Below are 56539 nucleotides of genomic sequence, written 5' to 3' on the forward strand. Positions count from 1 at the left end.
GGAGCGAGGGCATGCCGAGCCACAGCGAGGCACCGAACGAAAGGGGCAAGAGCGCTTGGTTACTTGGCGCTTCTCCAAGTGACTCGCCGTAAGGGCGAAACCGTGAGCGGCCGTTACACCAAGAACGGATATGTACACCAACAAGAGATAGGTCGGCTGTCAGGCCGCCATCGCCAGCAAGCCAGCTCCTACAAGGGCCAGACCGATCAGAGCCGGAAATGCCCGACCATCCCCTTCAACTCAACCCCCAACTGCGCCAACTCGATACTCGACGCCGCATTCCCCTGCATCGCCAACGAAGACTGATCCGCACTCGCACGAATACTGGTCACACTGCGGTTGATCTCCTCCGCCACGGAACTCTGCTCCTCCGCAGCCGCTGCAATCTGCTGGTTCATCTGCTGAATCAACGACACCGCCGCTGCAATACTGCCCAAGGCACTTTCGGTCTGAAGCGCATCACTGACCGCCAGTTTCACCAATTCGCCACTGCTCTGAATCTGATGCACCGACGACTGCGCCGCCGAACGCAAGGCGCTGACCAGACGTTCAATCTCCTCGGTCGATTGCTGGGTCCGCTTCGCCAGCGCCCGCACTTCATCGGCGACCACCGCAAACCCCCTGCCCTGCTCGCCAGCCCGTGCCGCCTCGATGGCCGCGTTCAGCGCCAACAGGTTGGTCTGCTCAGCCACACTCTTGATCACGCTGAGCACCGTGCCGATATTCTGAATCTCCGCACTCAGGCTCTCGATGCTGGAACTGGCCGAGGACGCCGAGTCGGCCAGCTGCTCGATCCGCGCCATGCTCTGGCGCACCACCACCTGGCCACTTTCGACCTTGTCGTCCGCCGTCTGCGCAGCCTGGGCAGCTTCTTCCGCGTTACGTGCAACATCGTGCACGGTGGCGGTCATCTGGTTCATTGCAGTTGCGACCTGCTCGGTTTCTTCTTTCTGACTGCTGACTTCAAGATTGGTCTGTTCGGTCACCGCCGACAGCGATTGCGCGGAACTGGCCAATTGTTCGATACCCGCCTGCAAACCGCTGACAATGCTGCTGAGCCCCGCGCCCATTTGCTGCATGGCCTGCATCAGTTGGCCGATCTCGTCCCGACGGGTCACTTCAACCGTCGCACTCAAATCGCCCGCGGCAATCTGCTGAGCCACACGGATAACACTGCGCAACGGCCCCACGATCAATCGGGTAATCACCCACGCCGCGATCAGCCCGACCAGCAAGGCCAGGGCCGATGAACCGATAATCAGCAGCGAATTCTTTTTCAGCTCGGTCTGCATCGACTGGTCTTCGGCGACATAGGCCTGATCCACCCGTTCCACCACCTGCGCGGCGCGCTGATGCAGCTGTTCATAGACGGTTTTTTCCTGCGCCAGCAGGCCGGTGTACTCGGCAAGTTTTTCGCTGAAACCGCCAATGTGCCCGACCACCTCATTGAGGACCGTCTGATAGCCCTCGTCCTTGACCGTGGTTTTCAACTGCTCGGCCTGAGCCAGCGCCTGATCAGCCTGTTCGATCTTGCCCTGGCTGGCACTGTCATCGCCCTTGCGGCTCTGGTCCAGACGCACGCGCGCCTCGTTCATGGCTTGCAACATCAGCCGCGATACCTGGCTGACCTGATTGGCCTGTTCGATGAACTGGCTACCGTCCTTGCCCTCGGAGTCCTTCAAGGTATAAGCGCCATCGTCGGCGAGACCGGCCTGCAACACATCAAGGTTGTTCGCGACGCTGGACACTGACCAACTGGCCATTTCCAGCGCCAGGTCCTTGGCCTGACTCAGCGAGACAAATTCGTCAAACGCCTTGCGGTAAGCTCCCAGCGATTGCTCGACGTCGTTCATCACCGGAACGTTGGCCGGTGATTGCGCCTTGAGCTGGTTCGCCAGGACAACCAGGCCTTCAACGCCCTCGTGCAACGCAGTGACGATTTTCGGGTTGCCGTGCAAGGCGTATTCCTGCTCAAGCAACCGCACCTTGAGCAGGCCACTGTTGAGCGACGACATCTGTTTGAGCCCGTCGAAGCGCTGGCTGATGGTTTGCAGGGACCATACGCCGATGGCCGCCACCAGGGCTGTCAACAGCAGCACCAGCAGAAACCCGACACCCAGTTTTTTTGCCATACCGAGGTTGGCAAAACGTCCTTGCACGGCCGAAATCATTGCACTTAGTCCCCTGACATAGTCTGTTAACGCAGATTCGCAACGGGCCTGTGTCAACACAAGTCTCTGGCGTCGGAATAATGGCAAAAAGCTACGCCAACGTCGTTTTCAGAACGTTTGAGGTCGATTCAAAGCGGTGGCCTGAAAAAACGCCCGGGCTCGCGGATCACAGGCATAGGCCACATTGATACGCTGCCAGTCACCGGTCTCGCCGGCGGGACTGAAGGCTGTCGCGCAAGACAGCAGGACACCGTAGCGCCGAGCCTGAATCCGCAGGTGAGCGTAGTCGGACTTGCGCGATCGCGCCCAGATGAACAGGCCCCCGACGGGTTTGCCAAAGACCTCCCACTCGGCGTCTTCCAGCATCTGCAATGCGGCCTCTCGGTCACCGCTCAGACGCTGCCGCAGGCGCAGCACCAACTTGCGATAGGCACCGCTCGCCAACAGGCAGGCCAGCACCGACTCGCAAAACCCGGAAGTACCCAGGCTGCTGATCCTCTTGACCTCGGCCAGCCTTGAAATGATTTCCGCGCCAGCCACTACAAAGCCGACCCGCAACGAACTGCTGAGAATCTTGGAATAGCTGCCGAGGTAAATCACGTTGTCATCGGTCTCCAGGGCAGCGAGCCGCACGCCCGGGCCACTGTGCAAGTCCGCGTAGACATCGTCTTCGATCACCAGCGCGCCATGGGTTTTCGCCAGTTGCAGGACCCGCTCCGCCACCGCCGGCGCCAGGCTGCTGCCCGTCGGGTTGTGATAGAAACTGTTGATGAACAATGCCCGGGGCTTGTTCTCCTTCAGCAGTACCGTGAGCGTTTCGATGTCCGGCCCGCGCGGCGTGCGCGGTACTTCGAGCATGTTGACACCGCGCAGCCTGAGCAACTCGAACAACAAGGAATAACCGGGGCTTTCCACCACCACGCAATCGCCTGGCTTGAGCAAGGTGCGCACAATCAGGTCAAGCCCCTGACTGGCGCCCGCCGTTGTCATGATTCGACTTTCTTCTGCGGCGATATCCAGCAGCCTCAGGCGCTTGAGGATTTGCTGACGCAACGCCCGCAAACCCAGCGGCGTGCTGTAGTTGAACAGCGCAGCCATGTCCGTGCGGCTGACCTCACGGATCGCGTAGCTCAGGTCGTCGGTTTCACGCCAGCTTTCGGGAAGCACGCCACTCCCCAGCGGCAGCTCACCTTCCCTGCTGCGTGAATTTACTTCTGTACCTTCTGACCACGGCGAGTCCGCAGCGACCAATGCCGGGGTTGCGACGACGAACCCCGCGCCATGACGTGGCACCAGCATGCCTTGAGCCACCAGCCGCTCACAGGCCTCAACGACGCTGGTCTGACTGAGCAAGTTGACCCGTGCGATTTGCCGCGCAGAAGGCAAACGCGTCCCCGGCTCTATTTCGCTCTGACGCAGCCAGCAAGCCAGCGCGTCGACGATTTGCTGTACGACCGGCACCATTGCCTGTCGATCGATTCTCAATTCCATGAGCAAGCAAACTCCTGTTCGTTTCGCGGAAAACAGTTAATCACAGCAACGCGGGATGGGCTGTGCGACAACGCCGCCAAAACTCACGGATCTAACCATTTGAAACACATTGCCCGAGCCATTCCCCAGGCAAAAAAAAACCCGCATACGTGCGGGTTTTCTTGCGGTGCATGACCCGGCTTCAGAACGCCGTGACGCCACCGTCCACCGCCAGCGAATGACCGGTGGTGAACGCGGCACCGTCGCTGCACAGGTACAGCACGGCACTGGCGATTTCTTCGACCTTGCCGATGCGACCCACCGGGTGCATGGCGCTGGCGAATTCGCCCTTCTTCGGATCCGCTTCATAGGCGCGGCGGAACATGTCGGTGTCGATCACCGCCGGGCATACCGCGTTCACGCGAATCTTTTTCTTGGCGTATTCGATTGCCGCCGACTTGGTCAGGCCGATCACCGCGTGCTTCGACGCCGCATAGATGCTCATCTTCGGCGCGGCACCGAGGCCAGCCACCGACGCCGTGTTGACGATCGCACCACCGCCCTGAGCCTGCAACAACGGCAGCTGATACTTCATGCACAGCCAGACGCCTTTGACGTTGACGCCCATGATCGCGTCGAATTCGTCGACCGTGCCTTCGGCCAGTTTGCCTTTCTCGATTTCGATGCCCGCGTTATTGAAGGCGTAGTCGAGACGGCCGTAGGTATTCACCACTTCGTCCATCAGATTTTTTACATCGCTTTCCAGGGTGACGTTGCAACGCACGAAGGTCGCTTCGCCGCCCGCCGTACGAATCAGCGCCACGGTGCCTTCACCGCCTGCGGTGTCCATGTCGGCCACCACCACTTTCAACCCTTCGGCGGCGAACGCTTGGGCGGTCGCGCGGCCGATACCATTGGCGGCGCCCGTGACTACAGCGACCTGGCCGGAAAACGTCATGCTCATTGTGATGCCCTCGAAGTGAAGAATGTGCAAGTTAGCGTGCGACCAGTCTAGCCACAGGCACGACCCGCGCGGCAGCACTATCAGAAGCCCGGTTAAGTGGCCATGAGTTGCAGTGATAAAACCACCGGACCGACTATCACTGCACTGGATCGATGTGCATTCGCCGCATCAGCCAAACTTGCGGGGTCGTCCATGAAGGTCTATCAACAAGGCTTCATTCATCTTGAGTGCCTGTCATGACTACCCAGACCAATCGCCAGTTCCTGCTCGCCAAACGTCCGGTGGGCGCGGCGACCCGCGAGACATTTACCTATCAGCAAGTCCCGGTCGGCGAACCGGCCGCGGGTCAGATCCTGGTCAAAAACGAATACCTGTCCCTGGACCCGGCCATGCGTGGCTGGATGAACGAGGGCAAGTCCTACATCCCGCCGGTCGGTATCGGCGAAGTCATGCGCGCACTGGGTGTAGGCAAAGTCGTGGCGTCCAGCCATCCGGGGTTTACGGTCGGGGACTACGTCAACGGCGCCCTGGGTGTGCAGGATTACTTCCTCGGCGAGCCGCGTGGCTTCTATAAAGTCGATCCGAAACTGGCACCGCTGCCACGTTACTTGTCCGCGCTGGGCATGACCGGGATGACGGCCTACTTCGCCCTGCTCGATGTCGGCGCACCGAAGGAAGGTGACACCGTGGTGCTTTCCGGCGCGGCCGGTGCGGTAGGCAGCATCGCCGGGCAGATCGCCAAGATCAAAGGCTGCCGCGTGATCGGCATCGCGGGCGGTGCGGACAAGTGCAAGTTCCTGATCGACGAACTGGGTTTTGACGGTGCCATCGATTACAAGAGCGAAGACGTCGTCGCCGGCCTCAAGCGCGAATGCCCGAAAGGTGTGGACGTGTATTTCGATAACGTCGGCGGCGATATTCTCGACGCCGTGCTGAGCCGTCTCAACCTGAAGGCACGGGTGGTGATTTGCGGCGCCATCAGTCAGTACAACAACAAGGAAGCCGTCAAAGGGCCGGCCAACTATTTGTCGCTGCTGGTTAACCGCGCACGCATGGAAGGCTTTGTGGTGATGGACTACGCCGCGCAGTTCGCAGCGGCCGGGCAGGAAATGGCCGGGTGGATGGCCAAGGGGCAGCTCAAGAGCAAGGAAGACATTGTCGAAGGGCTGGAGACGTTCCCGGAGACGCTGATGAAATTATTCAGCGGCGAGAATTTCGGCAAGTTGGTGCTGAAGGTTTAACACCAACCTTTGTAGGAGCCGGCTTGCCGGCGATGGCGTCGCCGCGGTGGTTCAGGTAGACCGCGGTGATGCTATCGCCGGCAAGTGATTACGCGATTTCGGCTACGACGTCAGCCAACGCCTTGGCCGGATCCGCCGCCTGGCTGATCGGACGGCCGATCACCAGGTAATCGGAACCGGCATCCAGTGCCTGACGCGGCGTCAGAATGCGGCGTTGATCGTCCTGGGCGCTGCCCGCCGGACGAATCCCCGGGGTCACCAGTTGCAACGACGGGTGAGCCGATTTCAAGGCCTGGGCTTCCAGCGCCGAGCACACCAGACCGTCCATCCCGGCTTTTTCCGCCAGCGCAGCCAGGCGCAACACTTGCTCCTGCGGTTCGATGTCCAGACCAATGCCCGCCAGATCTTCACGCTCCATGCTGGTCAGCACGGTCACGCCAATCAGCAGCGGTTTCGGACCGGAACGCTGATCGAGCACTTCACGACAAGCCGCCATCATGCGCAGACCACCGGAGCAGTGCACGTTGACCATCCACACGCCCATTTCCGCCGCGGCTTTTACCGCCATGGCGGTGGTGTTCGGGATGTCGTGGAACTTGAGGTCCAGGAACACTTCGAAACCCTTGTCGCGCAAGGTGCCGACGATTTCCGACGCGCAGCTGGTGAACAGTTCCTTGCCGACTTTGACCCGGCACAGTTTCGGGTCCAACTGGTCGGCCAGCTTCAGTGCGGCGTCACGGGTGGGGAAATCCAGGGCGACGATGATAGGAGTCTGGCAGACGGACATGTGCGGGCTCTCAGGCAGGACGAAATCGGCGCGCATTGTAGCGGAACCAGCGCGGCTGCGGGACCCGATGATCGGTAAATCGTCGTCGGCGCTCAGCCAAGCCTAGCCCTTTCGCCGATTGTGTCGAGACCGATACACTCACGACACGCCCACAACACCCTTCCCCGCTACCCTCGGCAGCCGCAACACGTCCTTACAGCACTTCCCGCCTCCGGGCCGGACGCCTATGCTGAAGCCACAACCTCGCAGCCCATCTTTGTGGTTGGCAGCCTACCTGGCAGATGAACGCACGCATGCACAACACCCACGCACCTGTGAACGACGATCAAAAAGCGCCCGGCGACGACAAACGCTGGAGCATTCGCGCCCTGATCGTCGACGATGACGTCCCGATCCGCGAACTGATGATCGACTACCTGGCCCGCTTCAACATCCACGCCAGCGGCGTCACCGATGGCGCGGCCATGCGCCTGGCGCTGCAAGCGGAGCATTTCGACGTGGTGGTGCTCGACCTGATGCTACCCGGCGAAGACGGTCTGTCGCTGTGCCGCTGGTTGCGCGCCGAATCGGACATTCCGATCCTGATGCTCACCGCGCGTTGCGAACCCACCGACCGGATCATCGGCCTGGAACTGGGCGCCGACGATTACATGGCCAAACCGTTCGAACCACGGGAGCTGGTCGCACGGATTCAGACCATTCTGCGTCGGGTGCGCGACGACCGCACCGAACAGCGTGCGAATATTCGCTTCGATAACTGGCGCCTGAACAGCGTGCTGCGCCAGTTGATCGCGGCGGATGGCCTGGTGGTGCCGCTGTCCAACGCCGAGTTCCGTTTGCTCTGGGTGTTCATCGAACGTCCGCGTCGTGTGCTCAGCCGTGAACAATTGCTGGATGCGGCGCGCGGTCGATCGATAGAAGCCTTTGATCGCAGCATCGACCTGCTGGTTTCGCGTCTGCGCCAGAAACTCGGGGACGACCCGAAAGCACCACAGCTGATCAAAACCGTTCGCGGCGAGGGTTACCTGTTCGACGCACGAGACATCGGCTGATGCGTGCGCGCTTCGATACGCTGTTCGGTCGCCTGTTTGGCGTGCTGCTGGTGGCGATCATCCTGGCGCATCTGCTGGCGTTTGCCTGGTTTCATCATTACGGCCCACCTCCGCCGCCGCCCCCGCCCGAGTTCGCCCAAGGCTTCGACGGACCACGCCCGCCGCCGGACCCGCGTTTCGAAAACCGGCCACCACGGCCATGGTTCGGCGGGCCACTGGTGCCACTTACCTTCCAGCTGATTTCGCTGATCATCGCCGCCTGGTACGGCGCCAAACTGTTGAGCCGGCCGATCCAGCGCCTGAGCGACGCCGCCGAGCGCCTGAGCGAGAACCTCGACAGCCCGCCGCTGGATGAGTCCGGCCCACGGGAGGCCCGGCAAGCGGCCTACACCTTCAACCTGATGCAAAAACGCATTATCGAACAGATGCAGCAGCGTTCGCGAATGCTCGGCGCGGTGTCCCACGACCTGCGCACGCCGCTGTCACGCCTCAAGCTGCGACTGGAACAGATCGACGACGACAAGCTGCAAGGCCAGATGCGCCAGGATCTGGACGACATGATCAGCATGCTCGACGCCACCCTCACCTACCTGCACGAGCAGCGTACCAGTGAGGCACCGCAGTGGATGGACGTGCAGGCGCTGGTCGAATCCTTGAGTGAAAACGCCCAGGACCAGGGTTGCGATGTGCAGGCCAACGGCCATTGCGCACCGCTGCAGGTTCAACCGATGGCCCTGCGTTCATGCATCAACAATCTGCTGGATAACGCGCTGCGTTATGCCGGGCAGGCGCAGATCGTGCTTGAGGACAATCGCGAACACCTGGTGATTCGGGTCATCGACCATGGGCCGGGGATTGCGGCAGATAAACGTGAAGCCGTGTTTGAACCGTTCTTCCGCCTGGAAGGTTCGCGCAACCGCAACTCCGGCGGTGTCGGTCTGGGCATGACCATTGCCCGTGAGGCGGCTGAACGATTGGGTGGGCAATTGAATCTGGAAGAAACGCCTGGCGGCGGTTTGACCGCCGTTATCTGGCTACCCCGCACCTGAATCTCCCCATAAATCCACTGTGGGAGCGGGCTTGCTCGCGAAAGCGGTGGGTCAGTCAACATCAATGCTGAATGATCCACCGCTTTCGCGAGCAAGCCCGCTCCCACAGGTTCTGAGTCTGACCTGAGACCTGTGTGTACCAATCGGTACAAACCCCACATACCTACGACAACTTGCTCCTTGAGGCTGCATAAGCCGGTGCACCCACCGGTTTTCCATTCCAGGGAGTGAGCCCAATGATCGGTAGCGTCAGCAACTACACGAGCTATACCAGCACCAGCAGCACCACAACCAGCAATGCTCGCAGCCAGCAATTCCAGAAAGAACTGCTCGCCAGGCTCGACACCAACAGCGACGGTTCGGTAGACCAGGACGAGCTCACCAGCGCTCTGTCACAGAAAACCGAGGACGGTCTGCTGGTCAGCCTGAGCAAGAACTTCGCCGATCTGGACAGTGACGACAGTGGCAGCCTGAGCAGCGAAGAAATGGCTGCGATGGCACCACCGCCACCACCGCCGCGTGATCAGGCACCGAACACCGAACTGGCCGACGCGCTGATCAGCGCACTGGACACCGACAGTGACGGCGCCATCAGCAGCGATGAGCTGGCCAGCGGCCTGACCAACGCCGGCAGCAATGCCGACAGCACAGAGATTTTTTCGGCGCTGGATAAAAACGAAGACGGCGTCGTCAGCAAGGACGAACTCGCCGCCAGCCTCGCCCCGCCGCCGCCACCGCCGCAACAGGTGTCCAGTGACGAATTGTTCAGCCAACTCGACGCGGACAGCGACGGCAGTGTCAGCGCCAGTGAATTGAGCAGTGCGTTGCAGGCCAGCAGCACTTCAACCACCAGCAGCGACACCAGCGCCGCGTTGCTCAAGGTGCTGGACAGCGACAGCAGTGGCGGCGTCAGCAGCGACGAATTGGAAGCCGCGCTGCAGGCCGGTCGCGAGAAAAACAGCAACAGCGCAACCGATCAGGCGAGCGTGACGGAAGCGCTGAACAAAATGATCGCCAACCTGAGCAAGCAGTACTCGCTCGACAAGGTGGCGACGGTAGGCAAGTACCTTAACGTCACAAGCTAATTGTAGGAGCCGGCTTGCTGGCGATCGCATCACCGCGGTGTTTCAGGTGAACCACGGTGATCCGATCGCCAGCAAGCCGGCTCCTACAATTGATCGTGGTCGGCCATTCACGGTCGGCGATCTTCCACCCGCGCCTGACTCTTGCTCCAGTCGGTCAACAGGCTGTACGCCACGGCCAGCAACGTCGGTCCGATAAACAGGCCGATGAACCCGAACGCAATCAACCCGCCAAACACGCCCAACAGCACGATCACCAACGGCAAATTGCCGCCACGACTGATCAGGTAAGGCTTGAGCACGTTGTCGACCCCGCTGATGATGAACGTCCCCCACATTCCAAGGAACACCGCCATCCCGTATTCGCCCTTCCAGGCGAGCCACGCCGTGGCCGGAATCCACACCAGCGGTGGCCCCATGGGAATCAGGCTCAGCAAGAAGGTGACGATGCCCAGTACCAGCGCCCCCGGCACCCCGGCAATCAGGAAGCCGATCAGCGCCAGCACCGCTTGCGCCGCCGCAGTCCCGATCACGCCATTCACCACCCGTTGCACCGTACCCGCCACCAGTTCGATGTAGTAACCGGCGCGGTCACCGATCAACCGTTGCAGCAGCCCATGGACAAACGCCGCCAAACGCGGCCCGTCCCGGTAGAAAAAGAACACGAACACAATGCTGAGTGTCAGCTCGAGAATGCCGCCGCCAATCTGTGCACTGCGCGCCAGCAACCAGTTGCCGACCTGCCCCAGATAAGGTTTGAGCGACACCATCATCGCCGCGCCCTGCTGATCGATGCTGTTCCAGATCACCACCAGACGCGCGCCTACCAAAGGAATACTGCCCAGCCATGTCGGCGCCTCGGGCAGGCCATCCATCTGCACGTCCTTGATGAACGCCGTGGCATCACGCACATGGTCCGCGAGGTTGAAACCCAACCACACCAGCGGCACCGCCACCAGCAACATCCAGCCGAGGGTCAGCAATGCCGCCGCCAGGGATTCTCGGCCATTGAGCCAACGGGTCAGCAAGCGCATCAGCGGCCAACTGGCGAACGCAAGCACCGCGCCCCAGAACATGGCCGACCAGAACGGCGCCATCACCCAGAAGCTCGCGCCAAACAGCACCAGCAGCAGGATCTGCACCAACAGTCGATCGTTATTGATCATCCACGTCTCGAAAAAATGTCAGTCAGCCAATAAGAGTAGGCGAACGCGGCAAGCACGTCCGCCTGCCACAGCTTATCGCAACAGTTCGATGTGCAGGCCAGAGCCTTCGACGCTGCCGGTTTCCATCCTGGCCGTACGCACACCCTGGCCGATCAGGGCCTGACGCCAGGCTTCGGCCTTCGGCCCGGACACACTGACCCGCAACGTGGTGTCCAGGTTCAGTCCACGGGAGATCAGGCGCAGCCAGGTATCGTCAGGGTCGCCGGTCAGCTTGGGGAAATCGAGCTCGCCGGTGCTCTTGAGTTCTCGAAGCAAGGTCGCGGAAGTCGGCAGCAAATCCCCCAGCGGTGCTGCGGCGTCGAACTGCTCGACGTGCAAATAGGCTTTGCGGTTGCCGCGAGTGATGCTGTAGAGCGCCACCAGGGTGTTGTCCCGCGGCGCCGCCAGACGCAACAACAGGTAGGCCTGCTGATCGTCGGCCCCATAGAGCTTGGCATTGCCGAAGACCTCATTGGCCCACAGGCTGCTCTCGCCGCAATCGCGGGCCTGGCACCAGAACAGCAACTGGGCGTCCTGCTTCTGCAAGGCTTCGCGAGCGGCCGTGAAGGCTTCGGTGGAGGAATGCTCCGCAGGCAGCTCGTAGGTCACCGAGGTGGTTTGGCCGCGGGCGCTGACCTGACCGTCGAAACGCAACTGCCCGCTGATCTTGCGGATCGAGCCCAACGGGTAGATCCGCTCGAGTTCAGCCGTGGGGCGATAGTCGACGATCTGCGAATCGGCCAGGCGCGGCACGATTGGCAGGTCCTGACTGCCCGGCACATCGGCGGCAAACAGCGAAGGACTGAAACAACACAGCATTAGCAGACTGAGTGATCGCATGGACAGGCTCATCGGATCAGCATGGCCTGGGCACCCTTGACGACACTGGCGTCGTCGATGCGCTCGGGCACCAGCAAACCGCGCTGCACCGCCGGGCGCGCCGCCATCGTCGCCATCCAGCGTTGCAATGCAGACAAGCCGTCCACTGCCACACCGGACCACTCGTGACCACGGACCCACGGATAGGTCGCGATGTCGGCAATGCTGTATTCGTCCGCCAGAAACTCTACGTCTTGCAGGCGCGTGTCGAGCACTTCATACAGGCGTCGGGTTTCATGCTGATAACGGTCGATGGCGCCCTGGAGCTTTTCCGGAAAGTAACGGAAAAACACATTGGCCTGGCCCTGCATCGGACCGATTCCACCCATCTGGAACATCAGCCACTGCAGCACCACCGAGCGCCCCTTCGGGTCCTTGGGCAACAGCTTGCCGCTCAGTTCTGCCAGATAAATCAGGATGGCGCCGGATTCGAACACGGCAAAATCGCCGTTGGCGCGATCGACAATCGCCGGGATCCGGCCATTGGGGTTGATCTTGAGGAAGTCCGCGGACTTCTGTTCCTTTTTGTCGAAACTCAGGGCGTGCACCGTGTAGGGCAGGCCGAGTTCCTCGAGCACGATAGAGACCTTGTGGCCATTCGGGGTCGCAGCGGTGTAGAGATCTATCATGGTTGTCTCCCATTTCAACCCGCCCAGCCTCGACAGTTGCCCGGCGCAAGTCAAGGAACGGCGAAGAACCGATTGAAACAGTCTGCGACAAGGTCGGCACCGGATTCGTCATTCAGGTGCAAATGATGACCGCCAGGCAGCTGTTCACGGCTAAAGGGTAGACGCTCCAGCAACTCGGGATGTTTGGCGAGCATGCCGTCGGCCGCAACGACCAGCAGCGCAGGACAACTGACGCGCTGGACGAAGGCCATGGCTTGTTCGGTGGTCAGACGCAGCGGCGATGGCAGCGTCAGACGGCTATCGGTGCGCCAGGTGTAACCGCCCGGCACTGGCATCAAGCCGCGTTGCGCCAGCAGTTCGGCGGCCTCGCGACTGACCGCCACCAGGCCTTTCATACGCGCTTCGATGGCGCGATCCAGGGTGTTGTAGACCGGTTTGCTTTTCTCCCGCAGGTCCAGTTGCGCTTGCAGGGCCATGCCCATGCGCTCGGCAGCATTTTCGCCTTTGTCTGTAGGAGGAATGATGCCGTCGATCAACGCCAGGTGCGTAACCCGCTCCGGCAGCGACCCGGCGATGATCAACGAAGCGATCGCCCCCATGGAGTGCCCCATCAGCGCAAAACGCTTCAAGCCCAGCTGTTCGGCGACTTGCAGCACGTCATGGGCGTAATCCCACATCGCGTAGCCGGCACCCGTCGGGCGATGCCCGGAATGACCGTGACCGGCCATGTCCAGCGCAATGATGCGCAGCCCTTTGAGCTTCGGCGCCAACCGGGCAAAACTGTTGGCGTTGTCCAGCCAGCCGTGCAAGGCAATCACCGGCAAACCGTCCTCGGGGCCGAACAGGTGCGCTGCCAGCTCAATGTGCGGCAGGCTCAGGCGAACTTCCTCGACGGCATGGTTCATGCGCAATCCTGCTGATGACGAGCATCCCAGCGGCTGAACAGGTTTTTCAGCAGCGTGGCGGTGTCCTGGGGACGTTCGAGGGGAAACATGTGGCCGCCGGGCATGGTCAGGGATTCGCCCAACGGCATGCGCCCGACAGAATTGGCGTGATGGCGCATCACCACTCGGCTTTTGTGCCCACGCACCACCGCCAGCGGCACTTTCAGTTGCCGTGCGCGACCGGGACTGGTGTGGGGAACGCCCCGGTAGATGCTGATTTCCGTGGCGGGGTCGAAACGCAGACGCAGTTTGTCGCCGACCTGATGCAGGCCATGTTGCAGGTAAGCATCGAAACATTCAGGGTCGAAACCGCGAAACAGCGTTTTACCGGCGAAATAACGGCGGGCACTCTCGATATCGGCGAACTCTTCGCGCCGTCCCAATGTGCGGCCGGCCGGGGTCAGGCGGTCGATAAAACCGAAACGCTTGGCCGCGAGGATCACCCATTGATCGGCGCGGGTCAGCACCGGTGAATCGAGCATCACCACGCCGCGATACAGCTCGGGACAACGCAATGCCGCATGCAGGTGCAGCACGCCGCCGAAGGAATGGCCGACGCCCCACACCGGTTCCGCCTGTTGCTTGAGGTGATGAATCAGCTCGTCGACCAGGTTGTGCCAGTTGTCATCCGCCGGGAAACGCGGGTCATGGGCATGCTGCTCCAGATGCGTCACCTGATACTCGGGCGCCAGCGCCGCGAACAACTTGCCGTAGGTCCCGGAGGGGAACCCATTGGCGTGGGCGAAAAATATCTGCTGCGACATACCGGCAAATCCATAAGCGAGAACAGGCATTGATTGTCCGCAAGACAACGTCCTTCAGCAATGACCGTAACTGCCAGGAATGATGACAGTCCGGTCACACCTGTGTTTCAGGGAACCTTGCGTACATTCCGCGGCAGAGCGGGCCGTCACTCAACGCGCCGGCGGGTTCTCCCCCAACGGCACCACCGCCATGGTCAACCGCGACACACAACTGGCCTTGCCCTCGTCGCTGGTCAACCGAATGTCCCAGACATGGGTCGTGCGCCCGATGTGAATCGGCTTGGTCACGGCTGTCACGCGACCGCTACGCAGCCCCCGCAAATGGTTGGCGTTGATCTCAAGGCCTACGCAGTAAAACTTGCTGGCATCGATGCACAGGTAACTGGCCATGGAGCCGACAGTTTCGGCCAACACCACCGAGGCACCACCGTGCAGCAAACCATACGGCTGGTGAGTGCGATGATCGATGACCATGCTCGCGGTCAGCGACTCTTCGTCGAAGGCTTCGAAGCGGATATCCAGCACTTCGCCGATGGTGTTTTTCTGAATCGCGTTCAACTGCTCGATGTTGGGAGTGGTACGCCACAAACTCATTGCACACATCCTTTGTTGGTTTTGTTCGTGGCTCAATCCTGCCACAGCACCGCTTCGCTATGCTCGCTCCATTCTTCGAACCGGGGGCCGTAAGCCGCTTCGATCACGTTGCGCTTGATCTTCAGGGTTGGCGTCAGGAAGCCGTTTTCCACGGCCCAGCTGTCTTTGACGACAACGAGCCGGCGCAGGCGCTCATGTTTGTCGAGGGCGCCGTTGACCTCTTCGAGAAGTTTTTCCAGGCTTGAATGCAGGCCGGCACGCGCGGTTCCGCCGGCGTCCTGCTGCCCGACTGCCGAGAGCACGCACAACCCCAGTGGCGCACTCAACCCATCACCGACCACGCACACTTGCTCGATGCGTGAATGCACCGCCAAACGATTTTCGATCGGCGCCGGTGCCACGTATTTGCCTTTACTGGTCTTGAAGATTTCCTTCAGGCGACCGGTCAAGCGCAGGTTGCCTTCGGCGTCCTGTTCGCCCTTATCACCGGTGCGCAGGAAGCCGTCCTCGGTGATGGTGTCGGCGGTTTTTTCCGGTTCCTTGAAATACCCGAGCATGGTTGCGCCACTGCGCACCATGACCTCGCCCGACTCGGCGATCCGCACTTCAACGTCAGGGCAAGGCTTGCCGATCCAGCCCGGTTTGTTGTCGCCGGGCCGGCCGATGTGGGAATAACCGCAGCTTTCGGTCATGCCGTAGACCTCCAGCACGTCCAGCCCGAGTTTGCGGTACCACAGCAACAACGTCTGCGGCACGGGCGCGGCGCCGGACAACGCGACGCGCAAGGCGTCCAGCCCCAACCCGGCGAGCACTTTGTGCCCTACCCGTTTGCCGATGAAGGGCAGCCCGAGCAGGAAGTCGAGGCGTTTTGCCGGGATCTTGCCGTACACGCCCATCTGGAATTTGGTCCAGATGCGTGGCACGCCGAACAGCGCAGTCGGCCGCGCACGCTGCAAATCAGTCAGGAAGGTGTCGAGGCTCTCGGCAAAGAACACGGTTTGCCCGGTGTAGATGGACGCCAGTTCGACGAACATGCGTTCGGCGACGTGGCACAACGGCAGGTAGGACAGCAACCGATCCGACTCATTGAGGCCGAACAACTGCGTGCCACGGGTGGTGGCGAACCCCAGATTGCCGAAGCTGTGCATGACGCCTTTAGGCATGCCGGTGGTGCCGGAGGTGTAAATGATGGTCGCCAGTTGGTCAGCGGCAGGTTTGGGGTCGTCCTGGATCGGTGAGCAGGCTTGCAGGTCGGCCCAGCTGAATTCGAAGGTGCCCGGCGGGTGCAACGGCAGGCTGATGGTCGGCAAGTCGGGATTGACCCCGCGGGACATGCCGGGCCAGTCATCGAGTTTGCCGATGAACGCCAGCGCCGCTTCGGAGTGTTCGAGTACTTGTGCGACGGATTCGGCAGTGAGGTTCGGGTACAAAGGCACCGACACATGCCCGGCCATCCAGATCGCCAGGTCGGCGATGATCCAGTGGGCGCAGTTTTTCGAGATCAGGGCGATGTGGCTGCCTTGCGGAAGTTCACGGGCGCGCAGCCAGTGCGCGGCGCAGCGAGCCTGATGGCCGACGTCTTCCCAGGTCAGGGTCTCGACCTGGCCACCACCCGTGGGCTGGACCAGAAAGCGTTGGCGGGGATGACGGGCTTCGCGTTCGTAGAAGACGTCCAGCGGCAAACGAAAAGCAGCAGACATGCGACTCGCTCCTTTATTTTTGGTCTGGAGCAAGCGTAGTCAACCAAGCGGTTGCTTGGTTGACTATTTCATTACAAAAAATCAGTAACGCAGCCGAACACTGTAGGAGCGAGGCTTGCCCGCGAAGGGGTCCTTGAAGGAGTTAAAAGCTTCGCGGGCAAGCCTCGCTCCTACAAAAGCAAAACAATCGTTACGGGTGCTTGAGGCTGTTGAGCTTCATCGATCCGATCAACAACTCATTGTGCTCAAGTTCGGCCAGGCCGGCGGTGCTGACTTTTTCCGGTGGATAGCCGGCGCCATGTTGCAGGTAGCTCAACAAGTTACCCACCAGCGGGTTGTGACTGACCAAAAGGACGTCACTCACCGACACCAACTGCTCGGCCACTTTGTCCGGGTCGGTTTCCGGGGTCAGCCAGTCGACTGTACGAATCTCCGGCTCGAAGCCCAGAGTCTCACGGACCAGTTGCGCAGTTTCCTGCGCTCGCAGGTAAGGGCTGGCATAGATCGCGGTGACGGGCTGCCCCATCAACCGCGCAGCACTGCGCAGCACTTCTTCACGACCGTGGGTAGTCAATGCCCGCTCGGAGTCCGGACGCGAGCCGTAAGGCTCGGCTTCCCCATGACGCAATACCCAGAGTTTCATAGCTTGGGTTCCTCATCTCGGGCCGGATGCGGCGCAGGCGCCACGACGTGTGGCGCTTCACCTTCCGGTGTACGCGGCGTCGGCCAGTCGGCGAACGGCCAGGGTTTCTGGTCGCTGTGAAACGTGCCGAAACGACCGATCTGCGCCAGGAACTGGCTCAGGCTGTCGCCGAAATTCATCAGGCTGGCGCTCGGGGCGCCATAGATCAAACGATAGACCAGTTGCACCAGCACCACGGCGCCGAGGATGAACTGCGCCACCTGCCAGACCAGCAGGAAGACGATCATCCACAACACCCGCAGCAGGATGGATTCGTATTGGGCTTCTGTTTTCGGATCGTTCATGTCTCGCTCTCCTGCTCCTTATGAGGAGCGTGATCAGTTAAAACCACTGGTGGAAATAAAGTCGACGTCGGTTTTCGGTTCGCCACGCATCAGCAGTTCAATGACCTGATTCAGCGTGCGCCCTTCGAACAGGATCGCGTGCAGCCCGGCGACCAGCGGCATGTAGACGCCAACTTCCTGGGCCTTGGCCTTGAGCACTTTCAAGGTGTTCACGCCTTCGGCGACTTCGCCCAAGCGTGTCACCGCGTCTTCCAGGCTCAAGCCCTGACCAAGGGCGAAGCCGACCTGATAGTTACGGCTTTTCGGCGACGAACAGGTGACGATCAAGTCGCCTACCCCGGCCAGTCCCAGAAAGGTCATGGGGTTGGCGCCCTGATTCACCGCGAAGCGGGTCATTTCCGCCAGCGCCCGAGTGATCAGCATGCTCTTGGTGTTTTCGCCCATGCCCAGCGCCACCGCCATGCCGGCGATGATCGCGTAGACGTTTTTCAGCGCCCCGCCCAACTCCACGCCGAAACGGTCGGCGCTGGCGTACACGCGAAAGGTGCGCCCGTGCAGCGCTTCCTGAACCCGTTGGCAGAGTTCTTCGTCTTCGCTGGCGACTACCGTGGCGGTCAGCGCGTGCTCGGCGATTTCACGGGCCAGGTTCGGGCCGGACAGCACGCCGATGCGCGCTTGCGGGGCGATTTCTTCGAGGATCTCGCTCATCAGTTTAAAGGTGTGGGCTTCGATGCCTTTGGTCAGGCTCACCAGCAACTTGCCGCTCAAGCGATCGGCGTGCGGAACCAGCACCGCACGCAGCGCGCTGGAAGGCAGCGCGACAAAACACAGATCGCAGGCGTCCAGCGTGGCTTGCAGGTCGGTGACCGCTTCCACTCCCGGCAGAATCTTGATGCCCTTGAGGTAACGCGGATTCTCGCGATTGACCCGAATGGCCTCGGCCTGCTCGGGGTCACGCATCCACTGCCGGACCTGATGCCCGTTCTCGGCCAGCAGATTAGCCACGGCGGTACCAAAACTTCCGCCTCCCAGGACCGCAATTGGGCGCTGTTCAGTCATATGCAATCCGTTAATCCATACCAATGGCGATGTCGGCATTATACGGAGCGGCCCAGTGGCGGCCAGCCCCCGCGTCAATTACCGGCACTTGTAGAAAGAAGACGGATAAATCCGAGGAAAATGCCGGCATCGTGACTGAAAAAGTCGACCCGCTCGGTTAACATGCGCGCCCATTAATCGCTATCAAGGATGTGTTGTGTCGTTTGGCCCCGCTGCACCTCGCTCTCCGCTGGTCCTGGCGCTGATATTCAGCCCGCCATTGCTGGCCGACGACCTGTTTCTCGACAACGAGCCGGTGCCGCAAGTGCTGACGGCTACGCGTCTTAAACAGTCGCCGGCGGCGGTTCCGGGAAGCATGACGGTGATCGACAGCGAACTGATCAACGCCAGTGGTGCCCGTGACATCAGTGAATTGCTGCGGCTGGTGCCGGGGATGATGGTCGGCAACATCAGCGGCAATCAGGCGGCGGTGAACTATCACGGCACCAACGCCAGCGAAGCGCGGCGCATGCAGGTGCTGATCGACGGGCGCTCGGTGTACCGCGCCGGCCTGGCCACGGTCGACTGGAGCGACATTCCGGTGGCCATGGAAGACATCGAACGCATCGAGGTTTTCCGCGGCCCGAACACGGTCAGCTATGGCGCCAATGCGTTGATGGCGGTGGTCAACATCATCACCCGCAACCCGGCCGACAGCCATGGTACGCGGGTCAAAGTCACCCGTGGCCAGCGCGGCATCGATGACTTTTACGCCAGTCAGGGCGTGGGTTGGGACGGTGGCGACATGCGCCTGTCGCTGTCCGGCCAGCAGGACGACGGCTTTGACTCGGACCACAGCGGCGCCGATTACCGCGACAGCCGCCGCTTGAACCGCTTCAACCTCGCCGTCAGCCAGGCGCTCAACGAACAGCAAAGCCTCGATTGGCAATTGAATGCCAAGGACGGCAGCAACCAGCGGCCTTATACCTACCGCCCGGTGTTTTCGGGGATTACCGCCGCCGGGAACAATTCCGACGTTGTGGCCAAGGACTATGCCGGTTCCCTGCGCTGGAACCTCGATGTAAATCCTGATCACAGCCTTTATATCCAGGGCTCGGCCCAGCACTGGGATCGTCAGCAGACCTGGCGCGCCTGCGACGCCGAGGTTTCGTTCAGCCCTGAACTGACCGAGCTCTGGCAGCTCAATCCGAATTACACCGAGCGCCTGGCGCGCAATATCGAGCGTTACATCGGCCTCGGCGCACCGTCCGGCACGCCGGCAGAAAAAGCCTTGGCCAGTAAAGTGCTGGATCAGTGGCGCAACGGCGCCCGCCAAACCTTGTGCGGCGACATCGACCAGAGCACCCGCGAGACACGCTACGACCTCGAACTGCAAGACACCCTCAGCCTGTCCGACAGTCTGCGACTGGTCAGCGGCCTGAACTATCGTTACGACCGGGCAGATTCCGAGACCTACTTCAATGGCACGCTCGACGACACGACATGGCGCGCGTTCGGCCAGCTCGAGTGGCGTGCCAGCGAACACTGGCTGTTACAGGGCGGTGCAATGTTCGAAGACACGCAATTGATCGGCAGCTCGCTGACACCGCGCGTGGCGGTCAACTATCTGATCAATCCGCGCCACGGTTTGCGTGCGGTGTATTCGGAAGCCATCCGCTCGCCGGACATGTTCGAGAACAACGTCAACTGGAGTTACCGGGTGACCAACCTGCAACCCGCTGCCTACGGCCAGAACAGCGCCCGCTATTTCGTCAAGACCCGCGGTCCCGGCAATCTCGACCAGGAACACATGCGCTCGCGGGAACTGGGCTACAACGGCTACTTCGCCGAGTGGAGGCTGGCGGTGGACGTGAAGGTATTTCACGACGAAATCACCGGCATGATCAGCGAGCCGCTACGCAACAATCAGTACATCGCCAGCAACGCCAACAGCTCGCGCTTCACCGGTACGGAAACCCAGCTCGACTGGCGGCTGAGCAGTGCCGATCGCTTGCGCCTGACCTACGCCTATGTCGATGCCGAGGCGAGCAACCCGCTGGATGCGCAACAGACCGCGCGCAACAGTGGCTCCGCCGGTTGGCTGCGCGATTGGGGCCACGGCTGGAACAGCGCGCTCTTCTACTATGGTGACGACGCGCTCAACGGCTATCGCTTTGAGCGGGTCGACACGCGCATCGCCAAGCGCGTTGGCCTGGGCAAGGCCAGCCTGGAACTGGCCGGCGTCCTCCAACAGCGCCTCGACAACCAACCCACGACGTTCATCGACAACCGCTACGACGAGCGGCGAGTGCTCTACTTCAGCGCGGAGCTGGCGTTCTAAATGTTGCGCTCTCTATCACGGATTATGCCAAACCCTGGCCGCCTGCTGGCCGGGTTGTGCCTGGTGTTTGCCGGGTGGCTGGGTAGCCTTTCGGTCAACGCTGCCGAAATACTGCTGACCGGCGCCGAAGACAGCGCGGGCATGCAGTCTTTCGCCAAGGCCCTGAGCGACCTGCGCCCGGCTGACAACGTTCGTTTTCAGCCACTGGCCAATCTGCCGACACCGGACAAGTTACCCGCCGGCACCCGGTTGATCCTGCTGGATCTGCCGAGCCTCGACTGGCGCCTGCAAGACGCCCGAGGCCCGGCGACGCTGGTGCTGCGCATCAGCCGCCTGCAAGCCCGTCAACGCCTGGGGGCAACTGTGCCGGCGCATTTGAGCCTGTTGTGGAGCGATCCACCGCTGGATCGGCAATTACGCCTGACCCGAATCCTGTTGCCTCAGGTCAAACGGGTCGGGGTGCTTTACGACAGCCACAGCGAATTCCTCCTGGGCGAACTGCGCGAGATCGCCAAGCCCCTGGGTTTCGAAATCGTCACCGAGCGCTGGGACAATACCCATGACAGCCGACCGTTGCAGACACTGCTGAAAAACAGTGACGTGCTGCTGGGCCTCGATGATCCCGACCTGTACAACCCCAAAACCGCGAAAAACCTGCTGCTCAGCAGCTACACACGGCAAACCGCACTGATCGGCCCCAACGCCGGGTTCGTCAAGGCCGGAAGCCTGACCAGCACCTACAGCGACCAGAGCGACTGGCTGGCGATTCTCGACGATCTGCTCGACCGGCCACCGGCCACGTGGCCGCGCACGCACTACGCCAATCGCTTCAAAGTGTTGAGTAACCCACAAGTGGCTCGTTCGTTAGGCATTGAACAGATTAATGAAGCGTTGGTCGCAACACAGCTGGCCGAAGGAGAACGCCGCCCATGACTTTCCGTCGTCGTTGGGACATCAACACGCGAACCCAGATCATCAGCCTCGGCCCTGCCCTGCTGCTGACCTTGCTGCTGATCAGTTTTTTCACCTTCGTGCGGATCCAGGACCTGCGTCAGGAGCTCAATCACACCGGCCAACTGATCGCCAACCAACTGGCGCCGGCCGCCGAGTACGGGGTGATTTCCGGCAACAACGAGGTGCTTGAAAGTTTGCTCAAGGCCACCCTGGCCACGCCCAATGTGCGCTTTCTGGAAGTCCAGGACAGCGCCAACCGGATTCTGGTGTACGTCGAGCATCCCTCGGAAACCTACACCCGCTCGCAGCAGGTCGAAGTGTTCCAGGCGCCGGTGCGCTTGCAACGCATCGCACTACACAATGATTTCTTCCAGGGCAGCAAAGCCACTGGCGCCGCCCCCGCCGAGGATTATCTGGGGCGGGTGATCGTCGGCCTGTCGAACGATGCCTTCAGCAAGCGCCAACAGGAAATCCTCTTCAAGGCCGGTGTCCTCGCGCTGTTCGCCCTGCTGTTCACTTTCCTGATTGCCCGGCGCCTGGCCGGCAGCCTGTCGCAGCCGATCCGCGACATCGGCAACGCGGTCAAGGCGATCCAGAGCGGCGACTACAAAACGCCATTGCCGATTGTCGACGACACCGAACTCGGCGCGCTGTCGCAGCACATCAACAACCTCGCCAGCGGTCTGGAACAGGCCAGCCGCGAACAGCATCAGGCCATGGCGCAGTTGATCCAGACGCGCGAAGAGGCGGAAAAAGCCAACAACGCCAAATCGGACTTCCTGGCGATGATGAGCCATGAATTGCGCACACCGATGAATGGCGTGCTCGGCATGCTGCAACTGCTGGAAACCACCGATATGACCGCGGAGCAGGTCGAGTACGCGGCGCTGGCCTCGGAGTCCACCGAGCACTTGCTCAAAGTCATCAACGACATTCTCGACTTCTCGCGCATTGAACGTTCGGAGCTGGAACTGGAGCACATCCCGTTCAACCTCGCGGACCTGATCGGCAGTTGCGCCCAGTCGTTCTCGCACAGCGCGATGCAGCGCGGGCTCGACCTGGCGTTGCTGATTCCCGAGGACATGCGTGACTTGCAGGTGCAGGGCGACCCGACGCGGATCCGGCAAATCCTGGTGAACCTGGTGGGCAATGCGCTGAAGTTCACCGAAAAAGGACGCGTCAGCATCGAGCCGCAGTGGCAGTCGCTGGATCACGAGTTGTTGTGGTTCACCTGCACCGTGCGCGACAGCGGGATTGGCATCTCGGCCGAAAGCCTGGAATTGATGTTCAACGCGTTCCAGCAGGCCGACAGTTCTATTTCAAGGCGTTACGGCGGCACCGGGCTAGGACTGCCGATTGCCCGCACCCTGGCAGAACGCATGGGCGGAACCTTGCGCGCCCAGAGCGAGGAAGGTCGCGGCTCGGTGTTCACCCTGGAAATCCCGCTGGCGCTGTATAAACAGAAGCTGCCGGTACTGACACCGCGCACACCGACCGGCAGCGGTGATGGTGAGGGGCGCAATGTGCTGTTGGTCGAGGACAACCCGGTCAACCAGACCGTTATCGAAGCAATGTTGCGCAGTCTGGGCTTTACTGTCAGCGTCGCCACCGATGGCGCTCAAGCGGTGCGAAGTGCCGAAAGTCTGATTTTCGAAGCGATTCTGATGGACTGCCGACTGCCGATCATTGACGGCTACGAGGCCACCCGCCAGATCCGCCAATTACCCGGCTGCACTGACCTGCCGATCATCGCGCTGACCGCCAACGCCTTGCAGGGCGACCGCGAAGCCTGTTTATCGGCGGGAATGAACGATTACCTGGCCAAGCCCTTCAAACGCACTGATCTGCAGCAGATTCTGCAGCGATGGGTGCAGTAGTGCAGGCCTTTCGACCATCTGCGACTGGCGTGAAAGGCGAAAGTGCGGCAGTCTTAGGCACCCGAACAGGCCCGAAAAGGGGCTTGAATAATAATTTCAGTGCACAAGTGTACATTCATGTCCTTGGTGCTGTGACTTTCACCACAACGCAATAGTCTATGAGTAGGCTGCCGATTCGAGGCATGAACGCTTCGATCGGTCGGGAAGATTTGCCCCACCTGCCGCATGGGACTATTGAGGAGCTCGCATGACCAAACAAAACGCCTTTACTCGGGAAGACCTGCTGCGCTGCAGTCGCGGTGAGCTGTTCGGCCCAGGTAACGCGCAACTGCCCGCCCCGAACATGCTGATGGTGGATCGCATCACCCTGATCAGCGAAGAAGGCGGCAAGTACGGCAAAGGTGAATTGGTCGCCGAGCTGGATATCACTCCGGATCTGTGGTTTTTCGCCTGTCACTTCGAAGGTGACCCGGTGATGCCAGGCTGCCTGGGCCTCGACGCCATGTGGCAACTGGTCGGTTTCTTCCTCGGCTGGCAAGGCCTGCCGGGCCGTGGCCGCGCCCTGGGTTCGGGCGAAGTGAAGTTCTTTGGTCAGGTTCTGCCGACCGCGAAGAAAGTGACCTATAACATTCATATCAAGCGCGTCCTCAAAGGCAAGCTGAACCTGGCCATCGCCGATGGTTCGGTGACTGTCGACGGTCGCGAGATCTACACCGCCGAAGGCCTTCGGGTCGGCGTTTTCACCTCCACTGACAACTTCTAAGGGTTATCCGCATGCGCCGCGTCGTTATCACTGGTCTGGGCATCGTTTCGTGCCTGGGCAATGACAAAGAGACCGTCTCCGCTAACCTGCGTGCAAGCCGCCCTGGCATCCGGTTCAACCCGGAATATGCCGAAATGGGTCTGCGTAGCCAGGTTTCCGGCTCCATCGACCTTCCCCTCGAAGAACTGATCGATCGCAAGATCTATCGCTTCGTCGGCCACGCGGCGGCTTACGCCTATCTGGCCATGAAAGACGCCATCGCCGACTCCGGTCTGACCGATGAGCAAGTCTCCAACCCGCGTACCGGCCTGATCGCCGGTTCCGGTGGCGCCTCCACGCTGAACCAGATGGAAGCGCTGGACATCCTGCGCGAGAAAGGCGTGAAGCGCGTTGGTCCATACCGCGTAACGCGGACCATGGGCAGCACTGTTTCCGCCTGCCTGGCCACGCCATTCCAGATCAAGGGCGTGAACTACTCGATCTCCTCCGCCTGCGCCACCAGTGCTCACTGCATCGGTACTGCGGTCGAGCAGATCCAGTTGGGCAAACAGGACATCGTATTTGCCGGTGGCGGTGAAGAAGAACATTGGAGCCAGTCGTTCCTGTTCGACGCCATGGGCGCCCTGTCCACCCAGTACAACGAAACCCCGGAAAAGGCCTCCCGCGCCTACGACGCCAAGCGTGACGGTTTCGTCATCGCCGGCGGTGGCGGCATGGTGGTGGTCGAGGAGCTGGAACACGCTCTGGCTCGCGGCGCGAAAATCTACGCGGAAATCGTTGGCTACGGCGCAACTTCCGACGGCTACGACATGGTTGCCCCGAGCGGTGAAGGCGCCATCCGTTGCATGCAGATGGCCATGTCCACCGTTGACGCACCTATCGACTACCTGAACACCCACGGTACCTCGACTCCGGTCGGCGACACCAAGGAAATGGAAGGCGTGCGTGCGGTATTCGGCGACAAGGCTCCGGCCATCAGCTCTACCAAGAGCCTGTCCGGTCACTCCCTGGGCGCCGCCGGCGTTCACGAAGCGATCTACTGCCTGCTGATGATGGAAGGCAACTTCATGGCGGGTTCCGCCAACATCGACGAGCTGGACCCGGCGGTGGCAGACATGCCGATCCTGACCAAGACTCGCGAAGACGTCGCCTTCAACACCGTGATGAGCAACAGCTTCGGCTTCGGTGGTACCAACGCCACTTTGGTACTGAAGCGCTGGCAGGGTAAGTAATACCCCACCGCTACGCTGCACACAAAAACGCCCCGACTGGTTCGGGGCGTTTTTTTATACCTGAACAAAAGGCACAACACACAACCTGTAGGAGCTGGCTTGCCAGCGATTGCGGTGGGTCAGCCAACATTAATGCTGATCTGCATACGTCATCGCCGGCAAGCCGGCTCCTACAGGTTTTGTGTATGGCGAACTGGCTGGAAACATGAAGCTTTTGTCATGAAACTCAAAGCCCTGCGACCGAATGTCGCGTATTACGCGGGCTGCAGCACTTTTGCAGAATTCACAAGAGTGCGTTACCAAACGCAGTCGTTTACTTAGCAAGCTAACCAAACATATAACTGAGTCCTGCACACGCCTTGCTGCAGATATCACAGAGATTGGAGCTAGCAGATGACTGTTAAAGTAACTGAACGCGACGATTCACATAAATCCCACGAAGGCGTAGCCGCCGGCATCCGGATCTGGGACGTGCACCAACAAGGCATGTTGGTAGGGATGTTCCACTCCGAAACCGACGCCCACAGCTACAAGACCGAACTGGAAACACTGGAGCAGCAACGAGAGCTCCGATCCGCATAAGCAACGACAGCATTGAAAACGACAAACCCCGCCATGAGCGGGGTTTGTCGTTGTAGCAGTCGTTAACCGCTTACCACATCAGATCATCAGGAATCTGATAGGCCGCGTACGGATCGTCTTCAGCTGCCGCTTCTTCGGTCTGCACATTCAGCTGCACGATGCGCTGCGGATCGCGCTCCTGGATCTTCAGGGCCGCCTCGCGCGGGATCACTTCGTAGCCGCCGGCATGGTGCACGATCGCCAGCGAACCGTTGCTGAGCTTGTTGCGCATCAGCGCGTTGACCGACAGGCGCTTGACCTTCTTGTCGTCAACGAAGTTGTAGTAGTCCTCGGTGGTCAGCTTCGGCAGGCGCGAGACTTCGATCAATTGCTTGACCTGCGCGGCACGGGCCTTGGCCTCGGCCTTCTCTTGCTGCTGACGGTTCAGCTCCTGGTCACGCTTGACCTTCTCGGCCATTGCTTCCTGCGCCAGACGCTGCTGGGTGTCGTCCTGCTCGATCTGACCTTTATGGACCAGACGCTGCTGCTTCTGCTTCTCTTTGCCGACCTGTTTGGCCTGCTTTTGGTTGACCAGCCCTGCCTTTAGCAACTGGTCGCGAAGGGAAATGCTCATGGTGCTTATTTCTCACTTAGGCCACTGCTCAACCGCAGCTGGGCAAATTCTTTTCCTGACGTTTGGCTTCGCCCCACAAGGCGTCCAACTCTTCGAGGGTGCAATCTTCTATGGGACGGTGGGTGTCGCGCAATGCCTGTTCGATAAAACGGAAGCGTCTTTCGAATTTGCTGTTGGCACCGCGCAAGGCGGTTTCCGGATCGACCTTTAAATGACGCGCCAGATTGACCACGGAAAACAGCAGGTCACCGACTTCATCGGCAATCGCTGCCGAGTCATTGTCGGCCATGGCTTCGAGCACTTCATCGAGCTCTTCGCGGACCTTGTCCAGCACCGGCAACGCATCCGGCCAGTCGAAACCGACCTGCCCTGCGCGCTTTTGCAACTTGGCCGAACGGGATAACGCCGGCAACGCGGCGGGCACGTCGTCGAGCAAGGACAGTTGTTGCGGCGCCGCGGATTTCTCGGCGCGCTCCTCTGCCTTGATTTCTTCCCAGCGTTGCTTGACCTGCTCTTCACTCAGACGCGGAACATCCAGCGGCGCGTACAGATCGCCGGTGGGGAACACGTGGGGATGACGACGGATCAACTTGCGGGTGATGCTGTCGATGACGCCGGCAAATTCGAAGCGCCCTTCTTCCCGGGCCAGTTGGCTGTAATAAACCACCTGGAACAGCAAATCGCCCAGCTCACCCTGCAAGTGATCGAAGTCTCCACGCTCGATGGCGTCGGCGACTTCGTAGGCTTCCTCAAGGGTGTGCGGGACGATGGTCGCGTAGGTTTGCTTGATATCCCACGGGCAGCCGAACTGCGGGTCGCGCAGACGGCTCATCAGGTGCAGCAAATCTTCAAGGCTGTACATCATTTATCTCTCACCATAAAACCCTGTGGGAGCGGGCTTGCTCGCGAATGGGGCGTGCCAGACGGCATAAATGTCGACTGACACTCCCTCTTCGCGAGCAAGCCCGCTCCCACATTGGATCGGCGCCGGTTATCACGGCGTACGGTTACGCCGGGTTTCGATGATGTTCGGCAACTGGGATATCCGCCCCAGCAACCGCCCAAGTGCATCCAGCCCCGGAATCTCGATGGTCAGGGACATCAACGCGGTGTTGTCCTCTTTGTTCGAGCGGGTGTTGACCGCCAGCACGTTGATCCGCTCGTTGAGCAGCACTTGCGAGACGTCACGCAGCAAACCGGAACGGTCGTAGGCACGGATGATGATGTCCACCGGATAGGTGAGCACCGGCACCGGCCCCCAGCTGACCTGGATGATCCGCTCAGGCTCGCGGCCGGCCAGTTGCAGCACCGAGGCGCAGTCCTGACGGTGAATGCTCACGCCACGGCCCTGGGTGATGTAACCGACGATGGCATCGCCCGGCAACGGCTGGCAGCAGCCCGCCATTTGCGTCATCAGGTTGCCGACGCCCTGGATCTGAATGTCGCCGCGTTTGCCCGGTTTGTAGCCGGTGGCCTTGCGCGGAATCAGTTCCAGCTGCTCGTTGCCGCGTTCCGGCTCGACCAGTTGCTGCGCCAGGTTCACCAGTTGCGCCAGGCGCAAATCGCCTGCGCCCAACGCGGCGAACATGTCCTCGGCGGTTTTCATGTTGGCCTTGTCGGCCAGCTTGTCGAAATCCACCGCCGGCAAGCCAAGGCGACTGAGTTCGCGTTCGAGCAGGGTTTTACCGGCCGCGACGTTCTGATCGCGCGCCTGCAACTTGAACCAGTGAACGATCTTCGCCCGCGCCCGCGAGGTGGTGATGTAACCCAGGTTCGGGTTCAGCCAGTCGCGGCTCGGGGTGCCGTGCTTGCTGGTGATGATCTCGACTTGCTCACCGGTTTGCAGGCTGTAGTTGAGCGGTACGATGCGCCCGTTGATCTTCGCGCCACGGCAGTTGTGACCGATCTCGGTGTGCACGCGGTAGGCGAAGTCCAGCGGCGTCGCGCCTTTCGGCAAGTCGATGGCGTGACCGTCGGGGGTGAAGATGTACACCCGGTCCGGCTCGATATCGACCCGCAGCTGTTCCGCCAGACCGCCGATGTCGCCCAACTCTTCGTGCCACTCGAGCACCTGACGCAGCCAGGAGATTTTCTCTTCGTAGTGGTTGGAGCCGGACTTGACGTCGGTGCCCTTGTAGCGCCAGTGCGCGCAAACGCCCAGCTCGGCCTCTTCGTGCATGGAATGGGTGCGGATCTGCACTTCCAGCACCTTGCCCTCAGGCCCGATCACCGCCGTGTGCAACGAGCGGTAGCCGTTCTCTTTCGGGTTGGCGATGTAGTCGTCGAATTCTTTCGGGATGTGCCGCCACAAGGTGTGGACGATGCCGAGCGCGGTGTAGCAGTCGCGCATTTCCGGCACCAGCACGCGAACGGCGCGAACGTCGTAGATCTGGCTGAACTCCAGACCCTTGCGTTGCATTTTGCGCCAGATCGAATAGATGTGTTTGGCCCGGCCGCTGATGTCGGCATCAACGCCGGTGGCCTGCAATTCGACTTTCAGCTGGTTCATCACATCGGCGATGAAACGCTCGCGATCCAGGCGCCGCTCGTGCAGCAACTTAGCGATCTGCTTGTACTGATCGGGCTCGAGGTAGCGGAAGGACAAGTCCTCCAGTTCCCACTTGATGTGACCGATGCCGAGACGGTGGGCGAGCGGCGCGTAGATGTCGAAGACTTCCCGGGCGACGCGGTTGCGCTTCTCGTCGTCGGCGGTTTTCACCGCACGGATCGCGCAGGTGCGTTCGGCCAGTTTGATCAGCGCGACGCGCACGTCGTCGACCATGGCCACGAGCATCTTGCGCAGGTTTTCCACCTGGCCCTGAGTGCCCATCACCATGGATTTACGCGGGCTCAGGCTATCGCTGATCGCCGCCATGCGTTGCACGCCGTCGATGAGTTTGGCCACCACGGGACCAAAGCGCTGGCTGACCGCCGGCAACTGGATCTGACCTTCGCGCACGCCTCGGTACAAGACCGCAGCGACCAGCGAATCCTGATCGAGCTTGAGGTCGGCGAGGATCTCGGCAATTTCAAGGCCGGTGCGGAAACTGGAGTTTCCCTCGGACCACAAATTCTTCGCCGCATTGGCTTGTTGTTCTGCCTCGCGAGCGTACTCGCAGGCTTCTTTCAAGGCTTCGCGATCCAGTGCCAGATCGACACTGACCGCATGATCGAGCCAAGCCTCGAGATTGATACTGCCGTCGGTGTTGATCGGCTGGTGTGCTCTCACCTGTACCATCTTGCTTACCTTCCCTACGACGCAGATTCAATGCGTCAAATCGCTGACCTTCGCTGCCCATGAGCCCACGTCGGGCTGGTACGCGGCTGCACGGGCGGGCCAGTCGGACCAGACGAGCCTTCCTAACTCGCTTCAAATAACGCCATGGCTTCGACATGTGCCGTCTGAGGAAACATATCGAGAATCCCGGCACGTTTTAACCGGTAGCCCTGCTTGATCAATTCCACTGTGTCGCGCGCCAGCGTTGCCGGATTGCATGACACATACACCAACCGCTCGGCACCCATCGACTTGAGCTTGCGCACCACCTCGAAAGCACCGTCACGGGGTGGGTCCAAGAGTACCGCACAAAAGCCTTCGCGCGCCCATTCGGCATCGGTCAAAGGCTGGGATAAATCGGCCTGAAAAAACTTCGCATTATGAAGATTGTTGCTAGCGGCGTTCGCGGCTGCCCGCTCGACCATCGCCTGCACACCTTCGACTGCCACCACTTCGCGAACCGCTTTGGCCAGCGGCAAGGCAAAGTTGCCCAACCCACAGAATAGATCGAGAACGCGCTCATCCGCTGTCGGCTTCAACCAGTCCAGCGCCTGGGCAACCATCGCTTCGTTGACCGCCGCGTTGACCTGAATGAAGTCTCCCGGCCGGTACGCCAGGTCCAAATCCCACTGTTCAAGGCGATAGCCCAAAGACTGATCGGCTTGAACCGGCTGTGGTTCGCCCTCTCCATGCAGCCACAATTGAGCTTCATGAAACGAGCAGAAATCCTTGAGGATCGTCAGATCGGATTCAGACAACGGCGCCATGTGCCGCAGCAAAACCGCCAACGACGAACCACTGAACAATTCCACATGCCCCAACGCCTGAGGCTTGCTCAAGCGGCGGAGCATTTCCGGCAAGCGGGTCATGATCGGTTGCAAGGGCTGTACCAGCACCGGGCATTCGTTGATCGCAACGATGTCCTGACTGCCAGCGGCGCGGAAACCGACTTCGAGCTTTTTCGCTTTCATGTCCCAGCGCACCGCTACACGGGCGCGACGGCGGTAAGCGAATTCCGGACCGCTTAACGGCGCGGCCCATTCTTCGGGCTCGACACCGGCGACCTTCGACAATTGCTCGGCGAGCATGCGCTGTTTCAGGGCAAGTTGTTCGGTGTGCGGCAGATGTTGCACGCTGCAACCGCCACAGCGACCGGCATGCGGGCACGGTGCCGGGCGACGCAGTTCGCTGGCCTGGAACACACGCTCGGTGCGCGCCTCGACTACTTTGCCGTGGGCGCCCAACACGCGCGCCTCGACCTCTTCACCGGCCAATGCGCCGATGACGAACCAGGTGCGACCTTCGAAAAACGCGATACCGCGACCGTCATTCGCCAGGCGCTCTATAGTCAGGCGCTGCTTTTTGCCGGTCGGAATTTGCGGGGCCTTGCTGCCGCCGGTGGGCTGGAAGCGCAGGCCTCTCTCGTGCTTGGCCATCAGTTGGGCGCGTCGAAAATGCCGGTCGACAAGTAACGGTCGCCACGGTCGCAGATGATCGCGACGATCACCGCGTTTTCAACTTCTTTGGACAGTCGCAGCATCGCTGCCACGGCACCGCCCGAAGACACGCCGCAGAAGATGCCTTCTTCGCGCGCCAGACGACGGGTCACGTCCTCGGCTTCGCTTTGCGCCATGTCGACGATGCGGTCCACGCGATCGGCCTGGTAGATCTTCGGCAGGTATTCCTGCGGCCAGCGACGGATGCCCGGGATCGCCGAGCCTTCCATCGGTTGCAGGCCGATGATCTGCACGTTGTCGTTCTGCTCTTTCAAGTAGCGCGACACGCCCATGATGGTGCCTGTGGTGCCCATCGAACTGACGAAATGAGTGATGGTGCCCTCGGTCTGACGCCAGATTTCCGGGCCCGTGGTGGTGTAGTGCGCTTCCGGGTTATCACCGTTGGCGAACTGGTCCAGCACCTTGCCACGGCCTTCGGCTTCCATTCGCTGAGCGAGGTCGCGTGCGCCTTCCATGCCTTCTTCCTGGGTGACCAGGATCAGCTCGGCGCCATACGCCGTCATCGCGGCTTTACGTTCGGCGCTGGAGTTGTCCGGCATGATCAGGATCATCTTGTAACCCTTGATCGCGGCGGCCATGGCCAGGGCGATCCCGGTGTTGCCCGAGGTCGCTTCGATCAGCGTATCGCCGACGTGGATCTGCCCGCGCAACTCGGCGCGGGTAATCATCGACAGCGCCGGCCGGTCCTTGACCGAACCCGCCGGGTTGTTCCCTTCGAGCTTGAGCAAAAGGGTATTGCTGGTGGCGCCGGGCAGGCGCTGCAAACGGACCAGCGGAGTGTTGCCGACGCAATCGGCGATGGTTGGGTACTGCAAGGTCATGGCGTATTCGCAATCCAGACTGCGGGGGCGCCTATCATACCGGCAAACGTTGGAAGGCCATATCACGCAAAGTGCGGTGCTTATGGCTTATGGGAATAAGCGACTGATTCAGCCTTCTTTTGCCTGTGCAGCATTCAAGGCATAGAACTCATGCAGCTTGGCCTGAAGCAATTGTTTGTCCGGTAGCTGAACCTGGTACTCGGCAATCAGCGCTGGCGACAGACTGCGATTAAGGGCGTACTCGACCACTTCATCTTCCTTACTGGCACAAAGCAATACCCCAATGGCAGGGTTTTCGTGGGGCTTGCGCTCACCACGATCCAGCGCTTCCAGATAGAAATTCAGCTTGCCCAGGTACTCCGGTTCGAAACGACCGACCTTTAGTTCAATGGCCACCAGGCAGTTGAGCCCACGGTGGAAGAACAACAGGTCCAGAGCGAAATCCCGGCCGCCAACTTGCAGCGGGTATTCGGAACCGACAAAGCAGAAGTCGCGGCCAAGCTCGATCAGAAACTCCTTGAGGCGTGCCAGTAAACCCTGATGCAGATCGGTTTCGGCGTGGGTGCCGGGCAGGTCGAGAAACTCGATCATGTAAGCGTCGCGGAATATCTCAAGTGCCGAGGGGTGAGTTTGTTTCAGCGCGGCGGAGGCTTTTGCCGGTTGGGTGATACTGCGTTCGAACAGCGCAGCCTTTAACTGGCGTTCCAGCTCGCGCTTCGACCACTTTTCCTGAACGGACATACGCAGATAAAACTCGCGCTCTTCCGGGTGTTTGCTTTGGCTTAGGACAATCATGTTATGGGTCCAGGGTAATTGTCTCACCAGTGGTGAGACAATTAAGTCGCCCCGATAAGTCTCGTAGAACTGGCGCATGCGGAACAGATTTGGCCGGGTAAAACCACGCAACCCGGGTTGCGTCCGGGCCAGATGCTCAGCCAACTGACTGATCACGGCATCCCCCCATTCAGCCAGTTCAATCTTGCGACTGATGTAAGCACCAACCTGCCAGTACAACTCGATCAGCTGGGTATTCACCGTCTGTATCGCCTGTTGCCTGGCACCGTGAATCAGTGCAAGCACTTCATTGAAACGGTCGTCGGTTGTGTTGCCGGGAACGTGGATTGCAGTCATGCCTGATTCCTTGAACATGAGTTAAAGCGTGAGCTTAAACCGTCAAAGATGCTTGAAATGACCGGTGATACCCTTTGGGAAATGTCGTACACAATCTCGGGAACGCTCCGGCAAAATCAGAGCGGTGGTGGATGGGAGGGCCTCTTCGCGAGCAGGCTCGCTCCCACAGGGAATCAGGGGGGGATCACACCATTTGCGGTCGGCACACATCCACTGTGGGAGCGAGCCTGCTCGCGATGGCGTCATCAGCCACCAACCGCATGTTCAGCCGCAACCCTGCCCCAGTGTTCTCAGCCCAAAGCCGTCCGCCCTGGCGCTGCACCGCATTCCTCGCAATGCTCAGCCCCAACCCGAACCCACCATTCCCCGGCCGCGAACCATCGAGTCGAGTGAACGGCGAGAAGATCCGCTCAAGATCCTCTTCAGCCACCCCGCCCCCTTCATCCTCCAGCCACAGATGCCAGTAACCGCCTTCACGCCGTCCATCCAGACGCACGATGCCGCCCTTCGGTGAATGGCGAATGGCATTGCGCAGGATGTTTTCCAGAGCCTGGGCCAGGGTGTTGAGATTGCCGCGCACCCAGCAGGATGAATCCACCGCGCACTGCAATTGGTCGGTGGGGCAGCAACTTTCATAGCAGGCGTTGTCCGTGAGCATTTCCCACAGAGCCTGAATCTGGATCGCCTCGTCGGGCAAGGGCGTGCGCTCGGTGTCGAGCCAGGCCAGTTGCAGCGTGTCTTCGACCAACCGTTGCATGCCATCGACTTCGCGACCAATGCGTTCGCGCAGTTGCACCAGACTTTGCTCACCCTCACTCGCCACGCGCAAACGACTCAAGGGTGTGCGCAATTCGTGGGACAGGTCGCGCAGCAGCTGTTGTTGCAGGGCCACCGTGCTTTGCAGGCGCTCGGACATGTGATCGAACGCGCGGCCCAGCTCACCCAGTTCATCGCAGCGATTGGTCGTGCGGCTCGACAGGCGCACGCCCAACTGGTCGGCGCGCCACGCATTGGCCTGCTCGCGCAGTTGATTGAGGGGCACGACCAGCAATCGATACAGTCCGACGCACAACAGCAAGGTGAACAGTCCGGGAATCACGCCGTTGGTGATGACGCGCCAGAACACCCGGTAGCGCCCCGGCTTGAACCGCTGGGGCAGTTCGATCACCAGGCTGCCGACGGATGAGTCGCCGGGAAACGGCACGCGCAGCCACGGCAGGCGTTTTTTGTGAATGGGCCAGTCCAGGCCACGCAGAAAAGTCAGGCGCTGGATTTCCTGGTCCGTCAGCGATTGGCTGCTCAACGACTGCAAATCGCCGCCAATCACACCCACCCAGCCCTTTTCACGCTGTCGCATCTCCTGCAGCCAGGCATCGACACCTGCGCTCTGCCCCTGCTGCCATGCCTGTTCGGCTTCGGCGGCATAGCGCGTCAGAGTGCCTCGGGCTTCGTCAGAGAGAAACTGGTTGCGCTGTTCCATGTAGCGGCCCCAGGACCAGCTCAGCCAGATCATCAGCAGACAGAACGCCACCAGCAGACAGGCGAGTTTCCAGAACAGCGAATGCCTGCCCGGCAGGTCAGACCACTTCATGGTCAGCACTCAGGACATAGCCCTTGCCCCACACCGTGCGCACTTCCCGCTCGGTGTAGCCGATGGCCTTGAGCTTGCGACGGATCTGGCTGATGTGCATGTCGAGGCTGCGGTCGTGAGCCGCGTAACCCCGTTGCAACACGTGCTGATAAAGGAAGGCTTTGCTCAGCACCTCATCGCCGTTGCGATGGAGGGTGTCCAGCAACCGGTACTCGCTGCGGGTCAGGCCGGCGGCGTGTTCGCCATAGAACACCTCGAAGCATTCATCGTCGAAACGCAGGCTGTCTGCCACCAGGGAAACCGGCGCCACGGCCGGGCGACGATCCAGTGCGACGCGCCGCAGGATCGCTTCGATGCGCACGCGCAACTCGGCCATGCTGAAGGGCTTGGGCAAATAATCATCGGCGCCGAGGCGGAAACCGCTGATGCGATCGGCTTCGGCGCCCAGTGCCGACATCAGCACCACCGGGGTGGAATGGCTCTTGCGCAATTGGGTTAGCACGTTCAATCCATTCATGCCCGGCAGCAGAATGTCCATCAGCACCACATCGAAGGCTTGCTCACGGGCAATCGCCAGGCCTTCCTGGCCGTTTTGGCACCAGGTCACCTGGAAACCGCTACAGCCCAGTTGCTCGTGTACATAAGCACCGAGCACCAGGTCGTCTTCGATGGAGAGGATTCGGGGATGGCCAACAGAGATGGGAGTCATGAGTATCTGCAAATAATTCTCAGTTGATGATTATTCAAGATTGCCTCGCCGGGGGCAACCCAAGGTTTGCCAGCCACGCAAAAGCGCTGGACTGCCCGACGAATGACGTCATCAATTTTACGAGGATTGCCCGCAAGCAAATCGCTACACTGCGCAAGTGGCGTGTACCGGATGTACGCGCAGGTTCTTAAATGGCTGGATGCAGGAGAGAGGCGTGCTCAAGAAACTGGGAATAAAAGGCCGCGTGCTGTTGCTGACCTTGCTTCCGACCAGCCTGATGGCCTTGGTGCTGGGCGGCTATTTCACCTGGATGCAGCAATCCGACCTGCAAACCCAACTCATGCAGCGTGGCGAAATGATCGCCGAACAGCTCGCGCCCCTTGTCGCGCCGGCCATGAGCCACAAGGACACCGAACTGCTGGAGCGCATCGCCACCCAAGCGCTGGAAACGCCCGATGTGCGCGCGGTGACGCTCCTCGCCCCGGACCGCTCGTCGCTGGCGCATGCTGGCCCGACCATGCTCAATCCGGCGCCGCTGGGCAATGGCTCGCAAATGCTGCGCCGCAGCGGCAACGATGCGACGCGTTACCTGCTGCCGGTGTTCGGCAAGCACCGCAACCTGGCCGGTGACCTGATACCCGAGGAATCTGACCGATTGCTGGGTTGGGTCGAACTCGAACTGTCCCACAACGGCATGCTGCTGCGCGGTTATCGCAGCCTGTTCGCCAGCCTGCTGTTGATCGGCGCGGGCCTCGCCGGTGCGGCGCTGCTGGCATTGCGCATGGGCCGTACGATCAATCGGCCGCTGAGCCAGATCAAGCAAGCGGTGGCGCAACTCAAGGACGGTCATCTGGAAACCCGCCTGCCGCCGCTCGGCAGTCAGGAGCTCGATGAACTGGCGTCCGGCATCAACCGCATGGCCGGCACCCTGCAGAACGCCCAGGAAGAATTGCAGCACAGCATCGATCAGGCCACCGAAGACGTGCGCCAGAACCTGGAAACCATCGAAATCCAGAACATCGAGCTGGACCTGGCGCGCAAGGAAGCCCTGGAAGCGAGCCGGATCAAATCCGAATTCCTCGCCAACATGAGCCATGAAATCCGCACGCCGCTCAACGGCATTCTCGGTTTCACCCATCTGCTGCAAAAAAGCGAACTGACCCCGCGTCAGCTCGACTACCTGGGCACCATCGAAAAATCCGCCGACAGCCTGCTGGGGATCATCAACGAGATCCTCGACTTCTCGAAAATCGAGGCCGGCAAACTGGTGCTCGACCACATTCCGTTCAACCTGCGCGATTTGCTTCAAGACACCCTGACCATCCTCGCCCCGGCCGCCCATGCCAAACAACTGGAACTGGTGAGCCTGGTCTATCGCGACACGCCACTGTCGCTGGTCGGCGATCCACTTCGCCTGAAGCAGATCCTCACCAACCTGGTGAGCAACGCGATCAAGTTCACCCGCGAAGGCACCATCGTTGCCCGCGCCATGCTCGAAGACGAGCATGAAGACAGCGTGCAACTGCGCATCAGCATTCAGGACACCGGCATCGGCCTGTCGAACGAGGACGTGCGCGCGCTGTTCCAGGCCTTCAGCCAGGCCGACAACTCGCTGTCCCGGCAACCCGGCGGCACCGGTCTGGGGCTGGTGATTTCCAAGCGCCTGATCGAACAGATGGGCGGCGAGATCGGCGTCGACAGCACGCCGGGCGAAGGCTCGGAATTCTGGATCAGCCTGAGCCTGCCGAAAACCCGCGACGACGCCGAAGACCTGCCCGCTCCGCCGTTGCTCGGACGCCGCGTCGCCGTGCTGGAGAACCACGAACTGGCCCGTCAGGCGTTGCAGCATCAACTGGAAGACTGTGGCCTGGAAGTCACCCCGTTCAATACCCTGGAAAGCCTGACCAATGGCGTGACCGGCGCACACCAGACCGATCTCGCGATCGACCTCGCCGTGCTCGGCATCACCAGCAATGACATGCCGCCGGAGCGCCTCAACCAGCATATCTGGGACCTTGAGCACCTCGGCTGCAAAGTGCTGGTGCTGTGCCCGACCACCGAACAGACGCTGTTCCACCTCTCGGTGCCGAACCCGCACAGCCAGCTCCAGGCCAAGCCGGCCTGCACACGCAAGTTGCGCCGGGCCTTGTCCGATCTGGTCAATCCGCGCCAACAACGTAGCGATCCCGGCGAACCGGTGTCCAGCCGCGCGCCGAAGGTGCTCTGCGTCGACGACAACCCGGCCAATCTGTTGCTGGTGCAAACCCTGCTCGAAGACCTTGGCGCCAAGGTGCTTGCGGTGGAAAGCGGCTATGCCGCCGTCAAAGCGGTGCAGACCGAGACCTTCGATCTGGTGTTAATGGACGTGCAGATGCCCGGCATGGATGGTCGTCAGAGCACCGAAACCATTCGCCAGTGGGAAAGCGAACGGCATTGCACGCCGCTGCCGATCGTGGCCCTGACCGCTCACGCGATGGCCAACGAAAAACGCGCGCTGCTGCAAAGTGGCATGGATGATTACCTGACCAAACCGATCAGCGAGCGGCAATTGGCGCAGGTGGTGTTGAAGTGGACCGGCCTGGCGTTGCGCAATCAAGGGCCCGAGCGTTCCAGCGACAGTCATGGCGGCAGCCACGAGTTGCAAGTGCTGGATCACGAAGAAGGGTTGCGGCTGGCGGCGGGCAAGGCGGATCTGGCGGCGGACATGCTGGCGATGTTGCTGGCATCGCTGGAAGCCGACCGCGAAGCCATCCGCTTCGCCCGGGAAACCAACGATCACAACGCATTGATCGAACGCGTGCACCGCCTGCACGGCGCCACCCGTTATTGCGGCGTGCCGCAGTTGCGCGCTGCCTGCCAGCGCAGCGAAACCCTGCTAAAGCAACAGGACCCGAAGGCTCCGGGCGCATTGGAAGACCTCGACCGGGCCATCAATCGCCTGGCGGCGCATGCCCGTATCAATGCTTGATGCAACGCAATGGCGTTGATCACCATCAGCGCTAGTCTCACCGCAATCATTGTAGGAGCCGGCTTGCCGGCGATGGCGGCCTCAAGAGCGACGTAGCATTTGATGACCCCATCGCTGGCAAGCCAGCTCTTACAGGGATCCGGGCGGGCCTGAAGTTTTCGGCAACAGGCATACAGCGTGAATGTTCCAGGAGGATTGCATGCGTACGATTCTTTTCAGCAGCCAGACCTACGACCGCGACAGTTTTCTCGGCGCCGACCTCCCTGCCGGCATCGAGCTGCACTTTCAATCGGCGCGACTCAGCCTCGACACGGCAGCGCTGGCGGAACAACACGAAGTGGTCTGTGCCTTTATCAATGACGACCTCAGCGCCCCAGTGCTCGAACGCCTGGCAGCGGGCGGCACACGCCTGATTGCCCTGCGCTCGGCCGGCTACAACCATGTCGACCTGGCGGTGGCGAAGCGCCTGGGGTTGTCGATCGTGCGGGTTCCGGCCTACTCGCCCCACGCAGTGGCCGAACACGCGGTGGCGCTGATCCTGGCGCTCAACCGTCGTTTGCACCGTGCCTATAACCGCACCCGCGAAGGGGATTTCAGCCTCCACGGGCTGACGGGTTTCGATCTGGTGGGCAAAACGGTCGGCGTGGTTGGCACCGGGCAAATCGGCGCGACCTTCGCGAAAATCATGAACGGTTTCGGCTGCCGGCTACTGGCCTATGATCCTTACCCCAATCCACAGGTCGAAGCCCTCGGCGCACGTTATTTGAGTTTGCCCGAGCTGCTGGCCGAATCGCAGATCATCAGCCTGCACTGCCCGCTCAATGAGCAGAGCAAACACCTGATCAACCGCGAGTCACTGGCGCACATGCAAGCCGGCGCCATGTTGATCAATACCGGTCGCGGCGGCCTGGTGGACACACCGGCGCTGATCGACGCGCTGAAGGACGGCCAACTCGGTTATCTGGGGCTGGATGTGTATGAAGAAGAGGCGCAGCTATTCTTCGAGGACCGTTCCGACCTGCCGCTACAGGACGATGTGCTGGCGCGCCTGCTGACCTTCCCGAACGTGATCGTCACCGCGCATCAGGCCTTCCTGACCCGTGAAGCCCTGGGTGCAATTGCCGCGACGACGTTGCAGAACATTGCAGCCTGGGCGGCCGGCACACCGCAGAATCAGGTCGAGGGCTGAGCGGATCAGGCCTTGGACAACAGGATCATCAAGGCCAGCCAGCCAAAACCGAGCAAGCGTTGGCCTGTTGAATGCCCGCGACGCAGCAGGAACCAGACAAAAAACGGTGGCAGAAAGAAAATCATCAGTTTCAGCCACAGCTCCACCGGACGCGAACCGTTGAGCGGCGGAGCGGGAATCGCTGCTTCGACGTCGGCTTTGCGTTTACGCCCGAACGCGGCCGGCGAAACCTTGGCCACACTCTCGTCTTGCGGTAAACGTCCGAAAGACAGTGGCGCCTTCGACGTTGCCGCTTGCGCCTCTCGTGTCGGCGCACCGCAATGAACACAAGCAGGCGCCGTTGAACTGATGCGTTGCTTGCACTCAAAACATTCGATTAACGCCATGTCCGTTCCTTAGAAATGCAAAAGCGGCAGTTTGCCATGAGTCGGCAGGTCATTTGAACCTGATCGAAGGTCATCTGCTTGCGCAATGCTGCGTGCAGGCCCGTGCTAGCATACCGCGCATATTTGGAGGACCCATGGTCGAACACGATTTCCGCTATAACCTGATGAACCCGCAACACACCCTCACCGAATGCCGCGCCCTCGTGCCGGGGCGTTATCAAGTCACCGGCAACGGCGGCTCGATTCGCAACAATGACGTGCTGGTCGTGACCCTCAAAGGTGCCAAGGACTTGTCCATGCGCCTGACCGTCGAAACGGTTCGCCATTTGATCAACCCGCCCGGTCAATGGGTCGCGGTGGCCAGTGGTCCGGTGTTCGGTGAACTGGCGATCCACACCTGGAAAGTCAACTGCGACAGCTGCGCCAAAGAGCTGAGCTTCGAGTTCGCGGTCGACGCCAAACTGGGTAACAAGGCTGAAAAGCCTGCCGCCACCGCGCGGATCGCCGAGTTGGGCTGGACCGCCGTCGGTGAGAAGCATCTGTGCCCGAAATGCCAGGAGCCTGCGTGATGAAACGCCTTGCTCTGACCGCAATGGTCGGCGCCAGCCTGCTGGGCTGTGCCGCCGAGCCGGTAAAATTGCAGCAGAACCGCAGCTACATTCTGGAATGGATCGGCGAACGCCCGCTGATGGATTACAGCCACCTGACCGTCACCCTCGGCGAAGATGGCCGGGCCTATGGCAGCGGCGGCTGCAACCACTGGTTCGCACCGTATACGCTCGAAGACGACAAGCTGAGTTTCGGCAAGGTCGGCAGCACGCGCAAACTGTGCGCGCCGGCGTTGATGGAACAGGAAAAGCGCTTCCTCCAGGCCCTGGAAAACGTGCAGCGCTGGGATGTTTCGCCGATCGACCAGATGCGCTTCTGGCCGGCCGAAGGCAAGCCGCTGCGTTGGTGGCTCGAAGAAGGTTAAGCCTTGCCGGCGATGATGGCGGGTCAATCACCATTAATTCCGCCTGATACACGTTCCCCCTTGTAGGAGCCGGCTTGCTGGCGATGGCGGTGTGTCATTCAACACTTATGTCGCCTGGTACGCCGCCATCGCCAGCAAGCCGGCTCCTACAGGTCCGTGTGAATCAATTCGTTGCTTTTAACGCCTCAAGCTTTGCCATCACCCCCGCCGCTGTCTGCTCGCCCATCAACTGTTCCCGCACCTTGCCTTTGTTATCGATGATGTACGTCACCGGCAACGCCTCGCTGCGCGGCAGTTCAAACAATTCCGCCGGATCCGAAGCCAATACGGTGAACCTGATCCCCAGTTTCTCGCTGGCGCTTTTCAGCTCTTCGCCCTGCACGTTGTCGAAGTTGACCCCGAACACACCGATCTTCTTGTCCTTCAACTGCTCGGCCAGCCCGTTCAATTCCGGGATCTCGGTTCGGCACGGGCCGCACCATTCGGCCCAGTAATTAAGCACCAGCCATTGTTTGTCCAGACGTTCGGCGGCGACTTTTTGGCCGTTCTGATCGATGCCATAGTCATTGCCGCAGCCCCCCAACATCAGCGCACCGATGATCGCCAATGCCGCTGCCAATCGCCTTGTCATGTCGTGATCCTTGTTCAAAATTGAATGCGCCTGCGACCCATCGCCTCCCAAGGTTCTGGATTACGCGCTGCACAGTTAGAATAGCCGTCACCTTACGCAAGATGCGACCCGCACATGACCGATCTGACGCTTTATCACAACCCGCGCTGCTCGAAATCCCGCGGTGCGCTCGAACTGCTCGAAGCCCGTGGCCTAACGCCGACCGTGGTCCGCTACCTCGAGACCCCGCTGGACGCCGCGCAATTGCAGAGCCTGCTGAAAAAGCTCGGCCTCGGCGCCCGGCAATTGCTGCGCACCGGTGAAGACGAGTACAAGACCCTCAACCTCGCCGACGCCAGCCTGAGCGAGGCGCAATTGATCGCCGCCATCGCTGCGCACCCGAAACTGATGGAGCGACCGATTCTCGAAGTCGGTGACAAAGCCGTCATCGGCCGTCCGCCGGAGAACGTGCTGGAGTTGCTGCCGTGAGCGCGCCGTACATTCTGGTTCTGTATTACAGCCGCAGCGGCTCGACCAATGAAATGGCGCGGCAGATCGCCCGCGGTGTCGAGCAGTCCGGGATGGAAGCGCGCCTGCGCACCGTGCCGGCGATTTCCACCGAGTGCGAAGCGGTGTCGCCGGACATTCCGGACGAAGGCGCGCTGTACGCCAGCCTCGACGACCTGAAGAACTGCGCAGGCCTGGCCCTCGGCAGCCCGACGCGTTTCGGCAACATGGCCGCACCGCTCAAATACTTCCTCGACGGCACCAGCAACCTGTGGCTGACCGGCGCCCTCGTCGGCAAACCGGCCGGGGTTTTCACTTCCACCGCGAGCCTGCACGGCGGTCAGGAAACCACGCTGCTGTCGATGATGTTGCCGCTGCTGCACCACGGCATGCTGATCACCGGCCTGCCGTACAGCGAATCTGCGTTGCTGGAAACCCGTGGCGGCGGCACGCCTTATGGCGCCAGTCATCACGCTGGCGCCGATGGCAAAAGCGGCTTGAATGAACATGAAGTGGCGCTGTGCCGGGCCTTGGGTCTGCGCCTGGCGAAGACCGCACAAAAGTTGGTGAGCTGAGATGGCGAAAAAGCCGAAGATCCTGCCTTCCATTGAATGGCTCGAACCGCGGGTTCGGGCGATGCGCGTCATCAGTCTGCTGTGCTACTTCGGTCTGGTGGGATTGCTCTGCGCTTATTACCTGGTGGTCGCCGACCTGCATGGCGCGCGGCCGTGGGTGATTCTGCTGATCGAACTGGTGCCGCTGCTGTTGCTGGCGCCGGGGATGATCGTCGGCAGCGCGCGCGGGCATTCGTGGATGTGTTTTGTGGTGAACCTGTATTTCATCAAGGGCGCACTGGCGGCGTATGACCCGAACCGGCAGCTGTTCGGTTTGCTGGAAATGGGCGCGAGCCTGGCGGTGTTCTGCTCGGCGCTGTTGTATGTGCGGTGGCGGTTTCAGTTGAATCGCAAACTGGCTGGCGAGGGTGAGATTTCCGTCGCCTGATCGGGCCTCTTCGCGGGCAAGCCTCGCTCCTACAGGAATCTGAGAAACCTGTAGGAGCGAGGCTTGCCCGCGAAGGGCATCACTCGATATCAATGATTGGCGGTGTACGCCAGCATCATCGAAATCTGGCTCATCGGCCGCCCGCCGCTTTCTTCATGCCACTGGTTGAACACGCCCTGCACCGTGGCCAGGTCCCGCAGGCTGGTTGGCACTTTGTCGACGATCTTCTGCGCATTCAGCGCCGCCACCACGTCATAACTCGGCACGAAGGTGTCCTTGCCGACCATGCGCAGGAAGCGCGGTGCCGACAAGCCACCCAATTGATGACCGTGCTTTTTCAGGTAGGTCCACAAGCCGACGATATCGGTCACCGGCCAATCGGCGATCAACTCGCCAAAGCTGCCTTTCTCATGGGCCACGTCCAGCACGAACTGCGCATTGCGCGGCACGCTCTTGAGCTTGCCCAGGTGGCGGATGATCCGCGCGTCCTGCATCAGGCGTTCAAGGTGTTCGGCGCTCATCAGCACGACTTTTTCCGGGTCGAACTTGAAGAACACTTCTTCGAAGGCCGGCCACTTGGCGTCCACCAGGCTGTGCTTGAGCCCCGCGCGGAACACACGCAGCGCCATGGTCGAGAGGTAGCGATCGTCGCTGATATCGCGCAATTGCGCGGCAGTCTTCGGAACGGGCAGATGGGCTTCCAGTTCGGCTGCGGAACCGAAGCGGTTCAGACAGTATTCGTGCAGCCACTTGTAATCGCGCATGCCCTCTCCTGAGGATTGAAATGAAAAACCTGTGGGAGCGGGCTTGCTCGCGAAGGCGGTGTGTCAGTCAACATTAGCGCTGAATGACACACCGCCTTCGCGAGCAAGCCCGCTCCCACACGATTTGTGTCAGAGGTTTACTACGTTAACGAACCGCGACATGGCGGTTTCGTCGATCCGCAGGTTGGTGAAGTCGAACAGGTTGCGGTCCGCCAATTGCGACGGGATCACGTTTTGCAAGCTGCGGAAAATGCTTTCGGTGCGACCCGGCGTCTTGCGCTCCCATTCCTGCAGCATTTCCTTGACCACCTGACGTTGCAGGTTTTCCTGGGAACCGCAGAGGTTGCACGGAATGATCGGGAATTGCTTGAGGTCCGAGTAGGCCTGGATGTCTTTTTCGTTGCAGTAGGCCAACGGGCGGATCACCACGTTGCGGCCGTCGTCGGCTCGCAGCTTCGGCGGCATGGCCTTGAGCGAGCCGTTGAAGAACATATTGAGGAAGAACGTTTCGACGATGTCGTCGCGGTGGTGACCAAGGGCCATTTTGGTCGCGCCGATTTCGTCGGCAAAGGTGTAGAGCGTGCCGCGACGCAGGCGCGAGCATAGCGAGCAGGTGGTCTTGCCTTCCGGAATCAGCTCCTTGACCACCGAATACGTGTCTTTCTCGACGATGTGGTATTCGATGCCCAGGGTTTTGAGGTACGCCGGCAGCACGTCCTCAGGGAAACCCGGCTGCTTCTGGTCCATGTTCACGGCCACGATCTCGAACTTGATCGGCGCGACCTTCTGCAAATGCATCAGCACATCGAGCATGGTGTAGCTGTCCTTGCCTCCGGACAGGCAGACCATGACCTTGTCGCCGTCTTCAATCATGTTGAAATCGGCGACAGCCTCACCGGCCTGACGGCGAAGGCGCTTTTGCAGTTTGTTCTGGTTGACCGTGAGAGTGCCCATGACGCGAGATCCGTGAGGTGTGACGAAAGGCCGGCATTTTACGCAAAAACCCGCCTCCGGCGAAGAGCCCCCTATCCCCTGTGGGAGCGGGCTTGCTCGCGAAAGCGGTGTGTCAGTCAACATCAGCGCTGAATGACACGCCGCTTTCGCGAGCAAGCCCGCTCCCACAGGGGATTGTGGTTGACAGTCCCAGTGGCGATTAACAGCCTTGTTTACAGCGCGATTTGCTCTAACGCCCTACAACCTGCGGGGTTAAGACCTTTCTATACTGCGTCATAAGGTCGCACACATATCCAGACCTTTACTTACTTGGCCACTTTGGCCTGTAGGCGCTCCACTGGGGGGCGACGGTAAAAACAAGAGGAGTGACTGGCATGATCCATCACGTAGTGGGGCTCTTCACCCACCCCGACCAGGAATGGAAAGAAATCCGTGGCGACCAAGAGGAAAGCATCAGCCACATGTACCTGACCCACACGCTGATTCTGGCGGCGATCCCCGCCGTGTCGGCGTTTATCGGCACCACGCAGGTCGGCTGGGTAATTGGCAGCCGGGCACCGGTGATGCTGACGCAGGAAAGCGCGCTATGGATGACGATCATGTCGTACGTGGCGATGCTCGGCGGCGTTGCCGTAATGGGCGCGTTCATCCACTGGATGGCCCGCACCTATGACGCCAACCCGAGTCTGGCACGTTGCGTTGCGTTTGCGACCTACACCGCGACCCCGCTGTTCATTGGCGGCCTCGCGGCACTGTACCCACACATGTGGCTGGGGATGATCGTCGGGACGGCGGCCATCTGCTACACGGTGTACCTGCTGTATGTGGGGCTTCCAACTTTCATGAACATTCCATCTGACGAGGGATTTCTGTTTTCAAGTTCGGTGCTCGCCGTCGGTTTAGTCGTACTGGTGGCGATCATGGCATTCACTGTCATTGTCTGGGGACTCGGCGTGGGGCCGGTCTACACGAATTAGTTACGCTCGCCACCCAAAATCAAGATCTGCCAATACAGGCCGCCGCAAGGCGGCCTTTCAATGTGGGGGTAACGACCATTCGGCGCCCTGGCGATTCGCAAGGCCCGAGCGTTGCGGCATACTCGACGTCTCTGGAGATCCATCAAGCATGCCCGAGCAACTCAATACCCGCGTCGAAGACTGTTACCAACAAGCCGAATCCTTTTTCAAACGAACCTTCAAACGCCCCGTGGTGAGCCTCAAGCTGCGCGGGCAGAAAGCCGGTGTCGCGCATCTGCACGAGAACCTGCTGCGCTTCAATCCGCAGCTGTACCGCGAAAACACTGAAGACTTCCTCAAGCAGACCGTGGCCCATGAAGTCGCCCACCTGATCGCTCATCAGCTGTTTGGCGATCGCATCCAGCCCCACGGCGAAGAGTGGCAACTGATCATGCGTGGCGTGTACGAACTGCCGCCCAATCGCTGCCACACCTACGACGTCAAGCGTCGCAGCGTGACGCGCTATATCTACAAATGCCCGTGCGCCGACAGTGATTTCCCGTTTTCGGCGCAGCGCCACAGCCTGGTGCGGCAGGGGCGGCGGTATTTGTGTCGGCGGTGCCGGAGCACGTTGGTGTTCAGTGGGGAGATGCGGGTCGAGTAAGTCGGATTTGTGGTGTTTTGGCGGGCCCCTTCGCGGGCAAGCCCGCTCCCACAGGTTTCATTGTCGTTCACAAATAATGCGGTCACCAAAATCCCTGTGGGAGCGGGCTTGCCCGCGAAGAGGCCATCGAAAACCCTACATAATCACCTTGGCACGCCGCAATTCGGCAATCCGCTCAGCACCAAACCCCAACTCCCCCAACACCTGATCCGTATGTTCACCCAGCGCCGCACCGATATGCCGAGGCTCGGGCAAACCATCCGAGAACTTCAACGGACACGCCATCTGCGCCTGGCTCGTGCCATCTCCTCGCGGCACGTCGGTCACCAATTCCCGCGCCTGCAACTGCGGATGCCGAATCGCCTCACCCAAGGTCAGCACCGGCTCGACGCACGCATCGAGCTCGGCAAACAGCGCGCACAATTCGGCAAAGTCGTGTTTCTCGAATTCAGTCTGCAGCGCGTCCTTTAGCCTCTTTTGCTGGGCAGGCTGAGGTGACAGGCCCAATGTCGCCAACTCCTCCAGCCCCAGTGCCGTGCACAGTTGTTTCATGAACGGCGGCTCCAGGCTGCCCACCGATAACCAGCGGCCATCCCGTGAACGGTAATAATCGTAGAAGCTGCCGCCGTTGAGCATCTGGTCTTCCCGGCCCGGCTCCTCGCCGCAGGCCAGGTACCCGGCCCCGGCCATGGCGTTCAGGCTGAACGCGCAGTCGGTCATGCTCACATCCAGATGCTGCCCCAACCCGCTTTGTTGCCGGGCGATCACCGCCGCCAGCAGGCCGATGACGCCGTGCAACGAACCGCCGGCGACATCCGCCACTTGCACGCCCAAGGGCAGCGGGCCGTTGTCGGCGCGGCCGGTGTAGCTCGCCAGCCCCGCCAGCGCCAGGTAATTGATGTCGTGGCCGGCGCGATCCTTGTAGGGGCCGGTTTGCCCGTATCCAGTGATCGACACATAGATCAGCTTTGGGTTGATGGCTTTCAACGCTTCATACCCCAGGCCCAATCGTTCCATGACACCGGGGCGGAATTGCTCCAGGACGATGTCGTAGTCCTGCACCAGTTGCTTGATCACCGCCAGCGCCTCGGGCTGCTTGAGGTCCAGCGCCAGGCTGCGCTTGTTGCGATTGAGGTACGCGTGGCTGGCCGACACGCCTTGGTCATGGGGCGGCAGCACCCGCAACAGGTCCATGCGGGTCGGCGACTCGATGCGCAAAACCTCGGCGCCCATGTCAGCCAATAACAGCGAGGCGAACGGCCCCGGCAACAATGTCGAGAAATCCAGAACCTTGAGTGATGCCAATGGGCCGGGCATGAGCGATCTCCGTATTCGATGCCTCCAGCCTAGGCAGCCAATCACATTGCAGCAATCACCTGATGTGTCAGCAACTGTGACCGTTACGCTCAAATTCCAGGCATGAGAAAAAACCCGCCGAAGCGGGTTTTTTCATGACAACGCGTGTTACTTGACGTTGCTTGGGGTTGGGCCTTCAGCCACACCCAGGTCGTCTACTTCACGTTCATCGGAGATACCGCGACCACCGGAAGCCAGCTCGACTTGCAGCTTGTCTTCGTCCAGCTCTTTCACCCACTTGGCCACGACCAGGGTCGCAACAGCATTACCAACAAGGTTGGTCAGCGCACGGGCTTCGGACATGAAGCGGTCGATACCGAGGATCAGCGCCAGGCCGGCTACTGGCAGAGTACCCACGGCCGACAGAGTGGCTGCCAGCACGATGAAACCACTACCGGTCACACCTGCCGCACCTTTGGAGGACAACAGCAGCACCAGCAGCAAGGTGATCTGGTGAGTGAGGTCCATCGGCGTATCAGTCGCCTGAGCGATAAACACAGCCGCCATGGTCAGGTAGATCGAAGTACCGTCGAGGTTGAAGGAGTAACCAGTCGGGATCACCAGACCCACTACCGATTTATCCGCACCCAGGCGTTCCATTTTGATCAGCATGCGTGGCAGAGCCGATTCCGACGAGGAAGTGCCCAGTACGATCAGCAGTTCTTCACGGATGTAGCGGATCAGCTTGAGTACGCTGAAACCATGCGCGCGGCAGATGGCGCCCAATACCAGAACCACAAACAGGATGCAGGTGATGTAGAAGCAGATCATCAGTTGACCAAGCTGTACCAGCGAGCCAACACCGTAAGCACCAATGGTGAAGGCCATGGCACCGAAGGCACCGACCGGCGCGAGCTTCATGATCATGTTGATGATGTTGAACATCACGTGGGCGAAGCGATCGATAAAGTCCAGGACCGGCTTGCCGTACGCACCCAGGCGATGCAGGGCGAAACCGAAGATCACCGAGAACATCAGAACTTGCAGGATATCGCCGTTGGCGAAAGCGCCGACGATGGTGTTAGGGATCACATTGAGGATAAAGGCGACGATGCTCTGGTCTTTACCGGCCGAGATGAAGCCAGCGATTTTGCTGGTATCCAGAGTCGTTACGTCGATGTGCATGCCGGCGCCCGGTTGCACGACGTTGACCACGACCAGACCGATCAGCAAGGCAATAGTGGAAACGATTTCGAAGTACAGCAGCGCATAACCGCCGGTCTTGCCGACCGATTTCATGTTCTGCATGCCGGCGATACCGCTGACGACCGTACAGAAGATGATTGGAGCGATGACCATTTTGATCAGTTTGATGAACCCGTCACCCAGCGGCTTGAGGGCCACACCGGTCTGCGGGTAGAAGTGACCAAGCAGGATGCCGATGGCGATGGCAACGATCACCTGGAAATACAGGGATTTGTACAGTGGCTGACGAGTCGTCATTGCAAAGTTCCTCAAGAGTGCGCGCTAACAACATCCATCTGTTGCCCACGACACCTGAATTGCGAACCCTCCTGCACTGGAGGGATTTGTTTTTTCGAGCTGCACGACGGCAGGCATCTGCTCGTTACATCGCAAGCGGCGTGCCACTTTTGCAAAATCCGCTGCGAGCCTTTTGACATCTGGGGTTACAGGTTCAACGTGCCTTGGGTGCGCTATAAAACAGTGGCGGATTTCCGCCCATCCGCCAAACCTCGTCCTGCAATTTGGCGGATATCCGCCTTGTCCATTGCCTGACCCGACGACTACCATCCGTCGTTCAATAGACGGACCTGCCTTCTATGCGCGAACGTACCATCGCCAGCCATTTCGCCCGTGCCGCCCTCGGTGGCGCGCGTCGGCTGGGTCATGACTGTTCAAACCTGTTGCAACAACTCGGCATCAGCCCCGAGCTGCTGGAAGAACCGCGTGCGCGCATTGCGCCTGAGCAGTTCACCCGCTTGATCCAGGGATTGTGGCTGGCACTCGACGACGAGTACCTGGGCTTCGGGCCTGTGCCGAGTAAAACCGGCAGTTTCGCGATGATGTGCCATGCGGTGATTCACTGCCGCAATCTCGACAAGGCACTGCATCGCGGCTTGTTGTTTTATAGCCTGTTCCCCGGCGGCCCGCGCCTGACCCTGACCCGCGAAAACGAAATGATCCGCCTGAGCCTGGACGATTCGCAGTTTCAGGACCCGGACCATTTCCTCACCGAAAGCCAGTTGATGGTCTGGCATCGCCTCGGCAGTTGGCTGATCGGCCAGCGCATCCGCCTGGAACAAGCGACGTTCAGCTACCCGAAGCCCGAGCACGGCGCCGAATACGAGTTGCTGTTCCCCTGCCCGATGGAGTTTTCAGCGGCGCAGAGCAGTCTGCTGTTCCACAGTCGCTACCTGAACATGCCGTTGCTGCAGGACGAGCGGACCCTCAAGCATTTCCTCGAACACTCCCCCGCCGACCTGTTGTCGCGCCCGGATGACGGCGACAGCCTGAGCAGCCAGTTGCGCCGTTTGCTCAGCCGCGACAGTGCGCGCTGGCCGGACCTGGAAGCGGTGGCCGCGCACCTGCACATCAGCCCGCAGACGCTACGCCGGCATTTGCGCGAAGAGGGTTCGAGTTTTCAGGAGTTGAAGGATCAGTTGCGCCGGGACATTGCGATTTATCACCTGGGGCGCGCGGACCTGTCGTTGCAACAGATTGCCGAGCAGCTGGGGTTTTCCGAGCCTTCGGCGTTTCATCGGGCGTTCAAGAAATGGACCGGGCTTACACCCGGAGCCTACCGCGCGCAGGAGAATTAAAACGCATAACCTGTAGGAGCCGGCTTGCCGGCGATGGCGTCCTTGAAATCGCCATCGCCGGCAAGCCGGCTCCTACAGGGGATCGCGGTGTTTCGGCAATCACACCACCGGAAAATGAATCCGGAACGCCGCGCCGCCCATGGGCGAATCGCCCAGGGTCAGCTTCGCGTTGTAACTCTCGATGATGTCCTTGACCACCGCCAACCCGATCCCCTGCCCCGGGTGCTGACGGTCCAGCCGTTCGCCGCGCTGCAGAATCCGCGCACGCTGATCCGGCGGCACACCCGGCCCGTCGTCCTCGACGCACAATTCGACCCCGCTCAAGGTCTCGCGCACGCTGATGCGCACTTCGCCCAGGCACAGGCGATAGGCGTTTTCCAGCAGGTTGCCCATCATTTCCAGCAAGGCGCCCTGCTCGATGGGCACGTAGCATTGCTCCGGCAGATCGAAGGCCACCCGCACGCGTTTGTCACGGTAGACCTTGTCCAGCGTGTCGCAGAGACTTTGCAGCACCGGACGCAACCGCACCTGATGGCGCACCAGGCCGCTTTTGCGCAGGCTGGCGCGCTGCAACTGATAGCTGATCTGCTGGCTCATGCGCTCGATCTGGGTTTGCAGCACCCAGGCCTGATCGCGATCCGCCGGGCGTTGCGCCATGTCTTCGCTGACGCCTTGCAGCACGGTCAACGGGGTTTTCAGGCTGTGGGCCAGGTCGTCGAGGGAATCGCGATAGCGGCTGCGCTGTTCGCGCTCGCTGTGCAGCAAGCGGTTGAGCGAGCCGGTCAGGCGCAACAATTCACGCGGGTGCTGTTCGCTGAGGCTTTCGCGGGTGCCGCTTTCGATTTCGTCGAGCTCCTGACTGAGTCGACGCAACGCCTGCAAACCCCAGGTCAGGCCGATCCACAACAACGCCAGCAGCACCAACAAAGCGGCGCCGAAACCCAGATAGAGATTTTCCCGCAGGCCTTCGAGGGTGTCTTCGTACTCGCGCACCGGCTGCAGCGCGACGATGCTGAACGCCGCGCTTTTGCCGCCGAGCAGTTTGACTTCGACGTCATAGACGAAGAATTCCTGGCCGTTGGCTTCGCTGATCCTCGCGAACTCGTTACCGCGCCCGTCGTAACGCGGTTTGTAGTTGATGTCCTCTTCCTGAGTCCCCTTCGAGCGCCAGACCAGGTGACCTTCACGGTCATAGATGTAGCCGAGCAAACGGCTGTCGGTGAGGTTGAAACGCTCGTCGGGCAACTGCGCCGGCATCTGCAAGTGGTTGCCCTCGACCCGGGCGGCGGAAATCAGCGTGGTGACGTCCGACGCCAGGCGCTGCTCGATGGAGTCCTGCAGCGCCAGGCTGAACGCGCCCTGCATCGCCGGCAGCAACGCCAGCATGAACAACACCGCCAGGATCGTGGCGGCGAGCATCAAACGGACACGAAGCGAACGAATCAAGTGCAGCGCTCATTGAACAGGTAGCCGAGGCCCCGCACGGTGTCGATCGGCTTGAAGCCGGCCGGGCCTTCGAGTTTGCGGCGCAAGCGGCCGACCAGCACTTCGATCACGTTCGGATCGCGCTCGTCGTCATCCGGGTAGAGCTGCTCCATCAAGCGGTCCTTGGCCACCACTTGCTGGTGATGGCGCATCAGGTATTCGAGGATCCGGTACTCGTAGGCAGTCAGCGCCAGCGGTTGTTCATCGAGGGACGCCTGCTTGCGATTGAGGTCGAGCAGCAGCGGCCCGGCGACGATGGTCGACTGGGTGAAACCGCTGGAACGACGCAGCAAGGCATTCAGGCGCGCATCCAGCTCTTCGAACTGGAACGGCTTGACCACGTAATCGTCGGCGCCGGCAGCGAGGCCTTCGACCTTGTCCTGCCAGTTGCCGCGCGCGGTGAGGATCAGGATCGGGAAGGTCTTGCCCCGCGAGCGCAGCTGACGGATCAGGTCGAGCCCGCCCATGCCGGGCAGGCCGAGGTCGATCACCGCCAGGTCATGGTTGAATTGCTCGGTCTGGTACAGCGCCTCCTCGGCGTTGGCCACGGACTCGACCACGTGGCCACTGTCCGTCAGGCGGGTTTGCAGGTGATGGCGCAACAGCGCTTCATCTTCGACGACCAGCAATTTCATAACGCTCTCCCGGGCAATTCAACCTCTCCAGAGGTGCAACGGCGTATTTCAAGACAGATCATAGCGGCCCATGAGGTTCTCCTGACGGAGTTTAATGCCATTGTGAAAGACCGACACGTTCGCGTAAGCAGCGCAGTAATCGGCCTGAGGGTTCGGGCGGCCCAACTGCGCGCCCCAGGCACTGTCATGACTGACCACGCCGTTCGTGCCGATGCTGTGCAGGGTGAGGGACTTTTTGGGTCGCTCGCCGGTCTTCCCAAGAGCAAGGCTGGCGACATTATCGTCGGAAGCGAACGCCGCGGTGCTCGCGCTCAAAACGGTGAATGCCAACAGCAGGTTTTTAAAGCCAGTCATAGGGGAATGTCCTCATGCGCAGATGCTTTGGGTACGGCGCTACCTTACGCACCGGCCCCTGAACTCCCCCTGAACGCACTCTGAACCCGAGCTGAACCAGATCGACTAGGCTGTGTTGACGACTTTTTTGCAGGAGATCCGACCATGCGTATATTCCTTGCCCTGTTCTTGCTGGCCGTGAGCGGGCTCAGCCAGGCGGCCATCAAGACCCAGGAAATCCCCTATCAAAGCCCCGACGGCACCAAGCTGATCGGGTATTACGCTTACGACGACGCGGTTAAAGGCCCCCGCCCTGGCGTTGTGGTGGTTCATGAGTGGTGGGGCCTCAATGACTATGCCAAGCGCCGGGCCCGTGACCTCGCCGGCCTGGGCTACAGCGCCCTGGCCATCGATATGTATGGCGACGGCAAAAACACCGAACACCCCAAGGACGCCATGGCGTTCATGCAAGCGGCGATCAAGGACAGCGACGCCGCCAGTGCGCGGTTTCAGGCCGGGCTGGATCTGTTGAAGAAACAGCCGCAAACCGATCCGGATAAAATCGCCGCGATTGGTTACTGCTTCGGCGGCAGCGTGGTGCTGAATGCGGCACGTCAGGGCTTGCCGTTGGCGGGCGTGGTGAGTTTCCACGGAGCGCTGGCAACCAAAGCGCCTGCAACACCGGGCAGCGTGAAGGCGAAAATCCTGGTCGAGCATGGCGCGCTGGACAGCATGGTGACGGCGGAAAACGTCGCGGCGTTCAAGGCGGAAATGGACAAGGCCGGGGCCGATTATCAATTCGTCAACCTTGAGGGCGCCAAGCATGGGTTCAGCAATCCGGATGCGGATCGCTTGAGCCATGGCGATCATGGCGGGCCGGATATTGGTTACAACAAGGCGGCGGATGAGAAATCGTGGGCGGATATGCAGGCATTCTTCAAGAAGATATTTGGTTGAGCAGGTAGACCGCGGCGCGGCCATCGCGAGCAGGCTCACTCCCACATTTGAAATGCATTCCAATGTGGGAGTGAGCCTGCTCGCGATGGCCACGCCTCGGTTCTGAACCTTTGCACTACCCAGCTTCAAGGCAACCCGGCAAAATGCCCGACATGAATCCCGTCCCCGCCCTGCCCGCCTGCTGCACCCCACTCGATGCCCATTGGCCGCTGCCGTTCGTGTTGCCTGATACGGTGCTGCTGAGCACGCACTTCAACACCTCGCAACTGGCCGCCGATGACTTTCAGCGCAGCGCCATCGAGCCGCCTGCGACCATCCAGCGTTCGGTGGCCAAGCGTCAGGCCGAGTTTCTCGCCGGCCGGATTTGCGCTCGCGCCGCGTTGCAGCGATTGGAAGGGCTGAATTTTACCCCGGCCATTGGCGAAGACCGGGCGCCGGTCTGGCCCGCGCACATCTGCGGCTCGATCACCCACAGCACCGGCCGCGCTGCGGCGATTGTCGCGCAGAAAACCCACTGGCGCGGCCTGGGAATGGACCTGGAAAACCTGCTCAACCCTGAACGGGCCGAGCGCCTGGCCGGGGAAATTCTCACCCCGCCGGAGTTACAACGCATGGAGGCAGGCCATCGCGATCAACTGGCGCTGCTGGTGACGCTGACGTTTTCGGTGAAGGAAAGTTTGTTCAAGGCGCTGTATCCGATTGTTCAGCAGCGCTTCTACTTTGAGCATGCCGAGGTGTTGGAGTGGTCCGAGGCGGGTGAGGTGCGGTTGCGATTGCTGACGGATCTTTCCAGTGAATGGCGCCATGGCACCGAGCTGGATGCGCAGTTCGGGGTCAAGGATGGGCAGTTGTTGAGTCTGGTCAGTATCAAGACCTGAAGATCTTTGGTGTCGGACAGGGCCTCTTCGCGGGCAAGCCTCGCTCCTACAGGGAATGTGATCCTGTAGGAGCGAGGCTTGCCCGCGAAGGCGATTTCCGTGACAACAAAAATCTCAACGCTTCTCCTGATTGCGCGGCCAACTCAAACTGAAACACGCCCCACCCAGGCTCTTGCTCTTGCTGATCAACGCTCGCCCGTCATGCCAATGGATGATCCGCCGCACGATCGACAGTCCCAACCCATGCCCACCCGAAGCACGGGTTCGGCTGTCATCGAGACGCAGGAACGGCGTAAATATTTTCTCCCACGCGGATTCCGGCACACCCGGCCCGTCATCCTCGATGTCCACCCGACAACGCTGCTGCCCGACCTGATAGCTGACGGTCACCCGCGATGAGGCATGGCGCATGGCGTTGCTCACCAGGTTCTGGATCGCCCGGTGCAGGTAACGGGGTTCGGCCTCGACCCAGGCATCATCGCAATCGGCGGCCGAGAGGCACAAACCGCGCTGCACCGTGACGTCGGCGCGCAAGGGCGCCAATTCTTCGATCACTTGATTGACCAACGCATCCAGGTCGATCCGCTGGAAATTCAGCGCGGGCGAACCCTGTTCCAGCCGCGCATAAGTGAGCATCTCGTCCACCAGCCGATCAAGGTCTTCAATGTCGTGATCCATGCCCTCGCGGTACTTCTCCAGCGCCTGCGGCGTGGTGGCCGAACCGATCATCTCCAGGCCGAAACGCAGCCGCGCCACGGGCGTGCGCAATTCGTGGGACACCGCGCGTACCAGTTCACGCTGGATCGCCAGCAACTGCTGCAAGTGCTCGGCCATGCCGTTGAACGCCGAGGCCAGGCGTCCCACCGAGTCGGCGCCGCGCGCCGGCACGCGGGTTTCCAGGCTGCCTTTGGCGATGCGCGTGGCGGCCGCTTCGAGCCCGCGCAAGCGGCGCTCCAGTTGCCGCACCAAGAGATAGACGATCAACCCGATCAGGCTCAAGCCCAGCGCCGCGATCAGCACCAGCCACTCCGGCGGGTAAGGATTCATCTGATACAACGGACCGATTTCCAGCACCCACGGCGTGCCGACCATGCCGGCAAACACCCGGATCGAATCGCCACCCTTGCCCAGCGCCATCACCGTATCGCCTTCGGACACCCGACGGCTCTGGTCTTCGT

Annotated in this window: 54 protein-coding genes and 1 pseudogene (1 of these 55 cut by a window edge); 22 read left to right on the plus strand and 33 right to left on the minus strand. The window is 60.8% G+C overall.

All coding sequences use genetic code 11. The features are described 5' to 3' along the window. Positions 1-206: 206 nt before the first annotated feature. The 4 genes and pseudogenes from PMI32_RS31090 to PMI32_RS15050 all read right to left on the minus strand — a co-directional run bounded on the left by PMI32_RS31090 (position 207) and on the right by PMI32_RS15050 (position 4605). Positions 207-1088 carry a methyl-accepting chemotaxis protein gene (locus PMI32_RS31090; protein WP_411737737.1) on the minus strand — a complete coding sequence of 294 codons (882 nt, stop codon included), beginning with the start codon at positions 1086-1088 and terminating at the stop codon, positions 207-209. A 27-nt stretch (positions 1089-1115) separates the two neighbouring features. After that, positions 1116-2171: pseudogene (locus PMI32_RS31095) on the minus strand (methyl-accepting chemotaxis protein); the annotation flags it as partial. Positions 2172-2279: 108 nt separating this feature from the next. Then, positions 2280-3662, minus strand: a complete 1383-nt coding sequence (locus PMI32_RS15055) for an aminotransferase-like domain-containing protein (RefSeq protein WP_008029283.1) — start codon at positions 3660-3662, stop codon at positions 2280-2282. Between the two features lie 181 nt (positions 3663-3843). Next, positions 3844-4605 (minus strand): SDR family oxidoreductase, encoded by a 762-nt coding sequence (locus PMI32_RS15050; protein ID WP_008029284.1) that lies wholly within the window; start codon positions 4603-4605, stop codon positions 3844-3846. 236 nt (positions 4606-4841) lie between these two features. On the opposite strand from PMI32_RS15050, the gene PMI32_RS15045 reads away from it, so the two are divergent. Continuing rightward, positions 4842-5846: an NADP-dependent oxidoreductase gene (locus PMI32_RS15045; RefSeq protein ID WP_008029287.1), complete on the plus strand. Its 1005-nt coding sequence runs from the start codon at positions 4842-4844 to the stop codon at positions 5844-5846. Positions 5847-5934: 88 nt separating this feature from the next. Here PMI32_RS15045 and pyrF read toward each other — a convergent pair whose 3' ends face one another. Continuing rightward, entirely contained in the window at positions 5935-6633 is a 699-nt protein-coding gene (gene pyrF / locus PMI32_RS15040; RefSeq protein WP_008029289.1) for an orotidine-5'-phosphate decarboxylase, read from the minus strand. 293 nt (positions 6634-6926) lie between these two features. Here pyrF and PMI32_RS15035 point away from each other — a divergent pair, with 293 nt between their 5' ends. The 3 genes from PMI32_RS15035 (at position 6927) to xopAW (ending at position 9819) form a co-directional block, all read left to right on the plus strand. Next, positions 6927-7685 carry a response regulator gene (locus tag PMI32_RS15035; protein ID WP_008029291.1) on the plus strand — a complete coding sequence of 253 codons (759 nt, stop codon included), beginning with the start codon at positions 6927-6929 and terminating at the stop codon, positions 7683-7685. Further along, positions 7685-8734, plus strand: a complete 1050-nt coding sequence (locus PMI32_RS15030; RefSeq protein ID WP_008029293.1) for a sensor histidine kinase — start codon at positions 7685-7687, stop codon at positions 8732-8734. The genes PMI32_RS15035 and PMI32_RS15030 overlap by 1 nt, the downstream gene beginning before the upstream one ends. Before the next feature lie 236 nt (positions 8735-8970). Then, positions 8971-9819 carry a XopAW family type III secretion system calcium-binding effector gene (gene xopAW / locus PMI32_RS15025; protein ID WP_008029295.1) on the plus strand — a complete coding sequence of 283 codons (849 nt, stop codon included), beginning with the start codon at positions 8971-8973 and terminating at the stop codon, positions 9817-9819. Between the two features lie 107 nt (positions 9820-9926). On the opposite strand, the gene PMI32_RS15020 is transcribed toward xopAW, so the two are convergent. The 10 genes from PMI32_RS15020 to PMI32_RS14975 all read right to left on the minus strand — a co-directional run bounded on the left by PMI32_RS15020 (position 9927) and on the right by PMI32_RS14975 (position 18577). Continuing rightward, the gene (locus PMI32_RS15020; protein WP_008029297.1) at positions 9927-10982 is read right to left on the minus strand and encodes an AI-2E family transporter; all 1056 of its coding nucleotides are present in this window, start codon (positions 10980-10982) and stop codon (positions 9927-9929) included. Between the two features lie 72 nt (positions 10983-11054). Further along, positions 11055-11861, minus strand: coding sequence for a DUF4892 domain-containing protein (locus tag PMI32_RS15015; RefSeq protein ID WP_008029299.1), 807 nt, complete (start codon positions 11859-11861; stop codon positions 11055-11057). An 8-nt stretch (positions 11862-11869) separates the two neighbouring features. Further along, positions 11870-12529 carry a glutathione S-transferase family protein gene (locus PMI32_RS15010; RefSeq protein ID WP_008029301.1) on the minus strand — a complete coding sequence of 220 codons (660 nt, stop codon included), beginning with the start codon at positions 12527-12529 and terminating at the stop codon, positions 11870-11872. 50 nt (positions 12530-12579) lie between these two features. After that, complete coding sequence (locus PMI32_RS15005; protein ID WP_008029303.1) at positions 12580-13434, minus strand: alpha/beta hydrolase; 855 nt, start codon at positions 13432-13434, stop codon at positions 12580-12582. Further along, positions 13431-14237, minus strand: a complete 807-nt coding sequence (locus tag PMI32_RS15000) for an alpha/beta fold hydrolase (protein WP_008029305.1) — start codon at positions 14235-14237, stop codon at positions 13431-13433. The genes PMI32_RS15005 and PMI32_RS15000 overlap by 4 nt, the downstream gene beginning before the upstream one ends. Before the next feature lie 150 nt (positions 14238-14387). Next, positions 14388-14831, minus strand: a complete 444-nt coding sequence (locus PMI32_RS14995) for a hotdog fold thioesterase (RefSeq protein ID WP_008029306.1) — start codon at positions 14829-14831, stop codon at positions 14388-14390. A 32-nt stretch (positions 14832-14863) separates the two neighbouring features. Further along, positions 14864-16531, minus strand: coding sequence for an AMP-binding protein (locus PMI32_RS14990; protein WP_008029307.1), 1668 nt, complete (start codon positions 16529-16531; stop codon positions 14864-14866). 190 nt (positions 16532-16721) lie between these two features. After that, positions 16722-17174 (minus strand): phosphohistidine phosphatase SixA, encoded by a 453-nt coding sequence (gene sixA, locus PMI32_RS14985; protein ID WP_008029308.1) that lies wholly within the window; start codon positions 17172-17174, stop codon positions 16722-16724. Then, positions 17171-17518 (minus strand): DUF4389 domain-containing protein, encoded by a 348-nt coding sequence (locus tag PMI32_RS14980; protein ID WP_008029309.1) that lies wholly within the window; start codon positions 17516-17518, stop codon positions 17171-17173. The genes sixA and PMI32_RS14980 overlap by 4 nt, the downstream gene beginning before the upstream one ends. Before the next feature lie 33 nt (positions 17519-17551). Next, positions 17552-18577, minus strand: coding sequence for an NAD(P)H-dependent glycerol-3-phosphate dehydrogenase (locus tag PMI32_RS14975; RefSeq protein ID WP_008029310.1), 1026 nt, complete (start codon positions 18575-18577; stop codon positions 17552-17554). 196 nt (positions 18578-18773) lie between these two features. Here PMI32_RS14975 and PMI32_RS14970 point away from each other — a divergent pair, with 196 nt between their 5' ends. From PMI32_RS14970 to PMI32_RS14945, 6 genes are all read left to right on the plus strand, one after another. Further along, positions 18774-20897, plus strand: a complete 2124-nt coding sequence (locus tag PMI32_RS14970) for a TonB-dependent receptor plug domain-containing protein (protein ID WP_008029311.1) — start codon at positions 18774-18776, stop codon at positions 20895-20897. Then, positions 20898-21830 carry an ABC transporter substrate-binding protein gene (locus tag PMI32_RS14965; RefSeq protein WP_008029312.1) on the plus strand — a complete coding sequence of 311 codons (933 nt, stop codon included), beginning with the start codon at positions 20898-20900 and terminating at the stop codon, positions 21828-21830. Continuing rightward, positions 21827-23728, plus strand: a complete 1902-nt coding sequence (locus tag PMI32_RS14960) for an ATP-binding protein (protein WP_008029313.1) — start codon at positions 21827-21829, stop codon at positions 23726-23728. Before PMI32_RS14965 ends, PMI32_RS14960 begins: the two co-directional genes overlap by 4 nt. A gap of 247 nt (positions 23729-23975) precedes the next feature. Next, complete coding sequence (gene fabA, locus PMI32_RS14955) at positions 23976-24491, plus strand: 3-hydroxyacyl-[acyl-carrier-protein] dehydratase FabA (protein ID WP_003179264.1); 516 nt, start codon at positions 23976-23978, stop codon at positions 24489-24491. An 11-nt stretch (positions 24492-24502) separates the two neighbouring features. Continuing rightward, the gene (gene fabB / locus PMI32_RS14950; RefSeq protein WP_008029314.1) at positions 24503-25723 is read left to right on the plus strand and encodes a beta-ketoacyl-ACP synthase I; all 1221 of its coding nucleotides are present in this window, start codon (positions 24503-24505) and stop codon (positions 25721-25723) included. 393 nt (positions 25724-26116) lie between these two features. After that, the gene (locus tag PMI32_RS14945) at positions 26117-26305 is read left to right on the plus strand and encodes a hypothetical protein (protein ID WP_008029315.1); all 189 of its coding nucleotides are present in this window, start codon (positions 26117-26119) and stop codon (positions 26303-26305) included. A gap of 70 nt (positions 26306-26375) precedes the next feature. Here the strand turns inward: PMI32_RS14945 and PMI32_RS14940 are convergent, their stop codons facing one another. The 8 genes from PMI32_RS14940 to PMI32_RS14905 all read right to left on the minus strand — a co-directional run bounded on the left by PMI32_RS14940 (position 26376) and on the right by PMI32_RS14905 (position 35964). Beyond that, on the minus strand, positions 26376-26918 hold the full coding sequence (locus PMI32_RS14940) for a DUF2058 domain-containing protein (protein ID WP_008029316.1): 543 nt from the start codon (positions 26916-26918) through the stop codon (positions 26376-26378). 28 nt (positions 26919-26946) lie between these two features. Next, positions 26947-27780 carry a nucleoside triphosphate pyrophosphohydrolase gene (gene mazG / locus PMI32_RS14935; RefSeq protein WP_032828758.1) on the minus strand — a complete coding sequence of 278 codons (834 nt, stop codon included), beginning with the start codon at positions 27778-27780 and terminating at the stop codon, positions 26947-26949. Between the two features lie 132 nt (positions 27781-27912). Next, positions 27913-30156, minus strand: coding sequence for a GTP diphosphokinase (gene relA / locus PMI32_RS14930; protein WP_008029318.1), 2244 nt, complete (start codon positions 30154-30156; stop codon positions 27913-27915). A 122-nt stretch (positions 30157-30278) separates the two neighbouring features. Beyond that, a complete protein-coding gene (rlmD, locus tag PMI32_RS14925; protein WP_008029319.1) occupies positions 30279-31631 on the minus strand; it encodes a 23S rRNA (uracil(1939)-C(5))-methyltransferase RlmD in 1353 nt (450 codons plus the stop codon). Beyond that, complete coding sequence (cysM, locus tag PMI32_RS14920; protein WP_008029320.1) at positions 31631-32533, minus strand: cysteine synthase CysM; 903 nt, start codon at positions 32531-32533, stop codon at positions 31631-31633. Before cysM ends, rlmD begins: the two co-directional genes overlap by 1 nt. A 108-nt stretch (positions 32534-32641) precedes the next feature. Next, positions 32642-33664, minus strand: a complete 1023-nt coding sequence (locus PMI32_RS14915) for a PDDEXK nuclease domain-containing protein (RefSeq protein WP_008029321.1) — start codon at positions 33662-33664, stop codon at positions 32642-32644. A gap of 184 nt (positions 33665-33848) precedes the next feature. Next, entirely contained in the window at positions 33849-35255 is a 1407-nt protein-coding gene (locus PMI32_RS14910; protein ID WP_008029322.1) for a sensor histidine kinase, read from the minus strand. Beyond that, entirely contained in the window at positions 35242-35964 is a 723-nt protein-coding gene (locus PMI32_RS14905) for a response regulator transcription factor (protein ID WP_008029324.1), read from the minus strand. Before PMI32_RS14905 ends, PMI32_RS14910 begins: the two co-directional genes overlap by 14 nt. Before the next feature lie 214 nt (positions 35965-36178). On the opposite strand from PMI32_RS14905, the gene PMI32_RS14900 reads away from it, so the two are divergent. Further along, entirely contained in the window at positions 36179-38932 is a 2754-nt protein-coding gene (locus tag PMI32_RS14900) for a response regulator (protein WP_008029326.1), read from the plus strand. A gap of 199 nt (positions 38933-39131) precedes the next feature. Continuing rightward, positions 39132-40121 carry a 2-hydroxyacid dehydrogenase gene (locus PMI32_RS14895; protein WP_008029328.1) on the plus strand — a complete coding sequence of 330 codons (990 nt, stop codon included), beginning with the start codon at positions 39132-39134 and terminating at the stop codon, positions 40119-40121. 5 nt (positions 40122-40126) lie between these two features. Here PMI32_RS14895 and PMI32_RS14890 read toward each other — a convergent pair whose 3' ends face one another. After that, positions 40127-40507 (minus strand): hypothetical protein, encoded by a 381-nt coding sequence (locus tag PMI32_RS14890; protein ID WP_008029330.1) that lies wholly within the window; start codon positions 40505-40507, stop codon positions 40127-40129. A gap of 134 nt (positions 40508-40641) precedes the next feature. Here PMI32_RS14890 and PMI32_RS14885 point away from each other — a divergent pair, with 134 nt between their 5' ends. Together PMI32_RS14885 and PMI32_RS14880 are read left to right on the plus strand one after the other, a co-directional pair. Continuing rightward, on the plus strand, positions 40642-41076 hold the full coding sequence (locus PMI32_RS14885; RefSeq protein WP_008029332.1) for a hypothetical protein: 435 nt from the start codon (positions 40642-40644) through the stop codon (positions 41074-41076). Next, on the plus strand, positions 41076-41480 hold the full coding sequence (locus tag PMI32_RS14880) for an META domain-containing protein (RefSeq protein WP_008029336.1): 405 nt from the start codon (positions 41076-41078) through the stop codon (positions 41478-41480). Before PMI32_RS14885 ends, PMI32_RS14880 begins: the two co-directional genes overlap by 1 nt. A gap of 163 nt (positions 41481-41643) precedes the next feature. On the opposite strand, the gene PMI32_RS14875 is transcribed toward PMI32_RS14880, so the two are convergent. Further along, on the minus strand, positions 41644-42111 hold the full coding sequence (locus PMI32_RS14875) for a TlpA disulfide reductase family protein (RefSeq protein WP_008029338.1): 468 nt from the start codon (positions 42109-42111) through the stop codon (positions 41644-41646). 114 nt (positions 42112-42225) lie between these two features. Here PMI32_RS14875 and arsC point away from each other — a divergent pair, with 114 nt between their 5' ends. Genes arsC through PMI32_RS14860 form a run of 3 tightly spaced genes read left to right on the plus strand, consistent with a single transcriptional unit; the run spans position 42226 to position 43599 of the window. After that, positions 42226-42579, plus strand: coding sequence for an arsenate reductase (glutaredoxin) (gene arsC / locus PMI32_RS14870; RefSeq protein WP_008029340.1), 354 nt, complete (start codon positions 42226-42228; stop codon positions 42577-42579). Continuing rightward, a complete protein-coding gene (wrbA, locus tag PMI32_RS14865; protein ID WP_008011647.1) occupies positions 42576-43172 on the plus strand; it encodes an NAD(P)H:quinone oxidoreductase in 597 nt (198 codons plus the stop codon). The genes arsC and wrbA overlap by 4 nt, the downstream gene beginning before the upstream one ends. Position 43173: 1 nt before the next feature. Beyond that, complete coding sequence (locus tag PMI32_RS14860) at positions 43174-43599, plus strand: DUF2069 domain-containing protein (RefSeq protein WP_008029342.1); 426 nt, start codon at positions 43174-43176, stop codon at positions 43597-43599. An 89-nt stretch (positions 43600-43688) separates the two neighbouring features. Here PMI32_RS14860 and PMI32_RS14855 read toward each other — a convergent pair whose 3' ends face one another. Together PMI32_RS14855 and ttcA are read right to left on the minus strand one after the other, a co-directional pair. Continuing rightward, entirely contained in the window at positions 43689-44363 is a 675-nt protein-coding gene (locus PMI32_RS14855; protein WP_008029344.1) for a DNA-3-methyladenine glycosylase I, read from the minus strand. 129 nt (positions 44364-44492) lie between these two features. After that, positions 44493-45317: a tRNA 2-thiocytidine(32) synthetase TtcA gene (ttcA, locus tag PMI32_RS14850; protein ID WP_008029346.1), complete on the minus strand. Its 825-nt coding sequence runs from the start codon at positions 45315-45317 to the stop codon at positions 44493-44495. Positions 45318-45691: 374 nt separating this feature from the next. Here ttcA and PMI32_RS14845 point away from each other — a divergent pair, with 374 nt between their 5' ends. Both PMI32_RS14845 and PMI32_RS14840 read left to right on the plus strand, forming a co-directional pair. Next, positions 45692-46294: a Yip1 family protein gene (locus PMI32_RS14845; protein WP_008029348.1), complete on the plus strand. Its 603-nt coding sequence runs from the start codon at positions 45692-45694 to the stop codon at positions 46292-46294. Positions 46295-46442: 148 nt separating this feature from the next. Further along, positions 46443-46937 (plus strand): SprT family zinc-dependent metalloprotease, encoded by a 495-nt coding sequence (locus PMI32_RS14840; RefSeq protein ID WP_008029350.1) that lies wholly within the window; start codon positions 46443-46445, stop codon positions 46935-46937. A gap of 135 nt (positions 46938-47072) precedes the next feature. Here PMI32_RS14840 and PMI32_RS14835 read toward each other — a convergent pair whose 3' ends face one another. Further along, the gene (locus PMI32_RS14835) at positions 47073-48254 is read right to left on the minus strand and encodes a CaiB/BaiF CoA transferase family protein (RefSeq protein WP_008029351.1); all 1182 of its coding nucleotides are present in this window, start codon (positions 48252-48254) and stop codon (positions 47073-47075) included. Between the two features lie 147 nt (positions 48255-48401). Continuing rightward, complete coding sequence (locus PMI32_RS14830; RefSeq protein ID WP_008029353.1) at positions 48402-49736, minus strand: dicarboxylate/amino acid:cation symporter; 1335 nt, start codon at positions 49734-49736, stop codon at positions 48402-48404. A 338-nt stretch (positions 49737-50074) separates the two neighbouring features. Here PMI32_RS14830 and PMI32_RS14825 point away from each other — a divergent pair, with 338 nt between their 5' ends. Beyond that, on the plus strand, positions 50075-51073 hold the full coding sequence (locus tag PMI32_RS14825; protein ID WP_008029356.1) for an AraC family transcriptional regulator: 999 nt from the start codon (positions 50075-50077) through the stop codon (positions 51071-51073). 99 nt (positions 51074-51172) lie between these two features. On the opposite strand, the gene PMI32_RS14820 is transcribed toward PMI32_RS14825, so the two are convergent. From PMI32_RS14820 to PMI32_RS14810, 3 genes are read right to left on the minus strand one after another with little or no spacing between them, the layout of a single operon-like run. Further along, positions 51173-52519, minus strand: a complete 1347-nt coding sequence (locus tag PMI32_RS14820; RefSeq protein WP_008029358.1) for an ATP-binding protein — start codon at positions 52517-52519, stop codon at positions 51173-51175. Further along, a complete protein-coding gene (locus PMI32_RS14815) occupies positions 52516-53193 on the minus strand; it encodes a response regulator (protein ID WP_008029360.1) in 678 nt (225 codons plus the stop codon). Before PMI32_RS14815 ends, PMI32_RS14820 begins: the two co-directional genes overlap by 4 nt. Positions 53194-53241: 48 nt before the next feature. Continuing rightward, positions 53242-53547 carry a hypothetical protein gene (locus PMI32_RS14810; protein ID WP_008029361.1) on the minus strand — a complete coding sequence of 102 codons (306 nt, stop codon included), beginning with the start codon at positions 53545-53547 and terminating at the stop codon, positions 53242-53244. Between the two features lie 144 nt (positions 53548-53691). Between PMI32_RS14810 and PMI32_RS14805 the strand changes: the two genes are divergently transcribed. Next, positions 53692-54483, plus strand: a complete 792-nt coding sequence (locus tag PMI32_RS14805) for a dienelactone hydrolase family protein (RefSeq protein ID WP_008029364.1) — start codon at positions 53692-53694, stop codon at positions 54481-54483. Between the two features lie 152 nt (positions 54484-54635). Beyond that, on the plus strand, positions 54636-55361 hold the full coding sequence (locus tag PMI32_RS14800) for a 4'-phosphopantetheinyl transferase family protein (RefSeq protein ID WP_202949137.1): 726 nt from the start codon (positions 54636-54638) through the stop codon (positions 55359-55361). 114 nt (positions 55362-55475) lie between these two features. Here PMI32_RS14800 and PMI32_RS14795 read toward each other — a convergent pair whose 3' ends face one another. After that, positions 55476-56539 carry the 3' portion of an ATP-binding protein gene (locus PMI32_RS14795; protein ID WP_008029368.1) on the minus strand. It continues 547 nt past the right edge of the window, so the window shows 1064 of its 1611 coding nt (coding positions 548-1611); its start codon lies beyond the right edge, outside the window; its stop codon occupies positions 55476-55478.

It is taken from the genome of Pseudomonas sp. GM60, assembly GCF_000282415.1.
GTDB classification, from domain to species: Bacteria; Pseudomonadota; Gammaproteobacteria; order Pseudomonadales; family Pseudomonadaceae; genus Aquipseudomonas; species Aquipseudomonas migulae.

Excerpts from the sequence above, each read along its gene's own strand:
- PMI32_RS31090 (WP_411737737.1), bottom strand. The coding sequence starts at position 1,088 with ATGCAGGCCATGCAGCAAATGGGCGCGGGGCTCAGCAGCATTGTCAGC.
- PMI32_RS15055 (WP_008029283.1), bottom strand. The coding sequence starts at position 3,662 with ATGGAATTGAGAATCGATCGACAGGCAATGGTGCCGGTCGTACAGCAA.
- PMI32_RS15050 (WP_008029284.1), bottom strand. The coding sequence starts at position 4,605 with ATGAGCATGACGTTTTCCGGCCAGGTCGCTGTAGTCACGGGCGCCGCC.
- PMI32_RS15045 (WP_008029287.1), top strand. The coding sequence starts at position 4,842 with ATGACTACCCAGACCAATCGCCAGTTCCTGCTCGCCAAACGTCCGGTG.
- pyrF (WP_008029289.1), bottom strand. The coding sequence starts at position 6,633 with ATGTCCGTCTGCCAGACTCCTATCATCGTCGCCCTGGATTTCCCCACC.
- PMI32_RS15035 (WP_008029291.1), top strand. The coding sequence starts at position 6,927 with ATGCACAACACCCACGCACCTGTGAACGACGATCAAAAAGCGCCCGGC.
- PMI32_RS15030 (WP_008029293.1), top strand. The coding sequence starts at position 7,685 with ATGCGTGCGCGCTTCGATACGCTGTTCGGTCGCCTGTTTGGCGTGCTG.
- xopAW (WP_008029295.1), top strand. The coding sequence starts at position 8,971 with ATGATCGGTAGCGTCAGCAACTACACGAGCTATACCAGCACCAGCAGC.
- PMI32_RS15020 (WP_008029297.1), bottom strand. The coding sequence starts at position 10,982 with ATGATCAATAACGATCGACTGTTGGTGCAGATCCTGCTGCTGGTGCTG.
- PMI32_RS15015 (WP_008029299.1), bottom strand. The coding sequence starts at position 11,861 with ATGCGATCACTCAGTCTGCTAATGCTGTGTTGTTTCAGTCCTTCGCTG.
- PMI32_RS15010 (WP_008029301.1), bottom strand. The coding sequence starts at position 12,529 with ATGATAGATCTCTACACCGCTGCGACCCCGAATGGCCACAAGGTCTCT.
- PMI32_RS15005 (WP_008029303.1), bottom strand. The coding sequence starts at position 13,434 with ATGAACCATGCCGTCGAGGAAGTTCGCCTGAGCCTGCCGCACATTGAG.
- PMI32_RS15000 (WP_008029305.1), bottom strand. The coding sequence starts at position 14,237 with ATGTCGCAGCAGATATTTTTCGCCCACGCCAATGGGTTCCCCTCCGGG.
- PMI32_RS14995 (WP_008029306.1), bottom strand. The coding sequence starts at position 14,831 with ATGAGTTTGTGGCGTACCACTCCCAACATCGAGCAGTTGAACGCGATT.
- PMI32_RS14990 (WP_008029307.1), bottom strand. The coding sequence starts at position 16,531 with ATGTCTGCTGCTTTTCGTTTGCCGCTGGACGTCTTCTACGAACGCGAA.
- sixA (WP_008029308.1), bottom strand. The coding sequence starts at position 17,174 with ATGAAACTCTGGGTATTGCGTCATGGGGAAGCCGAGCCTTACGGCTCG.
- PMI32_RS14980 (WP_008029309.1), bottom strand. The coding sequence starts at position 17,518 with ATGAACGATCCGAAAACAGAAGCCCAATACGAATCCATCCTGCTGCGG.
- PMI32_RS14975 (WP_008029310.1), bottom strand. The coding sequence starts at position 18,577 with ATGACTGAACAGCGCCCAATTGCGGTCCTGGGAGGCGGAAGTTTTGGT.
- PMI32_RS14965 (WP_008029312.1), top strand. The coding sequence starts at position 20,898 with ATGTTGCGCTCTCTATCACGGATTATGCCAAACCCTGGCCGCCTGCTG.
- PMI32_RS14960 (WP_008029313.1), top strand. The coding sequence starts at position 21,827 with ATGACTTTCCGTCGTCGTTGGGACATCAACACGCGAACCCAGATCATC.
- fabA (WP_003179264.1), top strand. The coding sequence starts at position 23,976 with ATGACCAAACAAAACGCCTTTACTCGGGAAGACCTGCTGCGCTGCAGT.
- fabB (WP_008029314.1), top strand. The coding sequence starts at position 24,503 with ATGCGCCGCGTCGTTATCACTGGTCTGGGCATCGTTTCGTGCCTGGGC.
- PMI32_RS14945 (WP_008029315.1), top strand. The coding sequence starts at position 26,117 with ATGACTGTTAAAGTAACTGAACGCGACGATTCACATAAATCCCACGAA.
- PMI32_RS14940 (WP_008029316.1), bottom strand. The coding sequence starts at position 26,918 with ATGAGCATTTCCCTTCGCGACCAGTTGCTAAAGGCAGGGCTGGTCAAC.
- mazG (WP_032828758.1), bottom strand. The coding sequence starts at position 27,780 with ATGTACAGCCTTGAAGATTTGCTGCACCTGATGAGCCGTCTGCGCGAC.
- relA (WP_008029318.1), bottom strand. The coding sequence starts at position 30,156 with ATGGTACAGGTGAGAGCACACCAGCCGATCAACACCGACGGCAGTATC.
- rlmD (WP_008029319.1), bottom strand. The coding sequence starts at position 31,631 with ATGGCCAAGCACGAGAGAGGCCTGCGCTTCCAGCCCACCGGCGGCAGC.
- cysM (WP_008029320.1), bottom strand. The coding sequence starts at position 32,533 with ATGACCTTGCAGTACCCAACCATCGCCGATTGCGTCGGCAACACTCCG.
- PMI32_RS14915 (WP_008029321.1), bottom strand. The coding sequence starts at position 33,664 with ATGACTGCAATCCACGTTCCCGGCAACACAACCGACGACCGTTTCAAT.
- PMI32_RS14910 (WP_008029322.1), bottom strand. The coding sequence starts at position 35,255 with ATGAAGTGGTCTGACCTGCCGGGCAGGCATTCGCTGTTCTGGAAACTC.
- PMI32_RS14905 (WP_008029324.1), bottom strand. The coding sequence starts at position 35,964 with ATGACTCCCATCTCTGTTGGCCATCCCCGAATCCTCTCCATCGAAGAC.
- PMI32_RS14895 (WP_008029328.1), top strand. The coding sequence starts at position 39,132 with ATGCGTACGATTCTTTTCAGCAGCCAGACCTACGACCGCGACAGTTTT.
- PMI32_RS14890 (WP_008029330.1), bottom strand. The coding sequence starts at position 40,507 with ATGGCGTTAATCGAATGTTTTGAGTGCAAGCAACGCATCAGTTCAACG.
- PMI32_RS14885 (WP_008029332.1), top strand. The coding sequence starts at position 40,642 with ATGGTCGAACACGATTTCCGCTATAACCTGATGAACCCGCAACACACC.
- PMI32_RS14880 (WP_008029336.1), top strand. The coding sequence starts at position 41,076 with ATGAAACGCCTTGCTCTGACCGCAATGGTCGGCGCCAGCCTGCTGGGC.
- PMI32_RS14875 (WP_008029338.1), bottom strand. The coding sequence starts at position 42,111 with ATGACAAGGCGATTGGCAGCGGCATTGGCGATCATCGGTGCGCTGATG.
- arsC (WP_008029340.1), top strand. The coding sequence starts at position 42,226 with ATGACCGATCTGACGCTTTATCACAACCCGCGCTGCTCGAAATCCCGC.
- PMI32_RS14860 (WP_008029342.1), top strand. The coding sequence starts at position 43,174 with ATGGCGAAAAAGCCGAAGATCCTGCCTTCCATTGAATGGCTCGAACCG.
- PMI32_RS14855 (WP_008029344.1), bottom strand. The coding sequence starts at position 44,363 with ATGCGCGATTACAAGTGGCTGCACGAATACTGTCTGAACCGCTTCGGT.
- ttcA (WP_008029346.1), bottom strand. The coding sequence starts at position 45,317 with ATGGGCACTCTCACGGTCAACCAGAACAAACTGCAAAAGCGCCTTCGC.
- PMI32_RS14845 (WP_008029348.1), top strand. The coding sequence starts at position 45,692 with ATGATCCATCACGTAGTGGGGCTCTTCACCCACCCCGACCAGGAATGG.
- PMI32_RS14840 (WP_008029350.1), top strand. The coding sequence starts at position 46,443 with ATGCCCGAGCAACTCAATACCCGCGTCGAAGACTGTTACCAACAAGCC.
- PMI32_RS14835 (WP_008029351.1), bottom strand. The coding sequence starts at position 48,254 with ATGCCCGGCCCATTGGCATCACTCAAGGTTCTGGATTTCTCGACATTG.
- PMI32_RS14830 (WP_008029353.1), bottom strand. The coding sequence starts at position 49,736 with ATGACGACTCGTCAGCCACTGTACAAATCCCTGTATTTCCAGGTGATC.
- PMI32_RS14825 (WP_008029356.1), top strand. The coding sequence starts at position 50,075 with ATGCGCGAACGTACCATCGCCAGCCATTTCGCCCGTGCCGCCCTCGGT.
- PMI32_RS14815 (WP_008029360.1), bottom strand. The coding sequence starts at position 53,193 with ATGAAATTGCTGGTCGTCGAAGATGAAGCGCTGTTGCGCCATCACCTG.
- PMI32_RS14810 (WP_008029361.1), bottom strand. The coding sequence starts at position 53,547 with ATGACTGGCTTTAAAAACCTGCTGTTGGCATTCACCGTTTTGAGCGCG.
- PMI32_RS14805 (WP_008029364.1), top strand. The coding sequence starts at position 53,692 with ATGCGTATATTCCTTGCCCTGTTCTTGCTGGCCGTGAGCGGGCTCAGC.
- PMI32_RS14800 (WP_202949137.1), top strand. The coding sequence starts at position 54,636 with ATGAATCCCGTCCCCGCCCTGCCCGCCTGCTGCACCCCACTCGATGCC.